35 protein-coding genes are annotated in these 44,006 nt (G+C 71.0%); 18 read left to right on the forward strand and 17 right to left on the reverse strand.

Going from position 1 to position 44,006, the window contains the following annotated elements; all coding sequences use genetic code 11:
- From D3105_RS05590 to D3105_RS05620, 7 genes are all read right to left on the reverse strand, one after another.
- Positions 1 to 4,480: type I polyketide synthase (locus D3105_RS05590; RefSeq protein ID WP_118900535.1), on the reverse strand; the 4,480-nt coding region annotated here is incomplete at its 3' end.
- Entirely contained in the window at positions 4,477 to 5,637 is a 1,161-nt protein-coding gene (locus D3105_RS05595) for an acyl-CoA dehydrogenase family protein (RefSeq protein WP_118900537.1), read from the reverse strand. The genes D3105_RS05595 and D3105_RS05590, both read right to left, overlap by 4 nt.
- Complete coding sequence (locus D3105_RS05600; protein WP_240646814.1) at positions 5,630 to 5,935, reverse strand: phosphopantetheine-binding protein; 306 nt, start codon at positions 5,933 to 5,935, stop codon at positions 5,630 to 5,632. Before D3105_RS05600 ends, D3105_RS05595 begins: the two co-directional genes overlap by 8 nt.
- Positions 5,928 to 6,989, reverse strand: a complete 1,062-nt coding sequence (locus D3105_RS05605) for an HAD-IIIC family phosphatase (RefSeq protein WP_240646815.1) — start codon at positions 6,987 to 6,989, stop codon at positions 5,928 to 5,930. Before D3105_RS05605 ends, D3105_RS05600 begins: the two co-directional genes overlap by 8 nt.
- Positions 6,989 to 7,894, reverse strand: coding sequence for a 3-hydroxyacyl-CoA dehydrogenase family protein (locus D3105_RS05610; RefSeq protein ID WP_118900541.1), 906 nt, complete (start codon positions 7,892 to 7,894; stop codon positions 6,989 to 6,991). Before D3105_RS05610 ends, D3105_RS05605 begins: the two co-directional genes overlap by 1 nt.
- A gap of 640 nt (positions 7,895 to 8,534) precedes the next feature.
- Positions 8,535 to 9,332, reverse strand: a complete 798-nt coding sequence (locus D3105_RS05615; RefSeq protein ID WP_118900544.1) for an ABC transporter permease — start codon at positions 9,330 to 9,332, stop codon at positions 8,535 to 8,537.
- The gene (locus D3105_RS05620; RefSeq protein ID WP_118900546.1) at positions 9,325 to 10,305 is read right to left on the reverse strand and encodes an ABC transporter ATP-binding protein; all 981 of its coding nucleotides are present in this window, start codon (positions 10,303 to 10,305) and stop codon (positions 9,325 to 9,327) included. Before D3105_RS05620 ends, D3105_RS05615 begins: the two co-directional genes overlap by 8 nt.
- A 122-nt stretch (positions 10,306 to 10,427) precedes the next feature.
- On the opposite strand from D3105_RS05620, the gene D3105_RS05625 reads away from it, so the two are divergent.
- Positions 10,428 to 11,147 carry a TetR/AcrR family transcriptional regulator gene (locus tag D3105_RS05625; RefSeq protein ID WP_118900548.1) on the forward strand — a complete coding sequence of 240 codons (720 nt, stop codon included), beginning with the start codon at positions 10,428 to 10,430 and terminating at the stop codon, positions 11,145 to 11,147.
- A gap of 31 nt (positions 11,148 to 11,178) precedes the next feature.
- Here D3105_RS05625 and D3105_RS05630 read toward each other — a convergent pair whose 3' ends face one another.
- The 3 genes from D3105_RS05630 to aztA form a co-directional block, all read right to left on the reverse strand.
- Positions 11,179 to 12,024 carry a helix-turn-helix transcriptional regulator gene (locus tag D3105_RS05630; RefSeq protein WP_118900550.1) on the reverse strand — a complete coding sequence of 282 codons (846 nt, stop codon included), beginning with the start codon at positions 12,022 to 12,024 and terminating at the stop codon, positions 11,179 to 11,181.
- A gap of 62 nt (positions 12,025 to 12,086) precedes the next feature.
- Positions 12,087 to 12,842, reverse strand: coding sequence for an SDR family NAD(P)-dependent oxidoreductase (locus tag D3105_RS05635; protein WP_118900553.1), 756 nt, complete (start codon positions 12,840 to 12,842; stop codon positions 12,087 to 12,089).
- Positions 12,843 to 12,983: 141 nt separating this feature from the next.
- Positions 12,984 to 13,727, reverse strand: coding sequence for a zinc ABC transporter ATP-binding protein AztA (gene aztA, locus D3105_RS05640; protein WP_118900556.1), 744 nt, complete (start codon positions 13,725 to 13,727; stop codon positions 12,984 to 12,986).
- Positions 13,728 to 13,741: 14 nt separating this feature from the next.
- On the opposite strand from aztA, the gene aztB reads away from it, so the two are divergent.
- The 4 genes from aztB to aztD all read left to right on the forward strand — a co-directional run bounded on the left by aztB (position 13,742) and on the right by aztD (position 18,159).
- The gene (aztB, locus tag D3105_RS05645; RefSeq protein ID WP_118900558.1) at positions 13,742 to 14,638 is read left to right on the forward strand and encodes a zinc ABC transporter permease AztB; all 897 of its coding nucleotides are present in this window, start codon (positions 13,742 to 13,744) and stop codon (positions 14,636 to 14,638) included.
- 10 nt (positions 14,639 to 14,648) lie between these two features.
- Positions 14,649 to 15,887, forward strand: a complete 1,239-nt coding sequence (locus D3105_RS05650; RefSeq protein WP_118900560.1) for a hypothetical protein — start codon at positions 14,649 to 14,651, stop codon at positions 15,885 to 15,887.
- Positions 15,884 to 16,843 (forward strand): zinc ABC transporter substrate-binding protein AztC, encoded by a 960-nt coding sequence (aztC, locus tag D3105_RS05655; RefSeq protein ID WP_118900562.1) that lies wholly within the window; start codon positions 15,884 to 15,886, stop codon positions 16,841 to 16,843. The genes D3105_RS05650 and aztC overlap by 4 nt, the downstream gene beginning before the upstream one ends.
- 107 nt (positions 16,844 to 16,950) lie before the next feature.
- On the forward strand, positions 16,951 to 18,159 hold the full coding sequence (gene aztD, locus D3105_RS05660) for a zinc metallochaperone AztD (protein WP_118900604.1): 1,209 nt from the start codon (positions 16,951 to 16,953) through the stop codon (positions 18,157 to 18,159).
- Positions 18,160 to 18,287: 128 nt separating this feature from the next.
- On the opposite strand, the gene D3105_RS05665 is transcribed toward aztD, so the two are convergent.
- The 5 genes from D3105_RS05665 to D3105_RS05685 form a co-directional block, all read right to left on the reverse strand.
- Positions 18,288 to 19,367, reverse strand: a complete 1,080-nt coding sequence (locus D3105_RS05665; RefSeq protein ID WP_118900564.1) for a C40 family peptidase — start codon at positions 19,365 to 19,367, stop codon at positions 18,288 to 18,290.
- Positions 19,368 to 19,399: 32 nt separating this feature from the next.
- Positions 19,400 to 19,882, reverse strand: coding sequence for a poly-gamma-glutamate biosynthesis protein PgsC/CapC (locus tag D3105_RS05670; RefSeq protein ID WP_006128197.1), 483 nt, complete (start codon positions 19,880 to 19,882; stop codon positions 19,400 to 19,402).
- Complete coding sequence (gene pgsB, locus D3105_RS05675) at positions 19,879 to 21,492, reverse strand: poly-gamma-glutamate synthase PgsB (RefSeq protein WP_118900566.1); 1,614 nt, start codon at positions 21,490 to 21,492, stop codon at positions 19,879 to 19,881. The genes D3105_RS05670 and pgsB overlap by 4 nt, the downstream gene beginning before the upstream one ends.
- Positions 21,493 to 21,498: 6 nt before the next feature.
- On the reverse strand, positions 21,499 to 23,754 hold the full coding sequence (locus tag D3105_RS05680) for a cache domain-containing protein (protein ID WP_118900568.1): 2,256 nt from the start codon (positions 23,752 to 23,754) through the stop codon (positions 21,499 to 21,501).
- 233 nt (positions 23,755 to 23,987) lie between these two features.
- On the reverse strand, positions 23,988 to 25,166 hold the full coding sequence (locus D3105_RS05685; protein WP_165890965.1) for a CapA family protein: 1,179 nt from the start codon (positions 25,164 to 25,166) through the stop codon (positions 23,988 to 23,990).
- 107 nt (positions 25,167 to 25,273) lie between these two features.
- Here D3105_RS05685 and D3105_RS05690 point away from each other — a divergent pair, with 107 nt between their 5' ends.
- From D3105_RS05690 to D3105_RS05720, 6 genes are all read left to right on the forward strand, one after another.
- Complete coding sequence (locus D3105_RS05690; RefSeq protein WP_118900573.1) at positions 25,274 to 26,173, forward strand: hypothetical protein; 900 nt, start codon at positions 25,274 to 25,276, stop codon at positions 26,171 to 26,173.
- 732 nt (positions 26,174 to 26,905) lie between these two features.
- Positions 26,906 to 28,066: an NAD(P)/FAD-dependent oxidoreductase gene (locus D3105_RS05700; protein ID WP_165890966.1), complete on the forward strand. Its 1,161-nt coding sequence runs from the start codon at positions 26,906 to 26,908 to the stop codon at positions 28,064 to 28,066.
- Positions 28,063 to 28,353 (forward strand): (2Fe-2S)-binding protein, encoded by a 291-nt coding sequence (locus D3105_RS05705; protein ID WP_118900577.1) that lies wholly within the window; start codon positions 28,063 to 28,065, stop codon positions 28,351 to 28,353. The genes D3105_RS05700 and D3105_RS05705 overlap by 4 nt, the downstream gene beginning before the upstream one ends.
- Entirely contained in the window at positions 28,346 to 29,836 is a 1,491-nt protein-coding gene (locus tag D3105_RS05710; protein ID WP_118900580.1) for an NAD(P)/FAD-dependent oxidoreductase, read from the forward strand. Before D3105_RS05705 ends, D3105_RS05710 begins: the two co-directional genes overlap by 8 nt.
- A gap of 9 nt (positions 29,837 to 29,845) precedes the next feature.
- A complete protein-coding gene (locus D3105_RS05715; protein WP_118900582.1) occupies positions 29,846 to 30,760 on the forward strand; it encodes a dihydrodipicolinate synthase family protein in 915 nt (304 codons plus the stop codon).
- A 1-nt stretch (position 30,761) separates the two neighbouring features.
- Entirely contained in the window at positions 30,762 to 31,763 is a 1,002-nt protein-coding gene (locus D3105_RS05720; RefSeq protein WP_118900584.1) for a proline racemase family protein, read from the forward strand.
- A gap of 59 nt (positions 31,764 to 31,822) precedes the next feature.
- Here D3105_RS05720 and D3105_RS05725 read toward each other — a convergent pair whose 3' ends face one another.
- Both D3105_RS05725 and D3105_RS05730 read right to left on the reverse strand, forming a co-directional pair.
- On the reverse strand, positions 31,823 to 32,533 hold the full coding sequence (locus tag D3105_RS05725; RefSeq protein WP_118900586.1) for a GntR family transcriptional regulator: 711 nt from the start codon (positions 32,531 to 32,533) through the stop codon (positions 31,823 to 31,825).
- Positions 32,534 to 32,601: 68 nt separating this feature from the next.
- A complete protein-coding gene (locus D3105_RS05730; RefSeq protein WP_118900588.1) occupies positions 32,602 to 34,062 on the reverse strand; it encodes an aminopeptidase P family protein in 1,461 nt (486 codons plus the stop codon).
- Positions 34,063 to 34,378: 316 nt separating this feature from the next.
- Here D3105_RS05730 and D3105_RS05735 point away from each other — a divergent pair, with 316 nt between their 5' ends.
- From D3105_RS05735 to D3105_RS05765, 7 genes are all read left to right on the forward strand, one after another.
- The gene (locus D3105_RS05735) at positions 34,379 to 36,124 is read left to right on the forward strand and encodes an ABC transporter substrate-binding protein (protein ID WP_118900590.1); all 1,746 of its coding nucleotides are present in this window, start codon (positions 34,379 to 34,381) and stop codon (positions 36,122 to 36,124) included.
- A 20-nt stretch (positions 36,125 to 36,144) separates the two neighbouring features.
- Positions 36,145 to 37,134, forward strand: coding sequence for an ABC transporter permease (locus tag D3105_RS05740; protein ID WP_118900592.1), 990 nt, complete (start codon positions 36,145 to 36,147; stop codon positions 37,132 to 37,134).
- A complete protein-coding gene (locus tag D3105_RS05745; protein WP_118900594.1) occupies positions 37,131 to 38,117 on the forward strand; it encodes an ABC transporter permease in 987 nt (328 codons plus the stop codon). The genes D3105_RS05740 and D3105_RS05745 overlap by 4 nt, the downstream gene beginning before the upstream one ends.
- 2 nt (positions 38,118 to 38,119) lie before the next feature.
- Positions 38,120 to 39,211: an ABC transporter ATP-binding protein gene (locus D3105_RS05750; protein WP_118900596.1), complete on the forward strand. Its 1,092-nt coding sequence runs from the start codon at positions 38,120 to 38,122 to the stop codon at positions 39,209 to 39,211.
- Positions 39,208 to 40,242, forward strand: coding sequence for an ABC transporter ATP-binding protein (locus tag D3105_RS05755; RefSeq protein WP_118900598.1), 1,035 nt, complete (start codon positions 39,208 to 39,210; stop codon positions 40,240 to 40,242). Before D3105_RS05750 ends, D3105_RS05755 begins: the two co-directional genes overlap by 4 nt.
- A gap of 270 nt (positions 40,243 to 40,512) precedes the next feature.
- Positions 40,513 to 42,753: a M9 family metallopeptidase gene (locus D3105_RS05760; protein ID WP_240646816.1), complete on the forward strand. Its 2,241-nt coding sequence runs from the start codon at positions 40,513 to 40,515 to the stop codon at positions 42,751 to 42,753.
- A gap of 137 nt (positions 42,754 to 42,890) precedes the next feature.
- Positions 42,891 to 43,949 (forward strand): VWA domain-containing protein, encoded by a 1,059-nt coding sequence (locus tag D3105_RS05765; protein WP_006128220.1) that lies wholly within the window; start codon positions 42,891 to 42,893, stop codon positions 43,947 to 43,949.
- The last annotated feature ends 57 nt before the right edge of the window (positions 43,950 to 44,006 follow it).

Genomic DNA, 44,006 nt, shown 5'->3' on the forward strand with positions numbered 1-44,006 from the left:
CCCCCACCCGGCCCGCCGACTCCGGGGGCGGGCCGGTGAGGGCCGAGGGCGCGGGCCGGGTGGGGGCGGCCGTGACGGCTGCCGGCGTCGCCGGAGCCGGCACCGAAGCGGGCTGCGGCTCGGCTTCGGGGGTGGCTTCGGCGGGCCGGTTGGCTTCGACGAAATCGGTCAACTGGCCGACCGTGTGCAGTGATTCGAAGAACATCCGGATGGGGAATTCCACGCCGAACTGCCGGTCGATCCGCTTGCCCAGCTGGACGAGCATCAGGGAGTCGACGCCGAGCGCGAACAGCTCCAGCGAGTCCTCCATGGTGTCCGGGGCGGCGCCGGTGATCTCGCCCAGCGCCCCGGTCAGGAAGGACCGGACGGTCTCGCGCCGCTCCGCCGTCCTGGCGGCGTCCCGCACCGGGGACTCCTCGACGGCCTCCTCGATGACGTGTGTACTGCCGTGCTCGGTCCCGCTCTCGATGCCGGGAGACATCGGAACACCGCCCTTTCCGATGAGGTCGCCGTACCAGATCCGTTGTCTGTCGAACGGAGTGCGGGGGAGGTCCCGGAGATGCCTGCCGGGCGCGGCCGGCAGCAGATCGCGGTCCAGGGTGCTACCGAGCCGCCAGAGCAGTCCCGCGCTCTCCAGGAACTGCCGGACGTCGGAGCGGCCCTTGCGCAGGCTCGGAACGTTCACCACGTCCGCCCCCGCGTCCTGCGCGATCAGCCCGCCCAGCGTCGCCATGGGCGCGACCTCGACGAACACCCGGTGGCCCCGGCCGAGGGCCGTGTCGACGGCCGACGTGAAGAGCACAGGGTCGACCAGATGGCGGCTCCAGTACTCCGCCGTGACCATCGCGTCCTCGGTGACCGCCGCACCGGTCTGCGCGGAGATCCACGGGATCCGCGGGGCGGCGAACCGCTGGTCGCGTATCTGCTCGTGGAGCTCCGCCGCCCCCGGGGCCATCCACGGCGAGTGGAACGGGTGCGATATGTCCAGGCGCTCGACGAAGATCCGCTGCTTGCGGGCCTTGCGCAGCGCACGGTCGAGACTCGGCGCGCGCCCCGAGACGGTGACGTTCTCCGCCGCGTTCACGGCGGCCACCGTGACCTCGGGGAACTCGCGCAGCAGTTCCTCGGCCCGCTCCCGGGAGCAGAGCAGGGTCGCCATGCCGCCGTCCCGCGGCGTGTCCTCCATGACCCTGGCCCGACGCAGCACCAGGTCCACGGCCTGTTCACCGCTCATGACCCCGGCGAAGCAGGCCGCCGCGTACTCGCCGATGCTGTGGCCGAGCACGGCGGCCGGGGTGATGCCGAGCGCCTGCCAGTACCGCGCGAGCGCCAGCTCCACGGTGAAGATCATCGGCTGGGTGCGCAGCGGTGACGCGAACGTGTCCGGGTCGTCCCCGAACATGGCCGCCAGCGGCGACGCGCCCCCGGCCCGCAGGAAGGCCGCGTCGAGGTCGTCCATCTCGCGGCGGAACAGCTCGGCCCGTTCGTAGAGTTCGCGCGCCATGCCGGGGTACTGCGTGCCCTGCCCGGAGAAGACGAAGACCTCTCCGGCGCCCAGCCCCTCGGGGAGCTCGGTGCCCTGGGCTGCCGCCGCTTCGGCCGCCTCCGCGAGGTCGGCCGTCGTGTCGCAGACCAGGGCGCCGCGATGCTTGAGCGCACTGCGACCTGCCAGGGTGCGGGCGATGTCGGCCAGGGGAGCGTCGCCGGTGCGGCTCCACGCGGCCAGGTTCCGCAGGCCTGCCCGCAGCGCTGCGGGTGACTGGGCGGAGACGGTGATCAGGTGCGGGGCGGGGTCCTGGCCGGCCTCCGCCGCCGGCTCCGGGGGAAGGCTCGGCCGGTACTCCTCGACGATGACGTGGGCGTTGGTTCCGCTGACCCCGAGCGAGGTGATACCCGCCCGCCGGGGACCCTCGTCCGGCTCCCACGGGATCTCCTCGGCGACCACCTCGATCGGGATCCGGTCCCAGTCGATCCGTCGGTTGCCGGTGCGGTAGTGCAGTGTGCCCGGGAGCCGGCCGTGCTCGATCGAGAGGACGACCTTGCACAGCCCGGCCATCCCGGCGGCGGACTCCAGGTGCCCGAGGTGGGACTTGATGCTGCTGATCGGCAGCGGGGTCCTGCGGTCCGCGAAGACCCTGGCGAGCGCGTTCACTTCCTGCGGGTCGCCGATGGGAGTGCCCGAACCGTGGGTCTCCACGTACGAGACGTCGTCGATGCCGAGGCCCGCGTCCCTCAGGGCGCTGCGGACCACCTCGGCCTGCGCGCGGCCGTTGGGGACGGTGAAGCCGCTGCTCCGGCCGTTGTGGTTGATCGCGGAACCGCTCAGGACGGCCAGCACGCGGTCACCGTCGCGCTCGGCGTCGGAGAGCCGCTTGAGGAGGACGACCGCGCCGCCCTCGCTGCGGATGTATCCGTCGGCGCCGTCGTCGAAGCTTCGGCAACGCCCGCTCGGCGAGAGGGCGTTCAGCCGGGACCAGGACAGATGGCCCTCGGGGCTCAGGATCAGGTTCACCCCGGCGGCGACGACCATGTCACAGCCGCCCTGGCGCAGCTCCCGCATGCCCATGTGCACGGCGTACAGCGACGAGGAGCATGCCGTGTCGATGGCCATGCTGGGGCCGCGGAAACCGAAGGCGTACGAGATCCGGCCGGCCGCCGCGTTGGCCATGTTGCCGGTGTAGGTGTAGGCGTCGGGCGCGTGCCCCATATCCGCCCCGACCTGTTGGTAGTCGTTGTTGAAAATGCCTACGTAGGTACCGATGCGCTGCCGGTCCCCGACGGTCAGGGGGTCGAACCCGGCGTCCTCGAAGGCTTCCCAGGTCAGTTCGAGCAGGAGCCGCTGCTGGGGGTCGAGGAGCTGCGCCTCCTTGGGCGAGATACTGAAGAAGAGCGGATCGAACCGGTCGACGTCGTCGAGATAGCCGCCCTCCGTGGTGGTGATCGGGGTGGTGTCCAGCGGGCTGTGCCGCCACCGGTCGGCGGGGACGGGACCCACGACGTCGATGCCCTCGCTCAGCACCTGCCAGAAGCGCTCCCGGTCCCCGATGCCGCCGGGCAGCCGGAAGGACATCCCGACCAGCGCCACGGGCTCGGACGGGTCGGCGGCGCGAGCGGGGGCCGGTTCCCGACGCGCGGTGTCCTGCTGCCGTGCCCTCGGCGCCAGCTCCCTCACCAGCGCGCCGACGGACGGGTGGTCGAGGGTGAAGGTGCTTTCCAGACGTACGCCCAGGCGCCGCTCCAGAGACTCCTGGAGCGCGACGAGGCTCAGCGAGTCGAAGCCCAGGTCGAAGAGGCCGGTCTCATGGTCGTGGCTGCTCAGAACGAGTTCGCCGACTGTCACCGCGGGCGGCGTCTCGCCGCGCACCTGGGCGACGACCAGCGCGCACACGGCCTCCACCAGTGCGTCCTGGGCGGGTATCGGCTCCTGCGGGGCGTCCGCGCCACAGATCGTCCCGATCGCACGCGGGCCCTCGTCGGACGGTGAGGGGACGGGGGGCGCGCCCTGCGCCACTTCCGCCAGCGACGACAGGAAGCGGTCCATGCCCTGCTGTCCGCGGGCCAGGGTGGGGATCACCGGGACGGTGCTGCCCGCCGCCTCCACCGTCGAGCGCATCGCGGTCACCAGCGTGGGGTGCGGGCTCGGCTCGACCAGGGCGGTGTAGCCGTCGTCCAGCAGGGCTCGGGTGGCCTGCTCGAACAGCATGCTCCGGCGCAGATTGCGATACCAGTACTCGGCGTCCAGCAGGTCCGTGTCCAGCAGACCGCCGGTCACGCCGGAGTAGAAGGGGATCCCGGAGGTCCGTCGGTCGATCTCGCCCAGGGAGCTCACCAGCCAGTCGCGCTGCTCCTCCATCTGCGGCGAGTGGACCGCGACGCGGATCGAGAGCCGCTGTGCGTACGTTCCCTCGGCTCGCGCCTCGGCGACCAGTCGCACGACCGTGTCCAGATCGCCTGCGACCACCACCGCACGCGGTGCCATGACACCGGCGATGCCCAGGGCGTCGCCGAACGGCGCGAGCCGTGCCCGCGCCTCGTCCGGGGAGAGGGCCAGCATCGCCATGGCCCCGGAGGCCCGCACGCGTGCCTGCGCCTCGCTCCAGACGGCGATGACCCTCGCCGCCTCGTCCAGGGAGAACGCTTCGGCGCAGAGGGCCGCGGCGACCTCGCCGAGGCTGGCACCGGTGACGGCATGCGGCTCCACCCCGTTGGACCGCCAGAGGGCGGCCAGGGAGGTCTGCACCGCGAACACCGCGGGCACCGAGACGTTCACCGGCTCGTACGCCAGGGGGTCCGCCGACCGGACCACGTCCATCAGGGACCAGTCCACGTGCGGCGCCAGGGCGTCCGCGCACTCGCCCATCCGCCGGGCGAAGACCGGTGAACTGTCCAGCAGTTCGACGGCCATGCCGGGCCAGACCGCGCCCTGTCCGGGGAAGACGAACGCGGGTCGCGCGTTCGGCCCGGTCTCCGGTTGCTTCATTTCCCCCACCCCGACCCTGCGCCGGCGAACTTCTTGAACCCGTGATCGGCGATCATCAACTGCTGCAATTGAGAGGTGCCCTCGATGATTTCCAGAACCTTCGCCTCGCGGAACAGCCGTTCCGCCGGATACTGGTCCCAGCAGCCGTTTCCGCCGAGCACCTGCACCGCGTCCGACGTCACCTGCTGGGCAATCGTCGAGGAGAAGTACTTGGCGATGTTGGTCTCGATCGCCGCATCGGGGCTGCGTTCCATCTGCAGTCGGCCCGCGCGGCGGCAGAGTTCGCGCGCCGCTCCGACCTGGGTGACGGCGTCCGCGATCATTTTCTGCACCAGTTGCTGGCTGCCGATCTTCACACCGAACTGCACGCGTTCGGCCGCGTAGGCGCACATGGTCTCCAGCGCGGCCTGGGCGATGGCGACTCCGGCCCAGGCAATGCTGTAACGCCCGTGGTGAAGCGCGGTGTTCGCAACGAGGCCGAACCCCATGCCGATGCTGGAGACGAGGTTCTCGACGGGGACCTCGACACCGGTGAAGGAGATCTCCGCCATGTGCGCCGCACGGTTGCCGAGCATCCCGGACATCGGCTGGATCTCCACACCCGGCGTATCCCGTTCGACGAGGAAGGCGCTCGTCGCATCGTTCTCTTTCGCAAACACCAGGAAGAGATCGGCGATGCCGGCGAACGATATCCACTTCTTCCGCCCGTCGAGGACGAAGACACCCTTCTCGCTGCGGTAGGCGGTGGTGACGGACGCGGCGTCCGAACCGGCGCCGGCCTCGGAGAGGGCGAAGCACCCGATCCTTCTTCCGAGAGCCAGGTCGGTGAGGTACTTCTCCTTGAGCTGGTTCGACGCACGCTCGACGAGGGTTTCGGCGACCAGGGAGGTATGTACCGTCAGTAACGCCCTGGTGGACGCGCAGGCCTTGCCTATGGACTCGGTGAGTTCGCCGTACTCCAGCGGGTCGAGTCCCAGACCGCCCCATTTCTCGGGAACCGCCGCACCGAGGAATCCCGCGTCCGCCATCTTCCTGATGACGTCCTTCGGCAAGTACTCCTGGCGATCGAACTCGGACGCACGCTCCGCGAGCTCTGTTGCGGCGAAGTGACGGGCGCGCTGCTGTACGCCGGAGGGGTCTTCCTTCTCCTCAAGCATTCTTCAGCTCACCCACCATTCTTGATATTCGCTGGACCGAGCTGAAGTTCTGCAGGGTGATGCGGTCGTCCGGGACTTCCACGTCGAACGTGGTCTCGATGAAGTCCAGGAGCTGCATCGCGAAGATCGACGTGACGAAGCCCTTCTCGAAGATGTTGTCCTCGTCGTGCAGGTCCTCGTCCCGCAGTGCGCTCATGTTCGATCGCACGTAGTTCCTGACGACGGTCGCTGCTTTCGCCACGGTGTCGTCCTCGACAGGCGTGACCGTCTCGACGTCCATGACCGCTTCGTTAGGCATTGACTTCCACCTTGATGTATTCGGGATAGCCCTGACTGACAGTGAGGTCGTTCTCGTACGTGTAGTCGTCGCCGTCCTGCGACGCCACACGGAAATTGGCGAGCTGATACGTCAGGAGCATCTGACGGTTGCGGGGGGTACGGCGGAAGTCCGCGAAAAGGCGCGTTTCCGCTTCGGCGGCCCGCTTGACGAGGAAGGACAGCAGAACGGTGCCCACGCCCTTGGAGACCGTCCGGCACGACATCAGCAGCAGCTTGATCGTCCAGCGGTCCCGGCCCTTCTCCACCAGGGCCATGCCGATCTTTCCGTAGGAGCCGTACCGGTCGGTCAGCTCGCAGACCCACAGGTCGTGGTGCGGGTCCCGCATCAGCCGCTCGATCTGCTCGTACGAGTAGTGGATCCCGGTGGAGTTCAGCTGGCTGGTGCGCTTGGTCAGTTCCTCCAGCCTGAGCAGGTCGTCGCCGCCCGCCCTGGAGATGCCGAAGACCAGGCCGAGTTCGCGCAGGAAGTCCTCGCGGGGTCCCTGGTAGGCCAGTTCGGACTCGTGGCGCCGCTCGTCGTCCAGGTACATGAGTCGGCGCCGCCTGGCGTCCTCCGTCACCACGGAGGGGGTCAGGCGGGGCAGCGTGGTGAGGGTGAGGTAGTCCAGCGCGTCGACGGTCTCCACCTCGGGCAGCGCGAACGCGACCTCGTCGCGCTCGAAGGGCTGGTCGTCGATGAACAGGAACGTGTCGATGCCGATGTTGAGCCGTTTCTGGATCTCGGCGACCGAACTCGACTTGCTGTTCCAGTTGATCTGCGGATGGAGGAAGTACTCGGCGATGCCGAATTCTGTCAGCTTCCGCATGGCGTCGTCGTGGTTGTTCTTACTGGCTATCGAGAGCAGGATTCCCCGGGAGTCCAGGGTCCGGAGCAGATCGACGATGCCGTCCTTCAGCGTGACGTCGTCGTCGGCGGAAAGGGTCCCGTGCCACAGAGTGTCGTCCAGGTCCCACACGACGCACTTTGCGCTCTTCACGGCTCGGTCGTCCATGGAACGGGTGGTCTCCGGCATCACTGCGCTCCTGCTTCTGCCAGGCCCGCGCGGCCGGCGGGAATCGGATCGGCGTGCGTGCCGTAGCTGTAGAAACCCTGGCCGCTCTTCCGGCCGAGCAGCCCGGCGTCGACCATCTTCTTCAGCAGCGGACAGCAGCGGAATTTGGTGTCCTGGAACTCCTCGTAGAGGACGGCCAGGGAGTTGACCACGGTGTCCAGGCCGATGAGGTCCGCAGTCGCCAGGGGCCCCATCCGGTGTCCGTAGCCGAGCGTGAAGACGGCGTCGACCTTTGCGGCGTCGGCGACGCCGTCCTGCACGAGGAAGGCGGCTTCGTTCATGAAGAGGTGGGACAGCCGGTTGGAAACGAAGCCCGGCATGTCGTTCACGACGATCGCCTGCTTCCCGAGGGAGGCCGCGAAGGATTCCGCCGCCTGCACGGTTCCGTCCGACGTGTGATGTCCGCGGATCACTTCCACGCCGTCGATGAGAGGGACGGGGTTCATGAAGTGCATGCCGATGACCTGCTGCGGATACGGCATGAGCGAGGCGATCCGGGTGATGGGCAGACAACTCGTGTTGACCGCGATACGCGTTTCCGCTCCACAGACGTCGCGCAGCCGGAGGTAGAGCTCCTGTTTGGCTTCCCGGTCCTCGACGATGTTCTCGACGATCCAGTCGGCGCCGGCCATCCGGTCGAGGTCGGGGCTGTAGGTGATGCGGCCGAGGATCTCTTCCGCGTTCCACTCCGAAAGGACCGGCGACATCATGCGGTACTTCCTGATGAGTCGGCGCAGCCGCCCCGGGGCGGCCTCCAGGACTAATGCTTCACTGTCGCAAAGAATGACTTCGTATCCTTGGGCGGCGCAGGCGAGGGCGACGTCCTTGCCCATGACGCCCGCACCGATTACTCCAACCGTTGCCATGCTCACAACCTCTTGCTCGATACCTCACGAGGAGGCACGCGCCATGGCCATGCCTGTTAGGCGGATGTCCCATGAGGGGACGCCGCTCAGCATGGCGTGCGTATGCCGGAAAATGGCGGTGCGAAGCCGTGTCAGGAATCTGCTGCAACCAGTGCCGCAAACGCGTCGTGCTCGTCCTGCGACCGCACCTGAGAATGGCGGCCGTGCGGCCGCGAGCCCTCCAGGGACCTATGGGTGGCCTAGAAGTGGGCTGTTACCTGGAGACCTGCCTGAGGGTGGACGTCTCCCCACACCCTCGGCTTACCGTGTATCCGCGCTGAAGACGGACTTCCCCCACTGCACATTTCTCCCCCAAGAAAAGATGGAGCAGGGTGGCGCCGCATGTGCTTCGCGCCGGCCTGCCCTTCGTTCTCCGCTGTTCGGAAGCATAAGGGCAGATCCAGGCCAAGTAAAGGTAGATCCAAGTGTCGTTAAAGCATGAGTAAAGCAAGGCCGTTCTGGATTTTCGGTTATGCCCGGTTTGCGATTTCCGGTGGATAGTCGCTGGTCAGTCCCCTGATTCGCGGTCTGTGGGGCGTCCCGGACGCCTCTGCGGCCGGCGGAGGACTTCTGTCCTCCGTCGGCCGCCTGGCGGGATTTCTCAGGCCCGGCGGACCAGCGCGCGCACGCTGATCGTGACGCCGAGCAGGCCCCAGGCCAGCAGCACGGCGATGTCGGGCCCGTGGACCGTACTGCCGTCGGACACCAGCCCGGCGCGCAGCAGGTCACCCGCGGGGCGGAACGGAAGCCAGTCGTGCGCTGCCCGCAGCCAGTCGGGCAGTTGGCTCGCGGGGAAGGTGATCGGCGAGAACAGCATCACGAAGAACACCAGGACCTGGCTGGCGAGCTGGGCGAGCAGGGGCGGGAGCAGTACGGCGAGCGCGTAGCCCATCGAGGTCGCCATCACCGCGGTCAGGACGGAAGCGCCGATCAGGAGGGGCCAGTTGAAGCTGTAGGTGAGGTCGTAGTGCAGCCAGGCCACGAACACCGAGACGGGGATGCCCGGCAGGGCGACGACCAGCCACACCGTCAGGTCGGCCAGCAGGTGCAGCGGGCGGGGCACCGGCAGTGCCCGCAGGTAGGTGAACGTACCGCTGGTGCGGGACTGTGCCACGCCCTGCGGGACCATCACCAGGCCGATGACCATCAGCAGCACGGTGGGGGTGCCCGTGGAGAGGAACAGGGCGGCCGCGGTGTTGAGGTCGTCGATGAGGAACCCGAAGCCGATGATGATGCCCGCCGCGAGCACCGCCTGCACGATCAGGATCAGCGGCAGCATCGCGCCGATCTGGGCCATGTTCCAGCGCAGCAGGGTGAGATAGGTCGTCACCAGGCCGGTGCGCGGCGGTACGGGACGGGCCGACCGGGTGCGGGGGGCGGTCATGGTTGCCTCAGACATGGGCGGCTTCCTCCGTGGTGGCGGCCGCGCTCGAAGCGGTGGCGGCGAGGTAGACGTCTTCGAGGGTTGCGGGTGCCAGCGAGTACTCCTCGATGAGGTGGTCCGCACGGAGCCTCGTTGCCCAGGCGACGGCCGCCTCGGCGTCGGAGGGGCCGAGCGTCAGCAGCACCCGGCGGCCGACCCGGACCCGGCGGGTGAACGGGATCGGCGCACCGGTGGGGGAGTCCGAGGGGTCCGGCCCGTCGAAGTTCAGCGAGAGTTCGAGCCGCAGCTCGTTGTCGCCGGGGCCGCGCAGGTCCTTCGGCGATCCGGCGGCCACGACCTTGCCGTGATCGAGCACGACCAGTTCGTCCACCACGCGTTCGGCCTCCACCACGTTGTGGGTGACCAGGAGTACGCCCGCGCCCTCGTCGCCGAGGCGGCGCACGGTGTCCCACAGCCGCCGCCTGCGACCGGCGTCGACGTCGTTGGAGGGCTCGTCGAGGATGACCAGCGGGACGGGCGCGACCGCCGCCATCGCGAACGCGGTCAGCCGGCGCACTCCGCCGGAGACGCCCCGGCCGTCGGGCAGGGCGCGCCGGTCGAACCACTCGTGGATGTCCAGGTCCTCGGCGAGCCTGCGGGCGGAGGCGGCCGCCTCGGCGCCGGACATGCCGCGCACCCGCCCGGCGATCTCGATGGCGCCACGGGGTGTCAGGCCGTCGATCGGAGCCTGCGACTGCGGCTGGAGTGCCACGCAGCGGCGCGCCGTCGCCGGGTCCGCGACCGCGTTCGCGCCGGCCACCCGGATCGAACCGCTGTCCGGCTTGAGCAGGCCCACGATCTGCGACACCAGCGTGGTCTTGCCCGCGCCGTTGTGGCCCAGCAGGCCGACCACCTCGCCGGCCCGGACCCTCAAGTCGATCCCGTCGTTCGCGACGACCGAACCGAACTTCCTGGTGAGGCCTTCGACCTCCAGCACCGCGTCACTCATATGCGTTCCTCCGTCATCCCCGGTGCACCCGGGCCCTGCGATACTAGCGGTATTTAGATTCGCTCGGTATCTGAAGTCTAGTGGTATCGCGATGCGGGCGGTACGTCAACTAGGATGCGGACATGGATCAACTCGCCCCGACGACGACGCCCCGGGTACGCAAGAGCCGCGCCGAGCAGAAGCGGGAAACCCGCGAGGCGCTGACGCTGGCGGCACTGGGCGCGTTCGCCCGGGACGGCTATCACGGGGCGAGCCTGGAGGGGATCGCCAATGAGGCGGGGTTCTCCAAGGGCGCCGTCTACTCGAACTTCGGCGGCAAGGCCGAACTGTTCCTCGCGGTGATGGACCACAATCTCCAGGCGCTGCGCGGCGCGGACTGGGACCCGTTCGCCGTGCCCGAACCGTCCGGCGCGCCGCTGTCCGACCCGGACGGGGGGCCGGGGGAGGACGCGGCGGAGATGGTGCGGGGCTTCGGTCTGGCCATGCTGGAGTTCATCGCGACCGCGGCCCGGGACGACAAGCTCATCGGTCTGCTGCGAGCCCGCGTGGAGGTCCAGCTGAACGCCTACGGGCGGGTCGCCGCCTCCGGGCGCCCGGAGGGCGAGCACCTGGCCGTCGAGGACATCGCCCAGCTCATGACCGCACTCGACCAGGGAGTCTCCGTGCTCCAGTTGAGCGGCATCGCCTCCGTGGACGGCGCGCTGATGCGCACCGGGCTGCGCCGCCTCCTCGACCCGGAGAGCGCCGCCGTCGAACCGTCACCGGCTCGGGGCGGCCACGCCCCCCACATGCCGGACATCGAGTGGGTACGCAGGCTCACCCGGGACGCCCCGGACGCCTGAACCGGCCAGGGCCTCATCCGAATGAGAGGCCTCAGGTGCCCACCGGCCGTGCTCCCAGCACCGGCAGCAGGCGCAGCTTCTCGTCGTCGGCCGAGCCCGGGGCGGCTGTGTAGACCAGCAGCGTCTGGTTCTGCTCCGGGTCCACCAGCACCTGGCACTGCAGGGTGAGGACTCCGAGCTCGGGATGGCGCACACGCTTGGGATCCACGCGGGGAGCGTCGATCTCGTGCGCGCTCCACAGCGAGGCGAATTCATCGCTGCGTTCCAGGAGGCGGTCGCGCAGCTCCTCGGCGCGTCCGCCCGCTCCCTGCCGGGAGTAGGCGGCGCGCAGGCCGGAGGTGAAGAAGCGGCTGTGCAGCGGGTGGTCCTCCTCCGGGTACAGCAGCCGGGTGGCGGGGTCGGTGAACCACCGGTAGGTGAGGCTGCGCCCGGGGCCCGTGTATCCCGTCTGGTCGCCGAGGAGCGCTGCGGCCATCGGGGTCTGGGCGAGGGTCTCCGCCACGTCGCTGACCACCTGCGCGGGGGTGTCGTCCAGCCGTCCGAGGATGCGCATCAGGCCTGGGGTGATGTGGTCCGAGCGGAGATCGCCGGGGCGGGAGGGTGTGTTGTGCCCGGCGATGCGGAAGAGGTGATCGCGTTCGGCCAGCGACAGGCGCAGGCCGCGGGCGATGGCTGCGAGCATCGGCTCCGACGGCTGCGGTCCGCGCTGCTGTTCCAGCCGGCTGTAGTAGTCGGTGGACATGCCGCTCAGCGCCGCCGCCTCTTCCCGGCGCAGGCCGCGGGTGCGACGCCGCGGCCCGCGGGGCAGGCCCACGTCCTCTGGTTGCAGGACTTCCCGGCGGGTGCGGAGGAAGTCCGAGAGTTGCGCTCGGTCCACGGGTCCAGTCTCCCTCATGCCCCGTATCCGAGGTCGGGGCGGTGTGTGCGGGTCGGACGACGTCAGAGCAGCATGCCGCCCGACGCCTCGAAGCGCTGCCCGGTGACCCAGGAGGTGCCGTCGGCGAGCAGTGCGGCGGCCGCGGCGCCGATGTCCTCGGCCTCACCGGGACGGCCCATGGCCGTGACGCCGCTCAGCATGGAGCGCATCTCCTGGTCGTCACGGACTCCGCCGCCGCCGAAGTCGGTGCCGGTGGCACCGGGTGCGAGGGCGTTGACCGCGATACCGCGCGGGCCCAGTTCCTTGGCGAGGTAGCGGGTGAGGATCTCCACCGCGCCCTTGGCCGCCGCGTACGCGGCGGTGGGCGCGGCGATGAAGCGGGTCAGACCGGTGGAGACGTTGAGGATGCGCCCGCCGTCCTTGATCAGTGGCAGCAGCGCCTGCGTGAGGAAGAAGACCCCCTTGACGTGGACGCCCATCAGACCGTCGAACTGCTCCTCGGTGGTCTCCTCGAAGGGCGCGTACACGCCGTGCCCGGCGTTGTTGACGAGAACGTCGAGGTCCTCGCGGCCCCACTCCTCGGCCAGCGTCGCCCGCACCTGCGCGGTGAAGTCCGGGAACGTGGCGGTGTCTCCGGTGTCCAGCCGCAGGGCGACCGCCCTGCGGCCCAGCTTCCGGGCCTCCTCGACGACGGCCTGTGCCTCCTCGGCGTGCGAGCGGTAGGTGAGGATCAGATCGGTGCCTGCTTCGGCGAGGTGCAGGGCGGTGCTGCGGCCGAGGCCGCGGTTGGCGCCGGTGATCAGGGCGATGCGCGTCATGGTGGGCTCTCTTTCCGTGAGGTGCGGGCAGGACCGCCGGTCCGCCGCCTTCCCGTCAACGGTGTCGCAGGCCGAAGGGCGGATGAAGGCCGCAGTGATCCAGGGATCGCGAATCCCCCCGTACGGGCTCGCGCCATGGCCTCACGCCGGCTGCCGGATGCGGGACAGCGCCGTCGGCGTGAGCACCTGCTCGGGTGGGCCCTGCCCGACCAGCCGTCCGTCGCCGAGGAGGAGGCAGGCGTCGGCCGAGCGGGCGGCCTCCAGGTCGTGCGTGGCCTGGACCACGGTCGTGCCGTCGGCGACCAGATCGGTCAGCAGAGCCGTGATCCGGTTCCGGGCCTCGGGGTCGAGTCCGGTGGTCGGCTCGTCCAGGAGTAGCAGATCGGACTGTTGGGCCAGGCCCTGGGCGATCAGTACGCGTTGACGTTGCCCGCCGGACAACTCGCCGAGCTGGCGGTCGGCGAGGTCGGCGACGCCCAGGCGTTCCATGACGGAGTCGACCACGGTTCGGTCACTCCGGGTCAGTCTCCGCCAGGGGCCCCGCTCTCCCCAGCGACCCATTTCCACCGTCTGTCGTGCGGTGAGGGGGAGTGTGTCGCCGACGGCGCCGCGTTGTGGGACGAAGGCGGGCGGGCGGCCTTCCGCATACCGGAGCTGTCCGGATGTGGCATCGATCACCCCGGCGAGAACGCCGAGCAGCGTGGACTTGCCGCTGCCGTTCGGGCCGACCAGTGCGGTCATGGCCAACGCCGGTATCACCGCGCTGAGTTGGTGGAGCACCGAGCGGCCGGGATAGCCGGCGTTGAGGTCGTCGAACCGGACGCGCTCGCTCTGTCGTTCGCCGCAGGACGGTGCCGTCGCGTTGTTATTGAACATGATTGTCATTGTAGGGTCATCGTATGGAGTGGTTGACGGCCCCCTTCGAGGTGGCCTTCGTGCAGCGTGCCCTGTGGGCCGGGATCCTGGTGTCGGCGATATGCGCCCTGGCCGGAACGTGGGTGGTACTGAGGGGGATGGCCTTCCTCGGCGACGCCATGTCCCACGGACTCCTGCCGGGCGTCGCCGTCGCCGCGCTGCTCGGTGGCAACCTCCTGGTGGGGGCGGTGGCGAGCGCCGCCGTCATGACCGCGGGCGTCACCGCCCTCGGCCGCACCCCACGGCTGTCCCAGGACACCGGTATCGGCCTGCTCTTCGTCGGCATGCTGTCCCTGGGCGTCATCATCGTGTCGCGCTCGCAGTCGTTCGCGGTGGACCTCACCGGCTTCCTCTTCGGCGACGTACTCGCCGTGCGCGAGAGCGATCTGGTGCTCCTCGGGGTGGCGTTCCTGCTGGCGCTGGCCGTCTCCGTGCTCGGCCACCGCGCCTTCCTGGCCCTCGCGTTCGACGAGCGCAAGGCCCGAACGCTCGGCCTGCGGCCGCGGCTCGCGCACGCCGTGCTGCTCGGCCTGCTGGCCCTGGCCATCGTCGCCTCCTTCCACATCGTGGGCACGCTGCTCGTCCTCGGCCTGCTCATCGCCCCGCCCGCGGCGGCCCTGCCCTGGGCGCGAAGCGTCCACGGCGTCATGGCCCTTGCCGCGGTTCTCGGCGCGGCCGCCACCTTCGGCGGCCTGCTGCTCTCCTGGCATCTGCGCACCGCGGCCGGCGCGACCGTCTCGGCCCTCGCCGTCAGCCTCTTCTTCCTGTCCCACCTGGCGTCCGCGCTCCACCACCGACGTCGTACGCGCGGCACCGGCGCCCCCGCCCGTGCCGCCACGTTCACCGCGAACGCCCCCACGCCCCGACCGAACGAAACCTGAGGCGATCCCCTTGTCCGTCCGAACGCATGGCGCGCCCCTGGCGTCCGCGCTCCTGTCCGTGGTCCTGCTGACCGCGGGTTGCGCGGGGCAGGGCAACGCCAAGTCCCCCTCCGGAAGCACTGATTCGCCGACCGTTCCGCACGGTTACGTGGAAGGCGCCGCCGAAGCCGCCGAGCAGCAGTCCCGGCTCCTCCTCGGTGACGTCGGCTCAGGCGACACACGCGTCCTGGACCTGATCACCGGCCGAACCCACGACACGGCGCGCAGAGCCGGTGTCACCGAGCTCACCACGGACGGCCGCTTCGGCTTCTTCCACGGCGCGGACAGCACCCAGGTCCTCGACAGCGGCGCGTGGATGGTCGACCACGGAGACCATGTGCACTACTACCGCGCGAAGTTCAAGGAGGTGGGCGACCTTCCGGGCGGCGCCGGGACGAGCATCCGCAGCGACAAGGGCGTCACCGTGGTGACGGCGGCGGACGGGAAGGCGAGGGCATACCACCGCGCGGAGTTGGAGAAGGGCACCCTCGGCACTCCGGACCGACTTCCGGGCACCTACGGCGGGCCCGTCGTGCCGTACGCCGAACACCTGATCACCCTCACGCGCGCCGGCGACGCCCCCGCGCAGGTCGTGGTCCTCGACCGGTCCGGTAAGCGCGTCGCCGCGTTGGAGTCCGCGTGCGAGGACCCGAAGGGGGACGCGGTCACCCGGCGGGGGGTCGTCCTCGGCTGCGCCGACGGCGCTCTGCTCGTCCGCGAGGACGGCGGCACCTTCACCGCCGAGAAGATCCCGTACGGCGAGGACGTGCCGAACGCGGAGCGGGCCGCGGAGTTCCGGCACCGACCGGGCAGCACCACGCTCACGGCGCGCGCAGGCAAGGCCGCCGTCTGGGTCCTCGACATCACCGAGCGGGCCTGGAAACGCGTGGAGACCGGCCCCGTGGTCGCCGCCAACACCGCGGGCGAGGGATCTCCGCTGGTCGTCCTGGAGAGCGACGGAGCCCTGCACGGCTACGACATGGCCACCGGCGAGGAGACCACCGCCACCGAGCGTCTGCTGAAGGACGTTCCCCGCACCGCCGCCGACCGGTCCGGGACACCGGTGATCGAGGTCGACCGGAGCCGCGCCTACCTCAACGACCCCGCGGGAAAGCGCGTGTACGAGATCGACCACAACGACGACCTCCGGGTCGCCCGCACCTTCGACCTGGACATCCGGCCGTCCCTGATGGCGGAGACGGGCCGATGAGCGTACGCGTGAGGACGGCGCGGCTGCGCGCCCTGCTGCTGGCCCTCGTCACCTTTCTGGTCGTCGCCGGTACGGCGACCGGCTGCGGCTCGGGCGACGACCGGCCCCGGATCGTGGTGACGACCAACATCCTCGGCGACATCACCCGGGAGATCGTCGGGGACGAGGCGGAGGTCAGCGTCCTGATGAAGCCCAACGCGGACCCGCACTCCTTCGGGCTGTCGGCCGTGCAGGCCGCCGAGCTGGAGAACGCGGACCTGGTCGTCCACAACGGCCTGGGCCTGGAGGAGAACGTGACGCGGCACGTGGAGGCCGCACGGGAATCGGGAGTGGCCACCTTCGCGGCGGGTGAGGCGGCCGACCCCCTGACCTTCCACGCCGACGAGGAGGGGGGCCCGGGCGGCGGGGCCGGAGCGCCCGACCCGCACTTCTGGACCGACCCCGATCGCGTACGCAAGGTCGCCGGCCTGATCACCGACCGGGTCATCGAGCACGTGGACGGCGTGAACGAGAAGGCCGTACAGGACAACGCCGAACGCTACGACGGACAACTCGCCACCCTGTCCACCTGGATGGAGAAGTCCTTCGCGGCCATTCCCGAGCACCGCCGCGCCCTCGTCACCAACCACCACGTCTTCGGCTACCTCGCCGACCGCATCGGCTTCCGCGTGATCGGCGCGGTCGTTCCCAGCGGCACGACACTCGCCTCACCCAGCTCCTCCGACCTGCGCTCCCTCACCCGGGCCATGGAGAAGGCCGACGTGCGCACCGTCTTCGCCGACTCCTCCCAGCCCACCCGGCTCGCCGACGTCCTGCGCCGGGAGATGGGCGGTGACGTGAACGTCGTCCCGCTGTACTCCGAATCGCTGACCGAGAAGGGCGAGGGCGCCGGCACCTATCTGGAAATGATGCGCGCCAACACCTCGGCCATGACCGAGGGCCTCACCGGCGGCTGACCGGCTTCCCCGAGGGCCGGCACACCCACGACCGGCCCTTCCACCCCACCCCACCTACCCCGCCATCCCGTGCCCGCAGGGCCGGAGAGGACATGCACACCATGAAGATGAACAGTTCCGTACGCGCCCGTATGCTCACGGGCACCACCCTCGCGCTGACGGCGTCCCTGGTACTGAGCGCCTGTGGCGGCAGCGGCGGTACGGAGTCCGAGGCCGAGCCGAAGCAGGCGGAGCAGGCCAAGAACGGCGGAGCCACCACGGTGGAGAATCCGCTGGTCGCCTCCTTCGACGGGGGACTGTATGTGCTCGACGGCGAGACCCTGAAGCTCGGGAAGACCGTCGAGCTGCCCGGCTTCAACCGGGTCAACCCGGCGGGCGACAAGGACCACGTCGTCGTCTCCTCCGACAGCGGCTTCCGGGTGTACGACGCGGCCCGGCAGACCTTCACGGACGCCGAGTTCAAGGGTGCGAAGCCCGGCCACGTCGTCCGGCACGGCGGCAGGACGGTCCTGTTCACCGACGGCACCGGCGAGGTGAACGTCTTCGACCCCGCCGACCTGGCCGGCGGCAAGCGGCCCGAGGGACGCAGCTACACGTCCGCCGACGCCCATCACGGTGTCGCCATCGAACTGGCCGGCGGAGAACTCGCCACCACCCTGGGCACCGAGGAGAAGCGCACCGGGGCCCTCGTCCTGGACAAGAACGACAAGGAGATCGCGCGCGCCGAGAACTGCCCGGGTGTCCACGGCGAGGCCGCGGCCAAGGGCGAGGTGGTCGGGTTCGGCTGCGAGGACGGCGTCCTGCTCTACAAGGACGGCGCGTTCACCAAGGTCGACGCCCCCGGCGACTACGCCCGTATCGGAAACCAGGCCGGAAGCGACGTCTCCCCGATCCTGCTCGGCGACTACAAGACCGACCCCGACGCGGAACTGGAACGCCCCACCCGCATATCGCTGATCGACACCCGTACGGCGAAGATGAAGCTGGTCGACCTCGGCACCAGCTACTCCTTCCGCTCGCTCGCCCGCGGCCCGCACGGCGAAGCCCTCGTGCTCGGCACCAACGGCGTCCTCCACGTCATCGACCCGGAGACCGGGGAGGTGGAGAAGAAGATCGAAGCGGTCGGCGACTGGACCGAGCCCCTGGACTGGCAGCAGCCCAGGCCCACCCTGTTCGTCCGTGACCACACGGCGTACGTCTCCGAACCGGGCAAGCGCCAACTGCACTCCATCGACCTGGAATCGGGGAAGAAGGGCGCGTCCGTGACGCTGCCGAAGGCCACCAACGAACTGTCCGGGACGGTGGACGGTCACTGACCGGTCCGCGCCCAGCAGCACTCCGCCCCTGTTTCCAGGGGTTCTGAACGGCGCGGCGCCACGGGAGCAGGAACTCCCGTAGCGCAGCGCCGTCTTGCGGAAGGACAGCTTCGGCGGGGCCCGCCAGGTCAGAGCCGCTTCGCGCTGCGCAGGGTCTTGGCGTAGTAGCCGTTGCCGTCAAGCCGGGAGACCCCGCCGACGTCGCCGATGGTCGGGCCGTTGATCTCCTCCCGGCTGGAGACGAAGATCAGGTGGCCCTCGGTGTCGTAGCCGAGCACGATGCCGACGTGGTCGAGCCGCTCCTTCGTGCGGGCGTCCAGCTTGAAGAAGACCAGGTCGCCCGGCTGGAGCTGGTCGATGGCGGACGGCCGGTCGTCGGGGCCCACGCCGGTCAGCGGGAGCACGTCGGCGCCCTCGTCGGAGCGGGCCATGCCGTTCGCGGTGCGCGGCAGTCCGTCGCCCGAGGCGTCCGAGGACATCAGCGGGTAACGGGTGCGGTAGCCGAGCACCATCCGGATGTACCCCGAGCAGTCCAGGGACCTGGCGCGCATGGACTCCGGGGTGCCGGTCTGCCCGTCCCGGAAGGGGTAGGGCAGGCCGAGGTAGTCGTAGAAGTCGGACTGCTCCAGACGCAGGTCGCCGCCCTCAGCGCCGGTGGTGTTCAGCGGCCCGAAGTTGGCGTCACCGGCGTAGGCGACGCCCTGGTCGTCCTTCTTCTGCGGGGCGCCGGCCACGTACTGGAAGGCGGTCGCGAAGACGTCGTCCTCCTTGCTGTCCGCGTACTCGGCGTGCCAGTCGGTGAACCACTTCTCCTTCTCGGCGCCCTTCTTCCAGGGCTCGGGCATCAGACGCACCCAGTCCGTGGTGGAGACCTTGGAGGAGGTGGAGGCCGGCTCGGTGAAGGTGCGGGCCGGGCCGGTGAGCGTGGCCAGGCGCGCCCCGTCGGTGAAGACCGCCTTGATCTGGCCGTCGGAACCGCGCAGCACGGAGCGCGCCGGGTTCTCCAGCCGCGACCAGGTGGCCTCGCCCTTGTCGTCGTCGGCCGAGCCGGAGGCCTTGCCGCCGTCCAGGACGCCGACGTTGCGGACCTCGGTCACCCCGGGCGCCTCCTGCTTGCGCAGTTCCAGGGTGAGGTAGCCGGAGGTCGCGACGAGCGCCAGCACCACCAGTCCCGAGACGACGGGCCGTGACTTCTTCTTCCCTGCCATCGGTTACTCCTCGGTTGTTCGTGGGCGGCTGGTCAGACCGCGGGCATGATGCCGAGCAGCAGCCCGGCGGCGACGACGATGTAGGCCATGAGCGAGACCGTGCCGGTGGCCAGCAGGGTGGGGCCCTTCGGCTGGCGCACCAGTTGGTAGGCGATCAGGCCGGGCACGATGAAGCCGAGCGTCTGGTTGCCGTAGAGCAGCGGGAACTCCAGCGACAGCAGGATCATCACCGTGCTCTGGAGCAGCACGCCGAGCAGCACGACCGAGGCGAACAGCCGCTTGCCGTACAGGATCACCAGCCGCTGCATGACCTTGGTGCCGGCGTAGGTGAGGGCCGTGACACCCAGCACCATGGCCGCGCGCTGGACGTCCTCGATCAGCGTCAGCGCGAGCCAGCCCGGGGTGATCATCCCGCCGGGCGAAAGGTTGGTGGTGAGGTAGCACAGCAGCGAGAAGAACAGCCCTATGGCGATACCCAGGGCGGCCATCTCGGGGGTCAGTGCGGCGGTGGTCAACGGGAACTCCGGGCGTCGTCGTGCGGCTCGTCGTGGGGCGGCCAGATGTGCGGGGCGGGCTCGTACGGCTGCTTCTGCGGCGCGTCGGCGAAGAACTCGAAGGGCTGGTCCTGCCGCCCCTGGCCCTGAGCCCGCGCCTGCCCCCGGCCCTGCTGGGCGTGCGGCTCACGCTGTGCGTACGGATCCTGCTGGGCGTGCCGCTCGTGCTGCGCGTACGGCTCACGACCGGCGTACCGCTCGTGGTGTCCGGGCTGCTGCCGGTGGGAATCCGTCGGCTGCACCGGGATGCGGACCACCGGGATCTCCTGCGTCTGCGAAGCCTGGTAGCGCTCCTCGTACGCCGGGTGGTACGAGGCGAACGGGTCCAGGCGGGACGCCTGAGCCGGGTTCGCGGCGACGGGGTTCGGGGTCTCCTCGTCCGCCTCGCTCTCGTCGGCGGGCAGCTCGGCGAGGTACTCCAGCAGCTCCTCGCCCTGGCCGTGGATGTTGCCGATGGCCACCAGCGACGCGCCGTCGGACATCCGGCCGAGCATCGCCGGCATGAACTCGTCGGCGGCCCGCTTCTCGCCGCCCAGGTCGACCGCCCGGTCCTGCCACTCGGCGGGGATGGCGTCGATCGCGCTCTTGGCGGGATGCCCGATGACGAAGACGTTGTCGGGCTGGAGGTCGGGGATGATCTCGCCCATCTGCCCGTTGCGCTCCACGCGGTCGGGGCGGCAGTTGATCACCACGTTCAGCGGGCGGCGGATGGCGCCGAGGTCGAGGAGCTGGTTGATGTTCATCAGCGTCGACTCGGGGTCGTTGGCCGCGAAGACGTTGGCGAAGGCGAGGCGGTTGCCGTCGGGGGCCACATAGCGCTCCACCGAGAGCACACCCGGGTCCGGCGGGGCGTCGTACATCCCCTGGAGGGCGACCTCGCGCTCCACGCCGAGGAGATCGGCGACGACCAGGGCGATCGCCACGTTCTCCTTGAAGGTGAACCAGCTGAAACCGCGCAGCTCCTCGTCGCTGACGGTCTCCGGATCGGCGTACACCAACTGGCAGTTCCGGGCGTCCGCCTCCTCCTGGAGGATGTGGAAACGTTCCTTCTCGGCGGTGACGCAGATCCCGTCCTCGGGCATCGAGCGGCACAGCGAGCGGGCCACGTCGTCGAGGGTGGGGCCCATCTCGGCGAGGTGGTCCTCGCGTACGTTGCAGAGCACGCCGATCGTCGAGCGGATCAGCTTGCTCTGGTTGACCTCCTGGAGCGCCGGCATCACGGCCATGCACTCGATGACCAGCGCGTCGGGCCGGTAGGTGGCGGCCCGCCGGACGATGCCGATCTGCTCCACCACGTTGGCGATGCCGAACTTGCGGTAGACCGGCTCCTCGGTGGCGTCCGGGTGGATGAAGCGGGCGGCCGTCCCGGTCGTCTTGGCGACGGTGATCAGGTCACCGCCCCGCAGCGCGCCCGCGCAGAGCCGGGTGATGGAGGACTTGCCGCGGATGCCGTTGACCAGCACCCGCGAGGGGATCGTGTGCAGCGCGGCGTAGTGCCGACGCTGCTCCACGATGCCCGCGACGAGCAGGAACACACTGCCGGTGAGCAGGACGAAGTAGAGGTAGAGCACCCTGGGTCACCTTCCTCCGGCGCCGGGCCGGGACTCGGCGGGCCGGCGTGCCTGGGTCTGCCGACGGGCCTGCAACTGCTGGCGGATCAGTTCGAGGCTCCGGACGACGGCGCCCACCTCGTCCTGGTAGCGGGGGTAGTGCACGGTCTTGAGGTCTCCGTCGGCGAGCTTCTCGGTGGCCGCCGCGAGGGCCCGCAGGGGCCGTACGACGACGAGGTGGATCCAGCCCAGGCAGACCACGATCAGGGCGAGGCCGAGCAGACTGGCGAGCACGCTGCGGTCCTCGCGCTCGTAGGCGGTGATCTCGAAGCGGCCGGCGTCCTGCCAGCTCACGACGGTCCAGCCCAGGTCGGAGGCGACCCCGCCGCCGGTGAACGGCGCCGCGGCGGCCACGGTGACGGCGCCGCCGTCCCGGATGAGCAGCCCGTTCTCCAGCGGCCCGGCGCCCACCCGCACATTGGCGGCGCGCACCAGATCGGGCAGCGCGTCCTTCGGCAGCCCCTCGAAGGCGCGGAAACCGTCGCTGGCGGCGAGGGTCCGCGCGTCCGCGTTCACGATCCGGACCTCGCCGAGGCCGGGCCGCTTCAGCAGCGAGTTGAGGAACTCCACCCGCACCTCGCCGACCAGGGTCATGCCCTTGCGCTCCGGCACGGGCGCCCCGGCCTGGACGACGGGCCTCTTCTCACCCTGGCCGGAGACGCGGACCAGCGACGGGTCCTTCTCCGTGCTCCACGGGTGGGGGTCGCCGCCGGCCCGGGCGACGATGTCGCCGTTCGCGCCGACGACGTACAGCGCCTGGTAGCGGGTGTGCTCGCGCAGGGCGGTCTTCAGCACGGTCTCGGTGGCGGCGGGGTCGTCGACGTCGAGCAGGCGGGAGGTGGAGACGAGGTCGGCCTGGGCCTCGTTCAGCGCCCGGCGGGCCCGGTCGGCGACCAGGTCGGTGCGGTCGCGCTGGTCGTTGACCATGACGGCGGGGATGCTGACGGTCCCGTCCGTGCGGTTGAGCAGGAGCCCGACGGGAACGCACCACAGCAGCAGGAGAACCGCCGTCAGCGCCAGCGGCCCGCGCGCACCACCCCGGAACCGGCCGCTCGGCCGCGCGCCGACGGGGCCGTCGGATCCGTGCGGGCCGCCGAGCTGGCCGCGGATGCGCTCCAGCGCGGCGCCGATCCGGGCGGCCTCGCCCCAGCGCGGCACCGTGACCGGGCGGATCAGGTCGCCGCGGGCGAGCCGGCGGGACTCCAGGAACAGGCCGAGCAGCGGGCGCTGCACGGTCATCCACAGCACGGCGACCGCGAGCAGGCCGAGCAGCACCAGGGCGCCCGCCGCGAGCAGGCCGAAGAGGTGCCGGCTGTCGTCGGTGAGGGTCTGCTGCTGGACCACGGGGAGCAGGGAGACGACGGTAAGACCGAGACCGGCGGCGACGCTCTCCCCGTCCTCCGGGTCGGAGGCGGCGAGGGAGGCGTACCCCACGGTGGCGACCCGGCCGTTGTAGCCCCCGCCCACCAGGGTTCCGCTGACCCCGGGGTAGCCGCGGGAACCGGGCTCCCGGGCACTGACCGGGTTCTGCTCGGTCTCCTCGGCGGCCTGGTCGGACAGCCGGGTCATCTGCTTCTGCAGGAAGGTGAGTTCCTTGCGCTCCGCGTCCGAGTTCAGTGCCTCGGACTGCTCGAAGCCGGCGGTCGCGAGGATCTCGCCACCGCGGGCGACGACGGCCATGCTGCGGAACGGGCCCAGGTTGATGGGGGGCACGGAGAGGCTGTTGGAGGCGACCAGCAGCTGCTGCGCCCCCTGCTTCCCCTCCAGCACGGCCATCGTCATCAGGCGTACGTCGCCGGTCTCCAGCCGCACCATCCGCGGGGTGAGCGCCTGGTCACCGGTGAGGACGTCCTTGTCCACCCAGGCGAGCGGGATGCGCTCCCCGCGAGCGGCGAGCACCTTGCCGTCCGCCAGATCAAGCACGGTGGTGCCGGTCCACTTCTGGTACGCCTTGCTCAGGTCCGACAGCACGCGCTCGGGGTCGGCCGGCTTGCCCGCGTTCAGCGCGGTGGCGGTGCGTTCGAGGTCGGTGACCCGCTCGTCGATCGAGGCGCGCAGGGCGATGGCGCCGTCCTCGGCGAAGTGCTGCTGCGAGGAGAGCACCGCCTTGGGCACGACCGGTTCCGCGCCCGGCCCCAGCACCTTGGCCGTGAGGCCCGCGAGGGCGAGGATCAGCACGCACAGCAGGGCGATCGGCGGCCGGATGCCACCCAGCAACGGCATGTCCGCACGTCTGCGGCTGCGCCGCCGGCCTTTCGGCACGAGGGGCGCGGCAGGAGTCGATGTCACCGGTTTTCTTCCTTGGTCGCTGCGGGTGCTCAGTGCCCGGAGGAAGCACCGCTGTCGCGTGGCTGCGAGACGTTGTGTCGTCGAAAAGCGCGAGACGCTGTCGTTGAAAAGACGGACAAGCGCCTAAGAGGTTGTGTCCGTTGGCATATACGAGGGTGTGGGCCTGGTCACTTCGCCGGCGACAGCCGCTTCAGGCCGTCACCGCCCGGCGCTCCCCGGTTGAAGAGGAAGCCGCGCGTCCGGTCCTCGGCCAGCCGGTAGCGGGCGGTCCGGTCGGCGGACAGCCCTTCGGGGTTCTCCAGTGCCTGCTGTACGTCCACCAGCCGGACGTCCTCGACCGCGCCCTCGGGCACCTTCTCCCCGGGTTCGAGCTCCGGGGGGATGTCCACGAGCGTGGTGCGGTAGCGGGCGGAGACGTCCCAGCCGTCGGCGGTCTCACGGAACTCGAACCAGCCGATGGCCCCCTCCTCGGTGAGGCCGGTCGGCGAGGAGTGCCGGGCCACCTGGTTGCCGAGGCTGTAGGCGACCCAGGTGCCGTTCACCTTCTGGATCGGCTGCACCACGTGGGCATGGTGCCCGATCACCAGGTCGACGCCGGTCTCCTCGGTGATCCGCCGGGCCATGTCGAGCTGCGGGACGCTCGGCTCGTTGTAGTGCTCCAGACCCCAGTGCAGGGAGAGCAGCACCACCTCGGCGCCCTTGTCGCGGGCCCGCTTCTCGTCCTTCTTGATGGTCTCCGTGCGGGAGAGGTTGAAGGCCCAGCTCTGCTTCTCGGGCGTGGGGTTGAGGAAGGACTCCCAGGAGTACGAGAGGTGAGCGACCTTGACGCCGTTGACGTCGCGGATGTTGATCTGCTCTGCTTCCTTCGGCGTCCGCGCCGACCCGCTGTGCCCGAGGCCCACCTTGTCCATGGCGTCCAGCGTGCGGCGCACGGCTTTCAGTCCATGGTCGAAGGTGTGATTGGAGGCTGTCGAGCAGGTGTCGTATCCGACGTCTTTCAGGCTGGTCAGGATCTGCGGCGGAACCAGGAATTCCGGGTACCCCTGGAACGGTCCCTCGGGCTTCCCGACGGGTGTCTCCATGTGACAGATCGCGAGGTCGGCCTTGCTGATCACGGGCTTCACCCCGGCGAGCAGCGGCCCGAAGTCCAGACCGGCCTCCCCATGCCCGCTCTTCTCGGCATCCTTGGCGGCCTGCTCGACCAGCTCGGGATGGATGAGGACGTCTCCGGCCGCGGCGACGCTGAAACTGCGGCCGCCGCCCTGGGCCTGGGGTTGCGCCGGCTCCGAGCCGCACGACACGGTCAGGCCGACGGCTATCGCCAGCAGGCCCATCGAACGACCCATACCGAGAGAATTACGGAATGTCACTGAGTCATACTTACATGAGCCTCATGTGTGATCGTCGTATTGCCATCACGAGGGGATCACGTTTCCTCCGCATTTTTGTTCCGGTGGGTTTGATCCTGGCTCTCGCCGGCTGTCAGGCCGACACCTCCCCGACCCCGGAGGGCACCGTTCCGCGCGCCCGGGAACTGGTCGACCTGCGCAGCCGCATCCTCGGATACACGGCGACGTTCCGCGCCGACGCCCCCTACAGCCCGCCCCGCAAGGCGCAGCGCGCGCGGCTGGCGAAGGCCGTCGGGAGTCTGCTGTCGGGTGACGCCCAGGGCGCCGAGCGGCAGCTCGCCCCGCTCGGCCTCGGCCTCACCCGCCTCACCGACACCGACTCGGGCCGCCGCTACGACGAGATCGCCGCGACCGGCCCGGGCGAGAGCGCCCGCTGGGGCCGCGTGTATCTCAACGCCGACTCGACCGTTCGCTGGAACGCCCAGGTCCCGCACCCCGTCTCCGACCGCGACACCGAGGACCTCGGCATCCGGCTCCTGGAGCAGAACCCCGGCGGCGCACTCGTCCTCGCCGGATCCCACCGCCGGGCCGGCAAGGACGGCCGGGCCGATGTCGCCCACCGCGAGGACAGCGCCTTCCACGCGGTCGTCGTGGAGCTGCAGAAGCGCGGGGTGCCCGGTGTCCAGCTGCACGGCTTCACCGACTCCTCCGACCGCCCCTGGGATGCCGTCGTCTCCACCGGAGCCGTCGAGACGGCCCCCGCCGAGGTGGCCGCTCTGGCCGACCGCATGGACGACGACGGGCTGCGGGTCTGCCGGGCCTGGGAGGCACGCTGCCCGCTGGAGGGCAGGAGCAACGTCCAGGGCCGCTCGGCGGAGCGCGAACACGCCGGCTTCGTCCACGTCGAACTGGCTCGCCACGCCCGCGCGGACGACGGCCGCGACACCGAGGAGGCGGCCGAGGCCCTGGGTGGACTGGTCGCGGGGTGGAATGCCGGGGGTTAGGCCGTCGCGGGGACAACGCCCAGTTCGACTACGACTTCCTGGCCCATGAGTTCGCCCGCGCGCGGATGTGGCTGCGGGGCTCGCAGCGGCTGTGCACCCTGGCGCTGAACCGCCAGAGGGTGTGCCGGTCATCGACGAGCACGCCTTCCTGCGCATGCCGGCCGACGTACGCCCGGGGATCGCGCATGAGGCGACGGCCGTCGTGGCCGAGTCGGAAGCGGAACCCGTCGTTGTCACCGTCGACTTGGCGCCCGAGGTGTCGGTACCCGCTCCACGCCGGCCGGTGCAGCCCGTCGGCGCCCCGGACAGGCCTCTGGCCGGGCGTCGCGTACTGGTGCTCGGTGGTGTCCACGCCGATGCCGCGGCGGCCCGTACCCGCATCGTCGAACCGGGTGGGTTCCCGTTCATGACATACACCGGCTCAGCGCCCCGGCCCCCGCGGGCCCAGGAACCGCAGGTGATGCCCCGAGGCGGTGTCATCGACCTGCCCACTCCTCACGGCAGACCGGCGCCGCAGCCATCGAGGCGCCGCCACCTTCGGGACGGTCGGTCGAACATCGACCGTCTCGGGCCGGGCGGTGGCGGCGTCCACCGTGTCACCCAGCAGCAGCCCGTGCCCTGAGAGATGACCTGACGTCGGCGGCATTGTCCTCGGGCCGGACCGATGTATAGCCTGAGCAATGGCATGTGACATTGCACTAGCGGCGGTCGTGTGGACGCCAAGGGGTGGTCATGGAAGTCGTCATCGTCGGTGCGGGCATCGTGGGAGCCGCCTGCGCTTTCCACGCCGCCTCCGCCGGTCTCGGCGTCACGGTGCTCGACCGGGGCGCCGTCGGTGCGGGCACCACCAGCCGGGGGGAGGGGAACATCCTGCTCTCCGACAAGGAGCCTGGCCCGGAACTGGAGTTGGCCCGGCTCAGCCGTGACCTCTGGGACGAGGTGAGCGAGGAACTCGGCCCAGGGGCAATCGAGTTCGAGAACAAGGGCGGGCTGGTCGTCGCGAGCGCCCTCGAAGGCCTCGCCGCCCTCCATGCGTTCGCCGCACGCCAGGCGGCGGTCGGCATCCGTACCGAACGCGTCGACCGCGTGAGGGAGTTCGAACCGCACATCGCGCCCGGCCTCCCCGGCGGCGTCCACTACCCGCAGGACGCCCAGGTGCAGCCCGTCCTCGCGGCGGCCGGACTGCTGCGGGCCGCGGTCCGCCGCGGCGCCCGGGTGCGTACCGGCGAGGCCGTCGCCGCCGTCACCGGAACCGGCGGGCGGATCACCGGAGTTCGCACGGCCGACGGTGCGGTGCTGACCGCCGACGCCGTGGTCAACGCGGCCGGAACGTGGGGCGGGGAGGTCGGCCGCCGCCTCGGCGCTCCCGTCGAGGTCCTCCCGCGCCGGGGGTTCGTCCTGGTCACCGAGCCGCTGCCGCCGATGATCCGGCACAAGGTCTACTCCGCCGACTACGTCGCCAACGTCGCCTCCAGCGACGAGGGCCTGGAGACCTCGTGCGTCGTCGAGGGCACCCGCGCGGGCACCGTCCTGATCGGCGCCAGCCGCGAACGCGTCGGCTTCGACACCGCGATGAACCCGGCCGTGGTGGCCCTGCTCGCCGCGCAGGCGTGCCGCCTCTTCCCGTTCCTGCGCGACGTCCATCTGATCCGCGCCTACCGGGGATTCAGGCCGTACTGCCCCGACCACCTGCCGGTCGTCGGCCCGGACCCCCGGGTCCCCGGCGTCCTCCACGCGTGCGGCCACGAGGGCGCGGGCATCGGCCTCGCTCCCGGGACCGGCGCCCTGATCACCGCCCAGTTGCTGGGCCGCCCGTGGCGCGGTGCCGATCCGGCCGCCCACACCGGCCTTCTGCCCGACCGATTCCTCACGACCGGAGGTGTGCCGAAGTGACCGGAGCGGCCGCGGAGACCGACGTATCCACCGCACCCGCGTTCACCGTGGACGGCGAACCGCTGGCGTTCGTCCCCGGACAGACCCTGGCCGCCGCGCTCGTCGCCTCGGGCCGGGTCGCCTGGCGGACCACCCGGGGCGGGCAGCGGCCCCGGGGCGTCTTCTGCGGGATCGGCGTCTGTTACGACTGCCTCCTCACCGTCGACGGAAGGCGCGGGCAGCGCGCCTGCCTGGTGCGGGCCCGCGCGGGCATGGCCGTCGTGACGGGGGAGGGCGACGATGACTGAGCCCCAGGGCCCCGGTGGCCCCGCCGCGATGCATGAGCCGCACGACCTCGTGGTGGTGGGCGCCGGGCCGGCCGGTATGGCGGCCGCCGTCACCGCCCTGGACGGAGGGCTGCGGGTCGCCCTCATCGACTCGGGCCCCGCGCCGGGCGGCCAGTTCTGGCGCCATCCCCCGGACCACGCGCGCGAGGCGCTCTCCACCGACGACCTGCACCACGATCTGCGCACCTACCGCACCCTCCGCGCGACCCTGGCCGCCCACCAGCGCACCGGACGGCTCACCCTCCTGCTCGACCACCACGTATGGACCACGGCCCGCGCGGCGAACGGCTTCACCGTCCACGCGGTGGACCGCGGCAGGCCGCCCGAGGAGCGGGCCGTCGTGCTGCGCGCACCGGCCCTGCTGGTGGCGACCGGCGCCTACGACCGCCAACTCCCCTTCCCGGGCTGGGACCTGCCCGGTGTGCTCACCGTCGGCGGGCTCCAGTCGCTGCTCAAAGGCGGGGGAGTGGTGGCCGGCCGCCGCGTGGTCCTCGGTGGTACGGGCCCCTTCCTGCTGCCCGTCGCCGCCGCCCTCGCCGCACGCGGTGCCGAGGTCGTCGCGGTGTGCGAGGCGGCGGCGCCCGCGGCCTGGCTGCGCCACCCCGCGCCCCTGCTGCGCAACCCCGCCAAGTGGGCGGAAGCCGCCGGCTACGCGGGCACGCTCGCCCGGCACCGGATCCCGGTCCGCACCCGCACCGGCATCGTCGCCGCCGAAGGGGAGGGGCGGGTCGCCGTCGTACGCACCGCAGCCCTGGACGCCGACGGGGCGCCGCTCCCGGGCACCGAGCGGCGGATCGAGGCCGACACCGTGGGCGTCGGCTGGGGCTTCGTCCCCCAGCTCGACCTGCTGCTCCCGCTCGGCTGCGACCTCGCCGACGCGGGCGACGGCACCATGGTCGCCGCCGTCGACGCCGGACAGCGCACCACCGTGCCGGGCCTCTACGCGGCGGGCGAGACCTGCGGGGTGGGCGGGGCTGCGCTCGCGCTGAGCGAGGGGCGCGTGGCGGCCGTCTCGGTGCTCACCGACCTCTCCGTGCCAGGTCGACCGGGCCTCCGGCCCCTGGCCGCCGAGCGCCGGGCGGTGGCCCGGCACCGCGCCTTCGCCCGCGCCCTGGCCCGGGCGCACCCCGTGCCGCGGGACTGGCCGGCCTGGCTGACCGACGACACCACGGTCTGCCGGTGCGAGGAGGTCACCGCGGGGGCGGTCCGAGCCGCACGCGCCGACGGCCCGGCAACCGGCCACCGGCAGGTCAAACAGCTGACCAGGGCGGGCATGGGCTGGTGCCAGGGCCGGATGTGCGGGCCCGCCGTGCACTGCCTCGTCGCCGCCCGTACCGAGCCCTACACCCCCGCCGAACGGCTGATCGCGACCCCGGTCACGCTCGGCGCGCTCGCCGACTCCAGCGAGTCTCCCACCGGCGACATCCCTTCCGAACCCACCTGAGGAGCTCCCATGAACCGCGTGGACCGCACGGCCCCCGCCCGCACACCCTGGCACGGCGTCATCGTCGCGACGAGCCTCCCGTTCGGCCGGGACCTCGCCGTCGACCACGGCGCCTACGGGGACAACGTCGCCTGGCTCGCCGAACAGGGCCTGCACGGCGTCGCCCCGAACGGGTCGCTGGGGGAGTACCAGACCCTGACGTACGAGGAACGCGACCGTGTCGTCGAGACCGCCGTCGCCCACGCCCCCGACGGCTTCACCGTGATGCCGGGCGTCGGGGCGTACGGCGCGATCGAGGCGAGGCGGCACGCGCTCTTCGCCAAGGACGCCGGCTGCCAGGCCGTCATGTGCCTGCCCCCCAACGCCTACCGGGCCGACGACCGCGCCGTCCTGGAGCACTACGCCTTGGTCGCCTCCGCCGGGCTCCCCGTCACCGCCTACAACAACCCCATCGACACCAAGGTCGACCTGCGCCCCGAGCTGCTCGCCAAGCTGTACGCCGAGGGGTTCATCGTGGGCGTGAAGGAGTTCTCCGGGGACGTCCGCAGGTGCTACGCCATCAACGAACTCGCCCCCGGGCTCGACCTGATCATCGGCACCGACGACACCCTCCTCGAAGTCGCCGTCGCCGGGGCCAAGGGTTGGGTCGCCGGATACCCCCAGGTCTTCCCGCGCGCCTGCCTCGACCTGTACAACGCCGCGCTGGCCGGCGACCTCACCACCGCGCTCCCGCTCTACCGCCGGCTCCACTCCGTACTGCGCTGGGACAGCAGGACCGAGTTCGTCCAGGCGATCAAGCTCGGCCAGGACATGATCGGCCGGACCGGCGGCGCCTGCCGGCCGCCCCGGCAGCCCCTGGACCCGGAGACCGAGGCCGTCGTACGTTCCGCCACCCGGGCGCTCATTGACGCGGGGGTGAACTGACGTGCGCTCCACGGTCTGTTACCACGCGGTCGACTCGCACACCGAGGGCATGCCGACCCGGGTGATCACCGGCGGGGTGGGTGTCCTGCCGGGCGCGACCATGGCGGAGCGGCGACAGCGGTTCATGGCCGAACGGGACGGTCTGCGCACCCTGTTGATGTGCGAGCCGCGCGGGCACGCGTCCATGTCCGGCGCGATCCTCCAGCCCCCGACCCGGCCGGACTCCGACTTCGGCGTGCTGTTCATCGAGGTCTCCGGCTGTCTGCCCATGTGCGGCCACGGCACCATCGGCGTGGCGACGGTCCTGGTGGAGACGGGCATGGTCGAGGCGGTCGAGCCGGAGACCCTCATCCGCCTCGACACCCCCGCCGGTCTCGTCACGGCACGGGTCGCCGTGCGCGACGGCCGGGCGGAGTCCGTCACCCTGGAGAACGTCGCCTCCTACAGCCACGCGCTGGACCAGGTCGTCGAGGTGGCGGGGTACGGACCGGTCCGCTACGACATGGCGTACGGCGGCAACTTCTACGCCGTCGTACGCACCGAGGACCTCGGCATCCCCTTCGACCGGGCGGAGAAGGGCCGGCTGCTCGACGCGGGCCTGGCCGTCATGCGGGCGGTCAACGAGCAGAACCCGGTGGTCCACCCGGAGAACCCGGCGATCGACGTCTGCCACCACGTCTATCTGGAGGCCCCCGGCTCCACCGCCGAGCACTCGCGGCACGCCATGGCGATCCACCCCGGCTGGTTCGACCGCTCGCCCTGCGGGACGGGGACCAGCGCCCGGATGGCCCAACTGCACGCGCGGGGACTGCTGAAGACCGGGCAGGACTTGGTCAACGAGTCCTTCATCGGCTCCCGCTTCACCGGCCGGATCCTGTCGGAGACCACGGTCGGCGGCCTGCCCGCCGTCCTGCCCTCCGTCACCGGCCGCGCCTGGATCACCGGGACCGCGCAGTACCTGCTCGACCCGACCGACCCCTACCCGGAGGGATTCACCGTGTGACGGCCGATCCGCACACCCGGCCCGGCGTCAACGTCCCCAGTACCGGAGCGACTTCGGTGTCAACGCGCGCCGAGCCTGCGGGACGGGGCCGCGCGTTCGGCCTCCCGCTTCCGGGCCGCCCACAGGGTCCGCACATGCGCGAGATGGCGGCGCATGTGCTCCTCGGCCGCCTCCGCGTCACCCTCGATCATGATGTCGAGCAGCACGGTGTGCTCCTGCGCCGAACCCACCAACGACCCCTCTTCGGAAAGGTCGGTGAGTCCGTACAGCCGGGAGCGCTTGCGCAGGTCGGCCACCGTCTCGACGAGGCGCGCGTTCCCCGCGAGGGCGAGCAGGTCGAGGTGGAAGCGGCGGTCCGACTCCAGGTAGCCGATCAGGTCGCCCCGCTGTGCGGCGGCCACGATCTCCTCGGCCACCGGACGTACCGCCTCCAACTGCTCGCGGGAGGCGGTACGGGTCACCCGGCCGATGGTGGGGATCTCGATGAGCGCGCGGATCTCGGTGTACTCGTCCAGGTCGCGCTCGGAGAGCTCGGTCACCCGGAAGCCCTTGTTGCGCACCGCCTCGACCAGGCCCTCCCGGGCCAGGTCGAGCATGGCCTCGCGCACCGGTGTGGCCGAGACGCCGTACTCGGCGGCCAGGGTGGGGGCCGAGTAGATCACGCCGGGCTGGAGTTCCCCCGCTATCAGCGCGGCCCGCAGGGCGTTGGCGACCTGGTCGCGCAGATGCTCCTGCACCGAGATGAGTTTGCGGGACTTCAGCTCACTCATGCGTTCCCCTTCAAATTTGTCACCGCACTATACAATGTCACGTTGCGCGGTGCGCCCCTCCTCGGCCGTCAGCCGTCCAGGAGGCGGGCCATCCACTCCTCGACGCCGTCGGCCGTACGGGGCAGCGCGCCGGAGAGGAGCCGCGCACCGTCGGCGGTGATCACGAGGTCGTCCTCGATCCGCACGCCCATGCCGCGCAGTTCGGGCGGCAGCGTCTCGTCGTCCGGCTGGAGATAGAGCCCGGGTTCGACGGTGAGGACGTGGCCCTCCTCCAGCACGCCGTCCAGATAGGTCTCCGCACGGGCCCGGGCGCAGTCGTGCACGTCGATGCCGAGCATGTGCCCGCTGCTGCACAGGGTGTAGCGGCGGTACAGGCCGCTGTCGTCGGCGAGCGCCTCCTCGGGTGGGACCGGCAGGACGCCCCAGGCGTGCAGCCCCTCGGCGATGACGCGCATGGCCTCATGGTGGAAGTCCCGGAAGCGGGCGCCGGGCCGCAGGGTGGCGATGGCGGCCTCCTGCGCGGCCAGCACCAGTTCGTAGACCTCGCGTTGGGCCGGTGAGAAGCGGCCTGACAGGGGGAGGGTGCGGGTGATGTCCGCGGTGTAGAGGGTGTCGGTCTCCACCCCCGCGTCGAGCAGGAGGAGTTGGGACGGGGCGAGCGGGCCGTCGTTGCGGATCCAGTGCAGGACGCAGGCGTGCGCGCCCGCCGCCGCGATGGTCTCGTACCCCGTGCCGTTGCCCTCGGTCCGCGCGCGCAGGTTGAACACGCCCTCGATCCGGCGCTCGCCGCGGGGGTGGCGCAGGGCGTCGGGCAGGGCGCGCACCACGTCCTCGAAGCCCGCCGTCGTGTGGTCGACGGCCAGTTGGAGCTGGCCCATCTCCCACGGGTCCTTGCGCAACCGGAGTTCGGCGAGCACGGCGTCCAACTCGGCGTCTCCTGACGGAGTGTGGGAGCGCTCTGGCAGCATCTCGTTCACCCGGGGGTCGACGCCGGCGAGCAGGCGGGTCGGCGGCTGCGGGCCGGCGAGGAGGCCCGGCAGCTCGTCCAGCCGGGCGCAGCGCAGTCCGGTCAGCGCCGCCGTCTCGTCCAGGTCGGGGCGGCGGCCGACCCAGAACTCGCCGTAGCGGCGGTCGCGGTAGAACCCGCTGGTGTCGCGGGGGGAGCGAGGGCGGACGTGGAGCACCGCCTCATGGCCGTCGGGGCCCGACGGTTCGAGGACCAGGACGTGGCCGGGCTGCTCCTCGCCGGTCAGTCCGGTCAGCCAGGCGTAGGCGCTGTGCGGGCGGAAGCGGTGATCGGTGTCGTTCGAACGGACCTTGAGCGTTCCGGCGGGTATGACCAGCCGTTCGCCCGGGAAGCGCGCCGACAGCCGCTGCCGCCGGGCGGGGAGCGTGGCGCGGCCGGGGACCCGTGCGTCGGCGGGCAGCGGGGAGGGCGCCCAGCCGGTGGCCATGAAGGCGTCCAGGGCGGCCGGTACCGGCAGATCGTGACTGCCCGTGTGCAGGTGGGCAGGGGGTGTGGAGGTCATGGGTCTCCTTCGGGGGGCGTGCCGGGGGCTGCCGGGGGCGCCGGGCCGGAGGTCCGAAGCGTCCGGGCTGCGGGACACGTTTCGGTAACGGGGCGTCATACTCCTTGGCTGTGCAATTTCACATTACTATGTTACGGGTCACATCACGTGGATGCGGACGCTCTTCCCGGCCCGCTCCGCCTCGCGTTCCGCAGGCAGTCGCCCTCCGGGCCGCTCGACCGCCCGGAGCACCAAGTCCCTCCGGACTCTCGCCCGTTCCGCTGTCGCCGTGCCCCGTTCCCGTACCGAGCCGTTCTCCCGTACCGAGGAGTGCCCCATGTCCCGTCGCAGCCGTGCGCTGTCCGTATCCCTGAGCACCTCGCTGGCCCTGGCCCTGCTGAGTGCCTGCTCCACGCAGGGAGGTGACGACCGCGGGCCGGACACGCGGCAGCCCGGCGTGGCGACCGGCACCGTCATCGGCGGCACACCGATGCGGGGCGGCACCCTGACCGTGCTGTCCAACCAGGACTTCGCCCACCTGGACCCGGCCCGCAACTGGGTCATGCCGACCATGGACTTCGGAACCCGGCTGATCTACCGCACCCTCACCACCTTCCGGGCCGCGCCCGGGAAGCGGGGCAGCGAGGTCGTCCCCGACCTCGCGACCGACCTCGGCAGATCCTCCGACGGAGGCCGCACCTGGACCTTCACCCTGAAGCCCGGCCTCGTCTACGAGGACGGCACCCCGATCCTCGCCCGCGACATCAAGTACAACGTCGAGCGCTCCTTCGCCCCGGACCTCGCGGGCGGACCCGACTACGCCCAGCGCTATCTGGCCGGCGCCGAGGGATACGCCGGCCCGCTGGACGGCGAACACCTCGACTCGATCCGCACTCCCGACGACCGGACCGTCGTCTTCTCGCTGCGCAGGCCCGTCGCCGAGTTCTCCTCCACGGTCACGCTGCCGACCTTCTCGCCCGTGCCCGCGTCCCGGGAGAAGGGCGTCCAGTACGACCTGCGGCCCTTCTCCTCCGGGCCGTACCGCATCGAGAGCTACGCCCGGGGCAAGAAGCTGGTGCTCGGCCGCAATCCCCACTGGGACGCGGCGACCGACCCGGTGCGCAAGGCGTACCCCGACCGTATCGTGGTGATCCAGGGCCTCAAGGGCGGGCAGACGGACGACCGGATCATCGAGAGCGCGGGCGCCGACGCCTCCGCCGTCGAGTGGTCCGACCTCCAACCCTCCAGCGTCGCCAAGGTCCTGCCGAGGCCCGAGATCCGGCAGCGACTCTCCGCCGAGCGCACCGGCTGCACGGACATGCTCGCGCTGAACACCTCCAGGGCACCCTTCGACGACCCGAAGCTCCGTCAGGCGATGCAGTACGCCGTCGACAAGCGGGCCCAGGTCACCGCCAACGGAGGGCCCGCCCTCAACGACATCGCCACCGCCTATCTGCCGCCGTCCCTCACCGGCGGCCGCGCCGCCGAACCGGTCCACGCCGGGCCGGCCACCGGGGACGAGAAGAAGGCCGAGAAGCTTCTCGCCGCGGCGGGCAAGGGTGACGGCTTCGACACGACGATCACCGTGTCCACCGGCGACAGGACCCGCGCCGAAGCACTCCAGCAGAGCTTGGCCCGGGTCGGCATACGGCTGCGCATCGAGACCGTCGACCCCTCCGTCTACTACGACACCATCGGCGACACCGCGAACGCCCCCGACATGGCCATCAGCGGCTGGTGCCCGGACTACCCGTCCGCCGCCACCTTCCTGCCGTTCGTCTTCGACGGCCGCACCATCAAGGCCAAGGGCAACCAGGGCAACGTCTCCCAGTTCCGCGACAAGGCCGTGGAGCGGCGCATGGACGAGATCGCCGCGATGTCCGACGCGGCCGCCGCCGCGAAGGCGTGGAACGCGCTCGACCGGGAGATCCAGGCCAAGTCCCCGGCCGTCCCCCTCCTCTGGGAGCGCAAGCCGCTGCTCGTCGGCGACAACATCGCCGGAGCCTTCGGGCACCCCTCCTGGACCGGCCAGTTCGACTTCGCGGTCATCGGCCTCAAGGACCCGTCGCGGAGCGAGGGCTGAGAGGGCGGGGACGCGTTCCCATGAGCATCGCCGACGCCCCGGCCCCCGGACCGGGTGACGCACCCGCTGCCGACGGGCCCGGTGCCCCGGTCCCGCCCGACGCCCCGGTCCCGCCCGACGCCCCCTGGCGGACCACCTGGCGCCGCCTGTGGGGTGACCGGGGCAGCCGGACCGCCCTGATCGCCGCCGCCCTGCTGATCCTGATCGCCCTCACCGCGCCCCTGCTCAGCCGGCTGGGCGGCTGGTCGCCCACCGCCTTCGACGCCGACGCCATCGACCCCTACCTCGGCGGCCTGCCCCACGGCACCCTCGGCGGCATCGGCGCCGAACACTGGCTCGGCGTCGAACCGGTCACCGGCCGCGACCTGTTCGCCCGCGTCGTCCACGGCGCCCAGGTCTCCCTGCTGATCGCCTTCGCCGCCACCGCGATCGTCGTCGTCACCGGCACCGCGGCGGGCATCGCCGCCGGCTACTTCGGCGGCCGCGTCGACACCGTACTGAGCAGGCTGATGGACCTCACCATGTCCTTTCCCTCGCTCATCTTCATGATCGCGATGATGTCGGTGGCCCAGGACGTCAACCGGGTCGTGCTGATGACCGCCGTCATCGGCGTCTTCGGCTGGCCCGGCATCGCCCGCGTGGTGCGCGCCGAGGCCCTCTCCCTGCGCCACCGCGAATTCGTCGAGGCCGCCCGCGCCTGCGGCAGCGGACCCTGGCGGATCCTCACCCGCCAGGTGCTGCCCAACATCTCCGGGCCCGTCATCGCGTTCACCACGCTGCTGATCCCCGGAATGATCAGCACCGAGGCCGCGCTCAGCTTCCTCGGAGTGGGTGTGCGTCCGCCGACCCCCTCCTGGGGGCAGATGATCGCCGAGGCCGTCGCGTACTACGAGACGGACCCCATGTACTTCATCGTCCCCAGCGTCTTCCTCTTCGTCGCCGTCCTCGCCTTCACGGTCCTCGGCGACGCCCTGCGCGACATCCTCGACCCCCAGGGAGGCCGGCCGTGATCGCCTTCCTGATCCGCAGATGTCTCGGCGTGGCGGGCGTCCTGCTCGCCATCTGCGCCGTCACCTTCACCATCTTCTACCTGCTGCCCGCCGACCCCGCCGCAGCGGCCTGCGGCAAGACGTGCAGTCCGCAACGGCTCGCGGAGGTACGCCACTTCATGGGGCTCGACCAGCCCGTGCGGCGCCAGTTCGGCGACTACCTCGTCGGCATCTTCGCCGGCCGCGAGCTGGGCAGCGGCCCCCACGCGATCCAGTGCGGCTTCCCCTGCCTCGGCTACTCCTACGAGAACGCCCTGCCGGTGTGGGACCTGCTGATGGACCGGCTGCCCGTCTCCGTGTCGCTGGCCTTCGGCGCCGCCTGCCTGTGGCTGGTGCTCGGACTGGGCGCCGGAGTGACCGCGGCCCTGCGCAAGGGCGGGCTTCTCGACCGCACCCTGATGGTCGGCGCGGTCGCCACCGCCTCGCTGCCCGTCTACTTCACCGCGGTGATGCTCCTGTACGGCCTGGTCCGGCTGACCGGACTGCTGCCCTACCCCGCCTACGTCGCGCTCACCGACGACCCCCTGGCCTGGGCGGCCAACCTGCTGCTCCCCTGGGTCGCCCTGGCTCTCCTCTACGCCGCCATGTACGCCCGGCAGAGCCGCAGTTCTCTGATCGAGACGATGGAGCAGCCCTACATCCGGACCGCCCGCGCCAAGGGCCTGCCCGCCCGGACTGTCGTGGTCAAGCACGGACTGCGCTCCGCGATGACGCCCGTGCTCACACTCTTCGGCATGGACCTCGGCGCCCTGCTGGCCGGAGCGGTCATCACCGAGTCCATCTTCGGCATCCCCGGCGTGGGCCGGCTCTTCTACGACGCCCTGCAACGCTCCGACCAGCCCGTCGTGCTCGGCGTCACGCTGCTCGCGGCCTTCTTCATCGTGGCGGCCAACGTCGTCATCGACCTGCTGTACGCCGTCGTCGACCCGAGGGTGAGGAACTGACCGTGCCGCCCACCACCGAACCGGAACAGTTCCTCGAACCGGACCAGCCCCTGCTGCGCGTCCACGACCTGCGGGTCGCCTTCGACACCCCGGCCGGAGCCGTCCAGGCCGTCGACGGGGTCTCCCTCACCGTGACGGCCGGCCGCACCCTGGGCCTCGTCGGCGAATCCGGCTCCGGCAAGTCGGTCACCTCCCTCGCCGTGATGGGCCTGCACCGCCGGGCCCGGGTGAGCGGCTCGATCACCCTCGCCGGACAGGAACTCCTCGGCCTGACCGACCGCCGGTTCGGCCGACTGCGCGGACGCCGGATGGCGATGGTCTTCCAGGACCCGCTGTCCGCGCTGCATCCCGCGTACACGGTCGGCGAACAGATCGCGGAGGCCCACCGCCACCACTTCGGCAGTGCCCGACGCGTTGCCCGCAGACGGGCCGTGGACATGCTCGGCGAGGTCGGCATCCCCGAACCGGGCCGCCGGGCGGGGGAGTACCCGCACCAGTTCTCCGGCGGCATGCGCCAGCGCGCCATGATCGCCATGGCCCTGTCCTGCGAACCCGAACTGCTCGTCGCCGACGAACCGACCACCGCGCTCGACGTCACCGTCCAGGCGCAGATCCTCGAACTGATCGCCCGCCTCCAGCAGGAACGCGGACTGGGCGTCCTGATGATCACCCACGACCTGGGTGTGGTGGCGCGCGTCGCCCACGAGGTGCTCGTCATGTACGGCGGACGCGGCGCCGAACAGGCCCCGGTGGACGCGCTGTTCAACAGCCCCGCGCACCCCTACACCCGCGGCCTCCTGGACTCGCTGCCCCGCCTGGACGACCCCGACGACGCACCGCTGCGCGCCATCCCCGGCTCCCCGCCGTCACCGGCCGAACCGCGGACCGGCTGCCCGTTCGCACCGCGCTGCCCCCGGGCGGCCGCCGCCACCGCCCCGGAGCGGGACCGCTGCGCCGGAGAGAGCCCCCGCCCGCGGGCTGCACCCGGCGAGGGCCGACTGGTCGCCTGCCACCTGCCCCTGGCAGCCACCCCGGCCGTCCCGCACCCCGGTCCGCCCGACGAGGCTCCCCTGCCGGCCGAGGAGGTCCGATGACATCCCCGTACTCCAACTCCCCTGAAAATCAAGCTCGTTCGGACGGGGGCGGCGGGGCCGCGCCCCTACTGTCCGTACGCGGGCTGGTGAAGACGTTTCCCGGACGCCGCGTTCTCGGCCGTGCCGCCGCGCCCGTCCGCGCGGTGGACGGCGTCGATCTGGAGCTCGCCGCGGGGGAGACCCTGGGTCTTGTCGGGGAGTCGGGCTGCGGCAAGTCCACGACGGGCCGGATGCTGGTCCGGCTGCTCCAACCCACGGCGGGGAGCGTCGAGTTCGAGGGGCGTGACATCACCCATCTGTCCCCGCGGGAGCTACGGCCGGTCCGGCGACACCTCCAGATCATCTTCCAGGATCCCCACGCCTCCCTGAACCCGCGGCAGACCGTCGCCCGGATCATCGCCGAACCCCTGCTGGTGCAGGGGGCCACGGTCCGGGCCGCTCGGGACCGGGCTGCCGAACTGCTCGACCTGGTGGGCCTGGGGGCGGAACACCTGGACCGGCACCCGTACCAGTTCTCCGGCGGGCAGGCCCAGCGGATCGGCATCGCCCGCGCCCTGGCGACCGGCCCCCGCCTGATCGTCGCCGACGAGCCGGTCTCCGCGCTCGACGTGTCCGTACAGGCCCAGGTCGTCAACCTGATGGAACGTCTGGGCGACGACCTGGGCCTCTCGTTCCTCTTCATCGCCCACGACCTGTCCGTCGTGAAGCGGGTGTGCGACCGGGTGGCGGTGATGTACCTGGGGCGCATCGTCGAGATCGGCGACAAGCGCGAGCTGTACGACCGGCCGGCGCACCCCTACACCCGGGCGCTGCTCTCGGCGGTCCCGCTGCCCGACCCGGCGGCGGAGCGCCGCCGGGAGCGGATCCTCCTGCTCGGCGACCCGCCGAGCCCCGCCGCGCCGCCCGGCGGCTGCGGCTTCCACCCGCGCTGCCCCAAGGCGCAGGCGGTCTGCCGGACCGAGCGGCCGTTGCTCCAGGTCGTGGGCTCAGGAGCGCGCACGGCCGCCTGTCATTTCCCTGAAGCGGACTGAAAGGGCCGTGGATTTCCGGCACGGGTCTTCCTTGTGATGTGTGACCTGTGCAATGGTACATGGCACAGGTCGTGGACATGCCAAGTCGGGCGTCGGACCCGTTCTGTCCGGCCGGCACACGGCATGACGACATCCCCGAGCCGCGCCCTGTCCGTCCCATCGGTTACGCGAGCGCGTGGCCCGATCCCTCATGGGAGGAAAATCAACGTGAGAACCACACTCGTCCGCCGAGGTGTGGGTGCCGTTCTGCCGCTGGCTCTGGCCGGGGCGATGGGCGTCGCGCTGCTCGCGCAGCCGGCCCAGGCGCAGCCGAACTCCCCTTCGGCCGCCACGGCATCGAACGCGTCGCAACCGACCCGCCCCGCCGGGACGGCCGACCCCGCCCCGCGGGCGCAGCAGTCCTCCGCACCGGAAACCGGTCACCGGACCGAGGACCGGCGATCGGCGCCCCAGCTCCCCCCGCTGAGCGCCGACAAGTCCGCTCTCAGGGAGGCGTACGGCGACCACGACGCAGGCAAGAAGTCCTCAGCGAAGGCCGCCGCGTGCGACCCGGCCGACTTCACCGGCCGCACCGGCACCGAACTGGTGCGCCAGATCAAGGCGTCCACCACCGACTGCGTGAACACGCTGTTCGGCCTGACCGGCAACGACGCCCGACTCGCCTTCCGTGAAGCCCAGATGACCTCGGTGGCGTACGCCCTGCGCGACAACTCCGCCTACTACCCGGGCGACGGGAGCACCGGCACCCCGCAGCTCGTGCTCTACCTCCGGGCCGGGTACTACGTGCAGTGGTACAACCCGGATGTCGTCGGCCCGTACGGCAGCGCCCTGCGGACCGCCGTCCGCTCGGGCCTCGACAGCTTCTTCGCGAGCCCCCGGTCGCGTGACGTCACCGACGAGAACGGCGAGACGCTGTCCGAGGCGGTCATCCTGATCGACAGCGCCCAGGAGAACGCCCGCTATCTGAACGTCGTCAAGCGGATGCTGGCGGACTACGACTCCTCCTGGAACGACCTCTCGCGGATGCTCGCCGCGGTCAACGGCGTGTACACGGTGACCTTCCGGGGCCACCAGGTGCCCGAGTTCGTCAGCGCCGTCGAGGCGGACCCGAGCGTCATCGATTCCCTGCACCGCTTCGCCGCCGACCACCTCTCCCTGCTCGACGGCGACCACGCGTACCTGACCTCCAACGCCGGGCGGGAGCTGGGCCGCTTCCTCCAGTACCCGAGCCTGTGGGGCAAGGCCCGGCCCCTGGCCACCGACTTGCTCGGCCGGAGTTCGATCACCGGCCCCACCGCCGCGCTCTGGGTGGGCATAGCGGAGATGGCCGACTACTACGACCGCGCGAACTGCTCGGCGTACGGCGTCTGCGACCTCCAGGAACGCCTGAAGCGGGAGGTCCTGCCGGTCCGTCACACCTGTAGCCCCGGCATCCGCATCCTGGCCCAGCAGATGACCTCCGCCGAGCTGAGCGCGTCCTGCACCAGCCTCATCGAGCAGGACGCCTACTTCCACCGGATCGCCAAGGATGACGGCCCGGTCGCCGACGACCACAACACCAGCATCGAGGTCATCGCCTACGACTCAAGCGCCGACTACCAGACGTACGCCGGCGCGATGTACGGGATCGACACCAACAACGGCGGCATGTACCTGGAGGGCGACCCCTCCGTCGAGGGCAACCAGCCCCGCTTCATCGCCTACGAGGCGGAGTGGCTGCGGCCGGACTTCCACATCTGGAACCTCAACCACGAGTACACGCACTACCTCGACGGCCGCTTCACCATGTACGGCGACTTCACCGAGAACATGAGCACCCCCACCGTCTGGTGGGTGGAGGGCTTCGCTGAGTACATCTCCTACCACTACCGGGGCGAGCCCTACACCGCGGCGATGACCGAGGCCGGCAAGGGCACCTACGCCCTGAGCACCCTCTTCGGCACCGACTACAGCCACGGCACCACGCGGGTGTACCGCTGGGGTTACCTCGCCGTGCGGTACATGCTGGAGAAGCACCCCGCCGACATGGACACGGTGCTCGGCCACTATCGCACCGGACAGTGGGCCGCCGCCCGGACCCACCTCACCAGCACCATCGGCACCCGGTACGACAGCGACTTCCGGGCCTGGCTGGCGGGTTGCGCCGCCGGGGACTGCGGCGACGGCTCCACCACCCCCGTCTCCGAGTGCACCGACCCCGATACGCGCGTTCTGGGCGAGAACTGCCGTCGGAGCAACCTCTCCGCCACCACCGGCAACTATGCCTACCACTACCTGTACATCCCGGCCGGCACGGAGCAGCTGAAGATCACCGTCAGCGGCGGCACCGGCGACGCGGACCTCTACTACAGCGGGACCGGCTGGGCCACGACCGCCTCCCACACCAGCCGCGCCACCGGACCCGGCAACGCCCACACCCTGACCGTCACCGACCCGCCCGCCGGCGCCCACTACATCAGCCTGCACGCGGCCGCCTCGTTCGGCGGAGCCACCGTCACGACCGCCTACTGACCCGCCCGCCGCACCTTCCGGCCGGGGCCGGGCGCCACGCGCGCCCGGCCCCGTTGTCAGTGCCTCCCCATAGAGTCGAAGACATCGCTCGGGGAACCCCCGGGGGGTTCGGGGAACACCGGAGAGGGAGCACAGTCATGTCCGCCAACAGGATCCAGCACAAGGTGAATCACGTCGCTCTGGTCGTGGACGCCTCCGGTTCGATGTACCAGCACCAGGGTCAGCTGATCCGTGTCGTCGACGAGTTCGTGGCGGGGCTGAAGGCGGAGTCTGACAGCCTCGGCCACGAGACCCGGATCAGCCTCTACTCCTTCGACCACCGAGTGGAGAACCTGGTCTGGGACATGGATGTGAAGCACCTTCCGTCGATGCGCGGGCTGTACAAGGTGAACAACGGCGCGACGGCGCTGATCGAGGCCTCGCTGAAGTCCCTGGACGACCTGGGCCACATCTGGGAGGAGTACGGCGAGCACAGCTTCCTCCAGATCGTGGTGACGGACGGCGAGGAGAACGCCTCCGGCGGCGACCGGCGCCACGACGGCGACATGACCATCCTCGGCCCCTGGCTCGACCGGATCACCGCGAAGATGAACGGGCTCCCGGGGCACTGGACCTCCGCGATCCTCGTGCCGAACTCCCTGGCCAAGCGCACCGCCCAGAACTACGGCTTCCCGGCGGGCAACATCGCGATCTGGGACGCGGACTCCCAGAAGGGCGTCGAGGACGCGATCGGCACCGTGCGCGCCGCCGCCACCAGCTTCCTGCGCGGCCGCGAGCAGGGCGTGCGCGGCACGAAGAACCTGTTCGCCGTCGGCCAGGACATATCCGTGGACGACGTGCGGGCCACCCTCGAACCGGTCGCGGCCGACAAGTACCGGCTGCTGAAGGTCGACAAGGAGATGGAGATCCGTGCCTTCGTCGACTCGCACCCGGGCGTCACCTACGAACGCGGCTCCTGCTACTACCAGTTGGGCTCCCGGGTCCAGGTGCAGCCCGACAAGGAGGTCATCGTCGTCGAGAAGGACACCGACCGCGCCTACACGGGCGAGGCGGCGCGCAACCTCCTGTTCGGCGCCGGAGTCCGCGGGACGGTCTCGGTGAAGGCGGGCAACAACCCCAAGCTGGAGGTGTACGTCCAGAGCCGTTCGGTGAACAGGAAGCTCAAGGCCGATACACGCCTGCTCATCATGCTCTGACCCCGGACGACCCCCGGCCCCCCCCCGACGACTTTCCGACCCCGGACGGTCGTTCAG

The sequence above is a fragment of the Streptomyces globisporus genome (assembly GCF_003501885.1).
GTDB lineage: Bacteria > Actinomycetota > Actinomycetes > Streptomycetales > Streptomycetaceae > Streptomyces > Streptomyces globisporus_D.

Bases quoted from the DNA above. Each gene is read 5' to 3' on its own strand.
- D3105_RS05765 (WP_006128220.1), top strand. From the start codon at position 42,891: ATGTCCGCCAACAGGATCCAGCACAAGGTGAATCACGTCGCTCTGGTC.
- D3105_RS05685 (WP_165890965.1), bottom strand. From the start codon at position 25,166: ATGGGTCGTTCGATGGGCCTGCTGGCGATAGCCGTCGGCCTGACCGTG.
- D3105_RS05600 (WP_240646814.1), bottom strand. From the start codon at position 5,935: ATGCCTAACGAAGCGGTCATGGACGTCGAGACGGTCACGCCTGTCGAG.
- D3105_RS05715 (WP_118900582.1), top strand. From the start codon at position 29,846: ATGAACCGCGTGGACCGCACGGCCCCCGCCCGCACACCCTGGCACGGC.
- D3105_RS05625 (WP_118900548.1), top strand. From the start codon at position 10,428: ATGGATCAACTCGCCCCGACGACGACGCCCCGGGTACGCAAGAGCCGC.
- D3105_RS05740 (WP_118900592.1), top strand. From the start codon at position 36,145: ATGAGCATCGCCGACGCCCCGGCCCCCGGACCGGGTGACGCACCCGCT.
- D3105_RS05610 (WP_118900541.1), bottom strand. From the start codon at position 7,894: ATGGCAACGGTTGGAGTAATCGGTGCGGGCGTCATGGGCAAGGACGTC.
- D3105_RS05760 (WP_240646816.1), top strand. From the start codon at position 40,513: ATGGGCGTCGCGCTGCTCGCGCAGCCGGCCCAGGCGCAGCCGAACTCC.
- D3105_RS05735 (WP_118900590.1), top strand. From the start codon at position 34,379: ATGTCCCGTCGCAGCCGTGCGCTGTCCGTATCCCTGAGCACCTCGCTG.
- D3105_RS05595 (WP_118900537.1), bottom strand. From the start codon at position 5,637: ATGCTTGAGGAGAAGGAAGACCCCTCCGGCGTACAGCAGCGCGCCCGT.
- aztD (WP_118900604.1), top strand. From the start codon at position 16,951: ATGAACAGTTCCGTACGCGCCCGTATGCTCACGGGCACCACCCTCGCG.
- D3105_RS05710 (WP_118900580.1), top strand. From the start codon at position 28,346: ATGACTGAGCCCCAGGGCCCCGGTGGCCCCGCCGCGATGCATGAGCCG.
- D3105_RS05755 (WP_118900598.1), top strand. From the start codon at position 39,208: ATGACATCCCCGTACTCCAACTCCCCTGAAAATCAAGCTCGTTCGGAC.
- D3105_RS05665 (WP_118900564.1), bottom strand. From the start codon at position 19,367: ATGGCAGGGAAGAAGAAGTCACGGCCCGTCGTCTCGGGACTGGTGGTG.
- D3105_RS05635 (WP_118900553.1), bottom strand. From the start codon at position 12,842: ATGACGCGCATCGCCCTGATCACCGGCGCCAACCGCGGCCTCGGCCGC.
- aztC (WP_118900562.1), top strand. From the start codon at position 15,884: ATGAGCGTACGCGTGAGGACGGCGCGGCTGCGCGCCCTGCTGCTGGCC.
- aztA (WP_118900556.1), bottom strand. From the start codon at position 13,727: ATGACAATCATGTTCAATAACAACGCGACGGCACCGTCCTGCGGCGAA.
- D3105_RS05730 (WP_118900588.1), bottom strand. From the start codon at position 34,062: ATGACCTCCACACCCCCTGCCCACCTGCACACGGGCAGTCACGATCTG.
- D3105_RS05700 (WP_165890966.1), top strand. From the start codon at position 26,906: ATGGAAGTCGTCATCGTCGGTGCGGGCATCGTGGGAGCCGCCTGCGCT.
- D3105_RS05620 (WP_118900546.1), bottom strand. From the start codon at position 10,305: ATGAGTGACGCGGTGCTGGAGGTCGAAGGCCTCACCAGGAAGTTCGGT.
- D3105_RS05725 (WP_118900586.1), bottom strand. From the start codon at position 32,533: ATGAGTGAGCTGAAGTCCCGCAAACTCATCTCGGTGCAGGAGCATCTG.
- D3105_RS05680 (WP_118900568.1), bottom strand. From the start codon at position 23,754: ATGCCGTTGCTGGGTGGCATCCGGCCGCCGATCGCCCTGCTGTGCGTG.
- D3105_RS05615 (WP_118900544.1), bottom strand. From the start codon at position 9,332: ATGTCTGAGGCAACCATGACCGCCCCCCGCACCCGGTCGGCCCGTCCC.
- D3105_RS05605 (WP_240646815.1), bottom strand. From the start codon at position 6,989: ATGCCGGAGACCACCCGTTCCATGGACGACCGAGCCGTGAAGAGCGCA.
- aztB (WP_118900558.1), top strand. From the start codon at position 13,742: ATGGAGTGGTTGACGGCCCCCTTCGAGGTGGCCTTCGTGCAGCGTGCC.